The sequence below is a fragment of the Actinoplanes sp. NPDC026670 genome, assembly GCF_040638175.1.
Lineage (GTDB): Bacteria > Actinomycetota > Actinomycetes > Mycobacteriales > Micromonosporaceae > Actinoplanes.
Genome location: NZ_JBEZXU010000005.1, coordinates 184,008 through 241,678 on the forward strand (window position 1 = coordinate 184,008; position 57,671 = coordinate 241,678).

Below are 57,671 nucleotides of genomic sequence, written 5' to 3' on the forward strand. Positions count from 1 at the left end.
CGGTGCCCGGTGCCCGGTGCCCGGTGCCCGGTGCCCGGTGCCCGGTGCCCGGTGCCCGGTGCCCGGTGCCCGGTGCCCGGTGCCCGGTGCCCGGTGCCCGGTGTTTCACGTGAAACGGTGGGTGAGGGTGAACCAAGCTCCTGGCTGATTGGAGAATCAGCACGCAAGCGATGCTCCTTGCCGGCCGTAGAGACAAGCGACGCACTTATCGGTTGATCGGCGGGGTCTGCTTGCGGGCTGTGCCGCTTGGGTGCCGACACAGGACAGGCTTGGCGGCTTGATCTTGTGGATTCGGTCGGCAGCGGGCGATTGAGCGTGTCGCGCTCGGGAAGCCCTCATCAGTCGACGGTTCGATCGATGAGGAATTGCAAGGGGGTCAGGTGTGTAGCCACCGCGTTGTTTGCGGTGCCTTGGACCGAAGTCTTCAACGAGGCCTGTGTTAGGCGCTCCGAACGGGAACCTGTCTTGGTGGCCTTTCCTGCCGGCTTGCGGAACTTGTCATTGGGGTGACGCTGCGATGTGGAGCGACCTCGTTGGCTGCGGCTGATCTACGGCTGATGGGAGTGGTTGTTCGGCCGCGAGTGGGACTGCGGCGGCTGGCATCGCCTGGGACACCCATTGGGCCAAGCGGTGAGCGCGGCAGGTGGGAAACGAGGCGGGTAAGGATGGCATCGCAAGCCGAATGAGATCAGCCTCAGCCGTCGGATGGAGGGCCCGCACCACAGGCGATGATCGGGGTGCATCCCTGCGGACCAAGTCGGATGGGTCTCTGGTTCCACGTGAAACGGGATCGCCACCAGGCTTGTGGGTACGCAAGAGGGTTCCGACTTCTCGGAATCCCGATCGGGGGCCTCGCGGGCAGATTCAGATTGGGGGCCCGCAGAGCGCGGGTGGCTCGGAGCGCTAATCCCGATCGTGGATTGGCCTGCTGCGGTACTGAGTCCGCGAACTGTTGCTCTCGGGGCCAGTTGTGACGAGGCGGGTGAGCGAAGCGCGGCTCCGCTGGAGGGAGTGGACTGCTAAGGCAGGCGAGTGGTGGATGTACCGGCCGATGTTTGGTGGCCTGCCACAGGGGAACCGCGATGGGCTCCTAAAAGCGGCACCATCAGGGGTCACGAGATCTGCGGGCCGCTGGCGAGCGGGTTGCCCGAGAGCTGGAGGACTTGATTGCCTGCTCTGCTGATTTTCGAGGAACACCGGCAAGGTGTGCTCCGGTGCGTCGGGGCGGCGGATAGGCAAGGTCAGGCGGATTGAAGCCCTGCGATTGCGACGCTTGATGCGGCGGTTGAGACTTGGCAGTCATACAAGTCCGACGTGGTGATCCGTTGGCGAGGTGCAGGCTTTGGTGGATGGCAGGTTGGACCTAGAGCCAAATGCTGGCTCGCTCAACAGAGTTCCGGCCGTCGTCGGGTTGCTGGAGGAATCACGATTCTCAAGGAGGGCAACGGCGCGTCGAAATCGCTGGATCGCCCGGGCCGTATTCGGATCGTCTTTGGGATGCCATCGCGAGCCTTCCCGTTCCACGGGACGCAATGAGGCGTGACAGCGCGCCGAGCTGAATCTTGCCTTCGGGTGAGTCTGGTCGGAACTGTCGTAGAGAACATCGGTGCGTGGCCAGCAGTGCACGCTGAGCCTGGAGCGGGATGCCAGGTGCGACGGTGCAATCGAAGTGGCGGCGCAGCGGGAGCCCGGGCGTGACCGGGGTAACCACTGCCGAACGGCGTGGATCCAGTGTTTAGGTTGAGGTGCGGCCCGGCGCCGGCTTCTGGGTATCCCGCCGGAGTGCACCGGTGTCTTCTGGCGTCGACTGGAACACGGAGCTTCTGGGCGTCAGCCGCAGAGATGCGGCGGCCTCCTGTGCGCAGAGCGCGGCGGCCTTCTGGCCGCGGAACGCGGCGGCCTCCTGGGCGCTCCGGCGCTTCCCGAGCGTTCCGGGCCGGCTGTGACTGTGCGGATGGCTGCATGCGAAAGCAGGTCTTTGTGGGGGCACCGTTTCGGTGAGCATGCTAAGTAGACATCCAGATGGTGGCGCTTCGACACGTGGCGCAACCGCGCGATCCTTCTTGACCGCAGGTCTTGGATGGCGTGTGCCGGTTGATAGGAGGCATGGCGCCAGCGGGACTGGCATCGAACTGTCTGCGGTTCGTCCCGGGCGGATGGACAGTCGAGCGGTCAGCGGTGCGGATGGCTTGGGGGGTCGCCGAGGTCGCCTCCGCGACCGCCGACGGCCCTTTGCGGTCGAGGTTCGGGGAACCAGTGACCTCGACTCCGGAAGCTCTCTAGACGTCTTGTCGGACAGCTTTGGCACGATCCGGTTCGGCGCCTGCGAATACTCGCCGTTGGAGTTGCCGCCGATCGCCTACGCCCAGGGGCGCTGTTCCGCATCTTGAGGTTCCTCGTGGCACCTGATTCGGCCCTTCGATCCCAAGAGGCATGCGCCGTGGACGGCGTGGAGTGGCCGCGGGATGAAGGTTGGCCGAGCCGTAGTTTGTTCGAGCGCTCGGGCCGAGCTGCGTCGAGTCGGCTCGTGTCGAGATGACCTCCAGCGGACGTCGTTGATCTCCGAAGGTTGAGTTGCTTGATCTGGTCTGTCCAATGGATCGGTGCGTCGTGGTTGAGCGAACGGCGTTCACGTTCGGTGAGGCGGAGTTTCGAAGCCAGCCAGCCAGCCGGGCGGGAGCGGTCCAAGACTCAGAGCGGACCGAGATCTCAGGCGGTTCGGGGCCTCGATCAGTTGGAGCCCGAGGTGGTGGGAACCTGAAGATGGCAGCACCTTCAGGGGCGGCGGAACCTGAAGACGGCAGGACACCCTTCAGGGGTAGCGGAAATCTGTAGGTGGCGGGGTCCTGAGGGTGGCGGGGCCTGAAGGTCGTGGGAACCTTCGGGTGCGGAAACCTCAAGGTCGCGGGACCTCAAGAGGGCCGGACCTCCAGGTGGCGAGAACCCCATGGCGGCCGGACCCTAAGGTGGCCGGAAACTTGGAGCATCTAAGCCTCGGGGCGATCCGGGCCCGAGACGATCTGAGGTGCCGGGCCCTTGGTGGCAGTGGCAGATGCGTAGGAGTGTGCGCGGGAAGCCGGGGTGCCTTGAGGCGGCCTCGCGGCGTGAGGAACTGGGCCGGCATCTCACCTGGATGGGCGCTCCTCCCGGTTGCCTGGTGAGGTTGCCTGTGGGGCTGTCGAGACCCATGAGGCGAGGCTTCAGACATGCGTGAGTGCCACTATCCACAACCTGTGTGTTGCGCCTGTTGATTCTGAGGCTGGTGGTGTTTCACGTGAAACGACGCCGATGTCGTGCGGGCCGTCCACTGCTCTATCCACAGGGTGCGCAAGCGTTCTACGTCGTGTTTCACGTGAAACGAGGGTGCCTGTGGATAACTCCTGTGGATAACTTGAAGGCGGGTGTGTGGAAGGACTCATTTTCATCGTCATCGACATGGGGAGAGTCCCTCCGTCGTGCGAAATTGACCCGGGACAGCCCCTCCTGGGCTGGGCTAAGGTCACGTCGTGTCTGAGAACACCTCCTCCCTTCCTGATTTCACACGCTGGCCGTCGTTCCCCTTCGAGGGTGATATGCGGGTCAAGAAACTTGCGCCGCCGGTGGAGGTAGAGCCGCCTCGGAGCGGGGAGGACGGCTCCGAGTGTGTGGCGTGCGGGACGTCCGATGACGCGTACATCTGGGTCAGTGAGAGATGGCGCGTGCGTGCCATGGACCGGCCTACCGGACTGCCGATGGTCTTGATTCTTGAATGCCGCTCGCACCTTGATCTCGGTGACCTGCCCAATCTGCTGGCAGCGGAGCTCGGAGTCATGACGGTTCGGCTTGAGCGGGCCATCCGGTCGCTTGACGGTGTGGCGCGGGTTCACGTGAATCGTTGGGGGGACGGTTCGGCGCATCTGCACATGTGGTTCCTGGCCCGGCCCTATGGGCGGCTTCAGCTTCGGGGGACGTTCCTGTCGCTCTGGGACGACATCCTGCCGGTGATACCCGAGTCGCAGTGGCGGGAGAACCTGGCCCTCGTCGCGGCCTGGCTGGCTGATTTCGGCGGACAGGCCAATACCGAGCCGGCTCACATCGAGTGGGAGTCGCCGGCCACGATCAACGTTCCCACCAGTATGGGAACGGATGCGGATGAAGGCCGTCGACCCGCGACCCTCGGCGATGTAGAAGCGTCCGAGACCTAGAAAATCGGACGGCAGGACGGCAGGACGGCAGGACGGCAGGACGGCAGGACGGCAGGACGGCAGGACGGCAGGACGGCAGGACGGCAGAGTGACCTGGAACAAGACGACGGGCCCGGCGGTGATCCGCCGGGCCCGTCACGTGAAACAACCGATTCAGCGCCCCCGCCGCGACACCGCCCGCTCCACCAGCCCGCTCAACACCACACCGAGATCCACCCCGGCCGCCTGAACGGCCAACGGCAGCAACGACGTCTCGGTCATCCCCGGCGACACGTTGCAACCCAGAACATGGGGCTCACCATCCGCGGTGACGATCACGTCGATGCGGGACAGATCTCGAAGACCCAGGGCCTTGTACGCCGCCAGCGCCGCCTCCGAAACCCGCGAAGCAACCGTCTCCGACAGGCGGGCCGGCACATGCCAGGTGGTCAGACCGGCCGTGTACCGGGCCGCATAGTCGTACACCCCGTCACGCGGCACGATCTCCACGATCGGCAACGTCGACGGCCCACCATCCCCGTCGACGATCGCGACAGTCACGTTGGTGCCGGTCACATATTGCTCGACGAGCGCCGTCGAGTCGTACGCGAAACATCCCACCATCGCAGCCGGAAGGTCACCTGCCTCCCGGACCACCGCGGCCCCCAGCCCGGACCCGCCCTGCGCCGGTTTCACCATGAGCGGCAGCCCGAGCCGTTCGACGATCCGGTCGAGGACAGCGACGGCACCGAGCTCGGAGAACCGGTCATGCGGCAGCGCCACCCAGTCGGGTGTCGGGATGCCGGCTTCACGCAGCATCGACTTGGCCGACGGCTTGTCCCAGGCGAGCCGGGCCGCCTGCGCGTCGGCGCCCACGTAGGGCACCCCGCACAGGTCGAGGACCCCACGCAACGACCCGTCCTCACCGGTGGCGCCGTGCAGCGCGATGACGACCGCGTCCGGCGGATCAGCCTGGAGCGCCGGCAGCAGGGACACGTCGGCGTCGTGGAGTTCGGCGGTCAGGCCGACGGACCGGAGCGCGTCGAGCACCCGGCGACCGGACCGCAGGGACACATCCCGTTCATAGGACAGCCCGCCGGCCAGGACCAGAACTCGCAAGTCGTCACGCGTACCCATGCCTGTGATCATGCCAAGTCGGGGCCGGGCGCATCCGCGGCGGCCGGGCCACGACGGCGCTGATGTCCCGGCTGAAGGCCGGCTTCGCCGAAGACGGCACGCATGGCCAGCTCCTGCTCCATCACCCCGGACAGGCGCCGCACGCCCTCACGAAGCCGCTCCGGGGCCGAGAAGCTGAAGTTGAGCCGCATGTTGCCCCGCCCGGTCCCGTTGGCGTAGAAGCCGGTTCCGGGCACGTAGGCGACCCGCGCAGCGATGGCCCGCGGCATCATCGCCTTCGAATCGAGGCCCTCGGGCAGGGTCGCCCAGACGAACAGGCCGCCCGTCGGCCTGGTCCAGGTGGTGCCGGCCGGCATCAGGTCCTCCAGGGCGCTGAGCAGCGCGTCCCGGCGCTCGCGGTAGATCTCCCGGTAGACCTTGATCTGCTCGCGCCACGGCATGGTCGTCAGGTACTGGGTGACGGCGGCCTGGGCGAACGCGCTGGGGCACAGCACGTTGGCCTCGCTCATCATGACCAGTTTCTCCCGGACGGCGTGCGGCGCCAGGACCCAGCCGACCCGCAGACCCGGCGCGAAGGTCTTGGAGAAGGTCGAGCAGTAGAAGACACCCTCCCGGCGGCGGGCCCGCAGCGGCAGCGGGGCGTCACCCTCGAAGGAGAGCATTCCGTACGGGTCGTCCTCCACCACCAGCAGCCCGGCCCGCTCGCAGATGTCCAGGATCTGCTCGCGACGCGCCTCCGACAGGGTGACTCCGGCCGGGTTCTGGAAGGTGGGGATCGTGTACAGGAACTTCGCTTGCCTCCCTTCCCTCGCGGTGGCCCGGATTGCCTCCTCCAGTGCCGCCGGGATAAGGCCCTCGGCGTCCATGGCCACGTGCCGGACCTGTGCCTGGGCGGCCTGGAACACGCCGAGTGCGCCGACATAGGTCGGCCCCTCGGCGAGCACCACGTCACCCGGGTCCAGGAAGAGGCGGGCCAGGAGGTCGAGGGCCTGCTGTCCACCGACGGTGACCACCACGTCGTCGGGGGACGCGTTCGTGATGCCGGACAGCGACATCACCTCGCAGATCCGCTCCCGCAGGTCGACGGTGCCCTGGCCGATGCCGTACTGGAGGCTGGTGGCGCCCTGCTGGGAGGCCAGGTCGCCGAGCATCTCACCGACCGCGTCCAGTGGCAGCGCGGCGATGTACGGCGAGCCGCCGGCCAGCGACACCACCTCCGGACGGCTGGCGACGGCGAACAGGGCCCGGATCTCCGACGTGGTCATCCCGCGCACCCGTCGCGCGTACCGATCGGTGTAATCGTCCTGAGTTGTACCGGTCATGCGAATCACCCCTTGAAAATGAGACTGAAAGCGATCCTAATGCCGCCCGGCACTTGCCCGACCTGCTCCCGTTCATGGTGGTTCCGACGTAGGATTCGGCGGGGGCGCGGCGGCGTCCGGTCCATGCCCGTGCGAATGCAAGGGGTCGGCACATGTCGCGACGCCTGGTCAATCTCACCCTCGATACGCTCGAGGACCTGCCCCGGCCCTGCCGGCAGTGTGTCTACTGGGAGCTTGATCCGGTCTCTGCGGAGCGGGCCTGTGCTACCGGCGATCCGGGGCTCGAAAAGGAAGCCTGGGTCTCGCAGACACTGCTGGAGTGGGGCTCGTGCGGCAAGCTGGCGTATGTCGACGGGATGCCGGCCGGTTTCGTGATGTATGCGCCGCCCGCCTACGTGCCCCGTGGCATGGCCTTCCCGACGTCTCCGGTGAGCGCTGACGCCGCCCTGCTGACCACGGCCAAGGTGGTGCCCGCATTCGCCGGCGGGGGCCTCGGGCGGATGCTGGTCCAGGGCGTGGCCCGTGACCTCACCAAACGCGGGGTGAAGGCGATCGAGGCCTTCGGCGACGCCAAACCGGACGAGACAGGTGACGAGTCGGCCTGTCTGGCCCCGGTCGACTTCTTCCTGTCGGTGGGCTTCAAGACGGTCCGCCCGCACCCCCGTTACCCGCGGCTGCGGCTGGAGTTGCGGACGGCCCTGTCCTGGAAGTCCGACGTGGAGTACGCGCTGGAGAAACTGCTCGGCTCGATGAGCCCGGAGACCCTCTTGCGCCCGGTCCGCCCGGTCGCAGCCACGAGGTCTGCGGAGAACTAGAAACCGCTAGCTCTTATCTATGCCCATCAAATCCCGCACAAGAGCCTCGCCGATAAGAGCTAGAAAACCGCTAGCTCTTATCGGCGAGCGCCAGCCGCAGCTGGCGGACGTCGATCGAGCCGGTGGGGACGTCGCGTTCCACCGGGAAATACATCCGCTGCACCGCGGCGAGCAGCGCCTCGACGATCTGCTCCCGGAACAGCGGGTCGATCAGCCGCGCACGGTCGGCCGGCGACGTCAGATAACCGAGGTCGACACGCACCGTCGGCATCCGGGTCAGGCGGAGCAGATCCCAGGTCTTGGCATGCGTACGGCAATCGTGCATCCCGGTCCGCACGACGATCTCCCGCTGCACCAGGTTGGCCAGCCGCTCGCCGACCGTGGAGCTTAGCCCGTTTCCGGTGCCGTAGTGGTAGGACGCCACACCCTCGGCCGACTCGGAGTCGTGCCCGTCCAGGTGCAGTGAGATCAGCAGGTCCGCGCCGAGCGTGTTGGCCAGCGCGGCCCGCTCGGCGCCACTCATCGGGGCGGCCGGTGACGGGCCACGGGTCAGGTGCACCCGCATGCCGGCCGCGGAGAGCCGGCCCTCGAGCCGGGACGCCAGGTCGAAGACGAGATCCGCCTCGTTCCACCGGAGCGGGCCGTCCGGCACCACCACACCGGTGTCGTCACCGCCGCCGTGGCCGGGGTCGATGACGATGGTCTTGCCGACCAGGTTGGGACCGGACTGGCGGAACGCCTCGGCCTCGCGCAGCCACTGCGGGCGGCCGCCGACGACCTTGCGGCCGAGCCGGCGCAACGCCTTCATGGTCTGCGGGCCACAGGAGCCGTCCTGGACGAGCCCGACCTCACGCTGGAACTGGGCGACCGCACGAGCCGTCCGGGCGCCGTAGACGGCGTCGGGGCGGCCGGTGTCGTAGCCCATCTCCAGCAGCCGCTCCTGAAGGGCACGGACGTCCTCGCCGACCAGCGCGTCCGGGACGGAGTGGAAGAGTGCCCGGGAACCGAGCCGCCAGCGGGCCGCGTCCAGCGCACCCCACGTCTCGTCGCCGACCAAGCCGTCGACGCCGAGCCCACGGCTCTGCTGGAAGGCCCGCACGGCGGTCTCCAGCGCCTCGTCGAAGACATCGGGGTCAGCCTCGGCAAGCAGCTCCAGGCCGACCAGGATCGACCGGATCTCGGAAACTGCCACGCCGGTGTCTCCGCGTCGGATGGACCGCACTCACGACTCCCTAGGGCGAGAAAGGACGACCTCCGCGAGAGTACGCCCCGCGACCCAACCGGGGCGCGGGGCGTTCACAGGAGAGGGATCTACAGCGCCGTCTCGATGAAGTTGACCAGGAAGCTCTTCGGCTTCGCGCCGGTCACCGAGTTGAACGGCTCGCCGTCCTTGAAGATGGTCAGCGTGGGCACGGTCATCACGCCGTACGCCATCGCGGTCTCCGGGTTCTCCTCGATGTTGACCTTGACGATTTCGACCTGGTCACCCATCTCGTTGGCGATCTCCGCGAGCAGCGGGTCGACCTTCTTGCAGGGCACGCACCACTCCGCCCAGAAGTCGACGAGCACCGGCTTGCCGGATTTCAGCACGTCACTGGCGAAGGTGGCGTCGGTGACCACCTTGGTTGCTCCCACAAGGACCTCCCGGGTCTTACAGCTCTACGAATGAAGCGATGAAGCGCTCGGCGTCCAGCGCCGCGGCACAGCCGGTGCCGGAGGCGGTGATGGCCTGCCGGTAGGTGTGGTCGACCAGGTCACCGGCGGCGAACACGCCGGGGATGTTGGTCCGGGTGCTCGGCGAGTCGACCTTCACGTAGCCCTCGTCGTCCAGCTCGATCTGGCCCTTGAAGAGCTCGCTGCGCGGGTCGTGCCCGATCGCCACGAAGACACCCGTCACATCGAGAACCTTGCTCTCCCCGGTCTGCACGTTCTTCAAACGCGCGCCGACGACCTTGCCGTCGGTACCGAGGATCTCCTCGACCACCGAGTTCCACTCGATCTTGATCTTCGGGTTGTCGAGCGCCCGCTTCTGCATGACCTTGCTGGCCCGGAAGCTGTCGCGGCGGTGCACGATCGTCACGGTCTCGGCGAACCGGGTCAGGAAGGTCGCCTCCTCCATCGCCGAGTCACCACCGCCGACCACGATGATGTGCTGGTTGCGGAAGAAGAACCCGTCACAGGTGGCACACGACGACACGCCGTGGCCGAGCAGCTCCTGCTCACCGGGAACGCCGATCGGGCGCCACGCCGAACCGGTCGCCAGGATCACCGCGCGGGCGAAAAACTGCTGCTTACCGACCCACACCGTCTTCAGACCCTCGGTGCCGGCCTCGGTCGGCTTGTCGCCCAGCTCGACCCGGGTGACGTCGTCGGTCAGGAACTCGGCGCCGAATTTCTCCGCCTGGGCCCGCATGTTGTCCATCAGCTCGGGACCCATGATCCCGTCGCGGTGCCCCGGGAAATTCTCCACCTCGGTGGTGGTCATCAGGGCGCCACCGGACTGCACACCCTCGATCACCAGCGGCTTGAGGTTGGCCCGGGCCGCATACAACGCCGCCGTGTAGCCCGACGGTCCGGAACCGATGATGATCAGATTGCGGACCTCGTCCACTGCCGACTCCTCAGTCTGTTTCGTCGCACGCGTTTCAGATCGGCGACACTGCACGCTAGAACGTCTTGCCAGGCATCCGCCATTCCCCGGGCATGGCTGGTGTCCGACCTCACGCGGGGATTCTCGTCAGCGTACCGGCACGCGCTCCAGCTCGTCCGCGCCAGCACCTGGCGTGCCGCACTCCGGACCCACCGCCCACACCCAGGTGCCGTCGGCCGCGACGAACCGCACGATGAGCGCCGGGCGGCCGTTGAACCGCGCATAATCCATGAACTCCACCGAGATCAGCCCGCCACCGTTGATCCGGGCGATCTCCTGGATGCAGGCGTCGACCGCATCGGGCGTGTTCAGCCGGTCCAGCGAATCCGCCGACAGTTCGTTGGCCGAGGTGACCTGTGGGACCTCGGCCGAGCCGGCCGACCGCAGTTTCGTCGCGGTGGCCTGGGCCAACGTGCTCGACGTGTAGTCGGTGCCACTGCGGAGCACATCGCCGCCGACCGTCGACTGGTCCGACATGGGGGCGTTCTCCCGGGCCACCGAGCCGGCCGCGGTGTCCGCCGTCTTCGGCGACGTGAGCATTGCGTTCACCCCGAAACCAGCGAACGCGACAGCGGCGGCGGCCACCGTCACAGGCGCGACCCACCGCCGCCGTCGCCGGGCCTTATCAAGATCAACGACCTTTGCCGGTACGGCTACCACCGGCCCTGATTCACCTGAGGCGGGCGCCGGCTCAGTGGCCCCGCCGGCAACACGGAACATCGTGTCCAGCCGAGCCGCCAGATCGTCGGGCATCGGCTCCGGCTCGAGCTCCCGCAGCACCGCTCCGACCGCGATCATCCCCGGCTCCAGCGCCTCGAAGGCGGCCCGCCAGGTCTCGTCGGTGGCCACCAGGCCGGCCACACGCTCCGCGTCCGGGGTGCCGTCCAGAGCGCCACCGACATAGTCGGCGAGCAGGTCGATGTCGACCCCCTCGAACTCGCCCCACTCGAACTCGGTGCCGGTCATCGCGGCTCCCTCCGTTCGACTCCGGTCGGCAGCGGGCTCGCCGCGTCCGACCTGGATGGGACGGTCCCGTCGCCGTTCTGGTTCCCCCGCAGATATCCGAGGGTCATCGCCATCCTGGCGCGGCCCCGGGCGCATCGGCTCTTGATGGTGCCCTCCGCCACACCGAGCATCTCGGCCGCCTCGGCGACGCCGTAACCCTGGACGTCCACCAGCACGATCGCGGCGCGCTGCTCGAACGGCAGGGCGGCCAGCGCGTCCCGCACGACGAGCACGGTGTCCTGGTCTGCGACGGGCGCGACGGGCTCCGGGCCGGTCGGGCGGTCGTCGTCACGGTTGCCGTCCGGCAGCGGGACGGTGGGGTGCGCCTGCTTGCGGCGCAGCCGGTCCAGACAGGCGTTCACCACGATGCGGTGCAGCCAGGTCGTGACGGCCGCCTCGCCGCGGAACTTGGCCGCGTTGCGATGCGCGTTCAGCAGAGCGTCCTGAACGGCGTCGGCAGCCTCCTCACGGTCGCCGACCGTGCGCAGGGCGACCGCCCACAACCGGTCCCGATGGCGGCGCACCAGCTCGGCGAACGCCTCCGGATCACCGTCGACGTGGGCACGGATCAGCTCGGCGTCGCTCGGCGCATCACCGAGGTCGCCGGGTGATACGCCCCGGAACGTCACGCCAGCAATCTAGTGCACAGGTGCAGGCGATCAGTAGCCGGACAGCTCGATCTCGCTGACGCTGATCTGGAATCGGTCGCCGTCCTCGGAGCGGGGCAGCTCGGTGAGGAAGACCAGCACGTACTGGTACTTCTCATTCGGGTCGAAGCCGGTGAAGTACGACTTCGTGCCGGTGGCCTTCTCCGGTTTCTCGTCGCTGAGCGACTTGAAGTCCTTGGCGATCTTCTCGTCGCCGGCCTTGCTGTCGCCCGGATCGCTCGCCCCGGTGCGCACGTCGATGGTCGCGCCCGGCGCGGACGTCGTGACCTGCACCTCGGACAGGGTGCGCTTTTCACCCAGGTTGATCAGGATGCCCATGCCCGGCTTGAGGCCACCGAACGGCGCGGTGTTGTATTTCGAGGTCTCCCAGACCGTGCTCGGGTCACCGTCGATGGTGTATTTCGCCTGGTCACCGTCGAGCCGGTCACCACGCGGCGGGTCGACCATGCGCACCATGTCAGCGGTGAGCTTGATCTTCTGCGGCTCGGGGGCGGGCTGCTGAGCGGTGCTGTCACCGGCGTCGGCCGGCTGGGTCGCCGTGGGATTGCCGGCCTCGGTCGACTTGCCGGTGTTGTTGATCGCGCGGATGCCGAAGATCAGGCCGATGATCGCGATGACGATCAGCGCGCCCACACCGACCAGGATCTTCGGGGCGCTGCGCACCTGCTCGCCGGACGAGGACGATCCGCCGCTCTGCACGAAGCGGAGCGGACCGACATCCTCGAACTCCTCGTCCTCGGCGGCGGCGTCCAGCCGGCCCAGTTCGGCGGTGAGCGCGTCGGAGACCGGCGCCGCGACCCGGCGGTCCAGCAGGTCCATCGTGAGATCGTCGAGGTACGCCGGGATGCCGGCGCGAATCTGGCGCGGAGCGGCCGGGTTGCCGGCGCTGTCGCGGTTGGCGTCGGGCAGCGCGGAGCGGCCCACCTCGGTGTGCGGCCAGTGACCGGTGAGCGCGAAGTAGAGGATGCCGCCGACCGCCCGGATGTCGGTCTCGGTGCTGTCGGCCGAGTCGGCCCGCGCGTCGGCCAGGACCACCCGGCCGTCGTCGGCGATCAGCGTGCTGCCGGGATGCACGTTGCCGTGCACCATGCCGGTCGCGTGCACGGCGGTGAGGGCGTCGGCCACCGAGTGCGCGATCGCGATCGCCCGGGCCGGGTCGAGTGGGCCCTCGGCGCCGACCAGGTCACGCAGCGACTCGCCGTCGACCCACTCGCGGACCACGTAGGCCCGCTCCTGCTCGTCGATCGCGTCGTAGACACCGACCAGGTTGGGGTGGATCACGCGGCTCGCGGCGACCGCGGCCTGGAGCATCTCGACCGCGGAGTCACCACCCGGATACCGGAGCACCATGGCGACCGGGCGCCGGAGGATCACGTCGGTACCGCGCCACACCTGCCGGCCGGCGCTGTCGTTGTTGACGTGCTCTTCCAGCTGGTACCGCTCGGCCAGAACCTCACCGGCGGTGGGGGCACCGAAGGTCAAGACCGGTCCAGCCTCGTCGGCCGCGGTCTCGTGGCCTTCGCCGACCTGGGTCACCAGTCCTCCCTCGGTGGTGCATTCCTCGGTGCCGAATTCCCCGGGCAGCCTCTCGGCCGCTCAGGACAGCGGGATCCCGCACATGCCGCCACCGACCATACCCGTACTCGGCCATGCTCTGGCAGGTCGTCCCCCCGGCGCGGCACCGGTCCAGGAGGACACGAATCAGGCGAATCGGTGTCTGATCAGTCGGGAATCACCTGTTCAGGACGGATATCTGATGATCAGCGCCCGATCTTCCGGCGCACCATCCCGACCACCTGGCTCACTTCGCCGACGCGCAGAAGCAGCGCCGCGCCGAGGTAGGCGACCAGGATCACCACGCCGCCGACGGCGATCTGCACGATCGCCTCGATCCGGCCGTCCGGCGCGCCCGAGCCCGGGAGCAGGCGGGTCACCAGCACCGCCAGCGCCGCGGCGATCGCGGCGGCGACCGCGACCCGCAGCAGCGACGACGTCACCGAGCCCAGGTTCAGCCGGCCGATCCGGCGCCGCAGCACGGCCAGCGAGATCAGCGCCGACAGCAGATAGGAGAGGCCGTTGGCGGCGGTCATCCCGGCCGCGGTCAGCGACGCGTCGAGAATCGCGGCGAGCACGAAGTAGCCGGTGATCCGGACCGCCACCACCGGCAGGTTGATCAGAGCGGCCGTCTTGTTGCCCTGCATCGCGTAGAAGACGTTGGTGCAGAGGAAGCTGATCGACAGCGGCAGGACGGCGAACGCCGCCACGGTCAGGACCGTGCCCATCTCCAGCGCGTCCGCGTTGGTGATCCGGCCGCCGGCGAAGAGGAAGACCGCGATCGGGCCGCCCAGCACGGCGTAGGCCACCACGATCGGGGCCAGCGCCGCCGAGACCAGCTTGATGCCGCGGCTCAGGTCCGCGCTGACCTCGTCGAGCCGGCCCTCGGCGGCGGCCGCGCTCATCTTCGGCAGCAACGCGGTGATCACCGAGACACCGATGATCCCGTGCGCCATCATCATCAGCAGGAACACGTTGTTGAAGGCCAGGGCGCCCGGGTTGTCCGCGCTGCCGGCGCTGTTCAGTGCACGGACCAGCGCGAAGACCGCGATCTGGTTGGCTGCGACGTAGCAGAGCATCCAGCCGGCCAGACTGCCGATCTCGCGCAGCCCGAGCTGCCGCGGCGCCCAGCGCCACGCCCAGCGGAAACCGACCTTGCGCAGGGCCGGGAGCAGGCCGATCGCCTGGACCACCATGCCGAGCAGGGTGCCGGCGCCGATCAGGGCCAGCTCGGCGCCGCTGATGTTCTCCGGGGTCAGCTGCTTGTCGGTGCCGAAGACCAGCAGGAACACCCCACACACCGCGATCACCACGATGTTGTTGAGGATCGGGGCCCACATCGGCGCGGCGAAGTGGCCGCGCACGTTGAGCACCGCGCCGATCAGCGCCGACAGGCCGGTGAAGAAGATGATCGGCAGGATCAGGTACGAGAAGTTCGTGACCAGGTCACGGAAGGCCGGTGTGGTGGTGTCGCCACTGGTCTGGATCGCGGTGATCAGCGGGGCCGCCAGCACCACCAGGACGGTCGCCACGCCGAGCATGACCACGGCGAACGAGAGCAGCCGCTGGGTGAACTCCTGACCACCGTCCGGATCGGCCTTACGCCGCCGGACCAGCAGTGGAATGAGCACGCTGGACAGGATCCCGCCGAGCAGCAGCTCGTAGATCTGACCGGGCAGGAACTGGGCGCCGGTGTACGCGTCACCGACCGCCTCGCCGAGGACCATGCCGATCAGCGCGTTCCGGACGAAGCCGATCACCCGGCTGACCAGGCTGCCGATCGCCATGATCGCGCTCTGGCCGGCGGTGCTGCCGGCACTGGTCTCCCCGGCCTGCGCCGGACCGGGTTCCTCGACCGAGACGACTGTCACGCCGTCCTGCCGCGGAGGCTGACCATCCGGTGCCGCGTGCGTGCTGCGGTACAGGCCGCCGTTCACCAAAGCCTCCAGAACCCTGCCGATGTTGCAGCCACCATAAAGCGCAAAAGTCACACGTGGTGACGCAGGAGGGTGCCGGGTTGAGCTCCGGCCAGGGTCTCCACCATCCAGCATGCCTCCAGCGGCACGAGAGGCTCACTCAGCGCATCCAGCACGGTCGGATGATCACAGCCGGCCTCGGTCAGCGCGCCGAGCAGAGCCGGCACTCCGGCCAGGTCGCCCGAGTCGGCGATCCGCCTGGCCAGGGGACGCGTTTCGGCGTACCCCTCCTGGTTTGGCAGAAGTGTGAGAACGGCACTGGTACGGCGTACCAGATCGGCAAGGTCCTCATGGGGGAACCGCTCGCCGGCGCGAACCTGGAGCCGCGCTCGGGCCGGCGCGCTCAACGCCGCGATCGCGGCCTCGTCCAGGACCTGCGGTGACGGCGCCGGAGGCGTCGGCCACCAGCGTTCGTCGGCGAAGAGCGGCAGCGGGGTCTGCTCGGGCCCGGAGGGCGCGACGGCCGGGACCTCGCGGCGCAGCGAGCGGTACGCGGCCTCGCGAACCGCGGCGATCCCGGCCGGATCGTCGTCCTCGCCGGCCGGGGCGAACGGCGACAGCAGGGCCACCACCAGACCCGGATGTGGCAGCAGCGGGTCGGCGAGGGCGATCACCCGGGCGAAGGACTCCAGCTCCCACCAGTGCAGCGAGGCCGGGAAGGGGCCCTCGGCGGGCGCCCAGCCCAGCGGCACCGGCTCGCTGGAGGCGGGCCGGCGCAGGCCCAGATATCGGTCGCCGGCCGGTAGATCGATATCTAGAGTCAGCGAGTAGCCGCCCACCACGGGGAATGAGATGTGCAGCTCGGCGACCTCGGTCACCTGACCGGTCCAGAAGTCGGGGTCCTGGGACAAACGGCGCAAGGCCTCGGGAACCGGCATGCGCCCAATCCTGCCCGGCGATAACTCCTCGTGCCATGCCCGATACCCTGGTGACCCCATGTCTGTGTTGAACGACGCCCAGCAGAAAGCGGTAGCCGAGTTGCTCCGCGTGTCCCCCGTAGCCGATGAGCTCGGGCGGCGATTCGCCGATTCCGGGCACGAGTTGCACCTGGTCGGTGGTTCGGTCCGCGACGCGTTGCTCGGCACCCTCGGCGACGACCTCGACTTCTGCACCGATGCCCGGCCCGAGCAGACCCTCGCGGCGGTGAGCGGCTGGGCCGACGCGATCTGGGAGACCGGGCGCGAGTTCGGCACGATCGGCATCCAGAAGAACGGTCTGCGGATCGAGATCACCACGTACCGGGCCGAGGCCTACGACGGGGTGACCCGCAATCCGGTGGTGTCCTACGGGAAATCGCTCATCGACGACCTGTCGCGGCGTGACTTCACCATCAACGCGATGGCCGTGTCGGTGCCGGGGCACGAGTTCACCGACCCGTTCGGTGGTCTGCGTGACCTGGCGGCGCGGGTGATCCGTACGCCGGCGGCGCCGTCGATCTCGTTCGGTGACGATCCACTTCGGATGCTGCGGGCTGCCCGATTCGCGGCAAAACTCCGGTTCACTGTGGAGGATTCCGTCGTTTCGGCCATGCGGGACATGGCTTCTGATCTCGACCGGATCACCGCGGAACGGGTCCGGGACGAGTTCACCAAGCTGATGTCCAGCGCCGACCCGCTCACCGGCCTGCGCCTGCTCGTCGACACCGGGCTCGCCGACCGCTTCCTGCCGGAGATCTCCGGGCTCAAGCTGGAGATCGACGAGCACGCCCAGCACAAGGACGTCTACGAGCACACGCTGATCGTGGTCAGCAACGCGATGCGCCTGGAGGGCGACGGGGGCCCGGACTTCGTGCTCCGGATGGCCGCCCTCATGCACGACATCGGCAAGCCCGCCACCAAGGCGGTCGGCCGCGACGGCCGGGTCAGCTTCCACCATCACGAGGTGGTCGGCGCACGGCTCACCAAACAGCGCATGAAGGCCATGAAATACCCCAAGGACGTGATCACCGAGGTGGTCGGCCTGGTCGGCCTCCACCTGCGTTTTTATGGGTACGGCCGGGGCGAGTGGACCGATTCGGCGGTGCGCCGCTACGTGACCGACGCCGGCCCGCTGCTGGCCCGGTTGCACAAGCTGACCCGTTCCGACGTCACCACCCGCAACCGCCGTAAGGCCACCCAGCTGGCCACCGACTACGACGCGCTCGAGGAGCGGATCGCCCGGATCGCGGCCGAGGAGGACCTGGCCAAGGTCCGTCCCGACCTCGACGGCAACGCGATCATGGAGCTGCTCGGGGTGCCGCCGGGCCCGATCGTCGGCCAGGCCTGGCGTCACCTGAAGGAGCTCCGGCTCGACCGGGGGCCGCTGGACCGCGACGAGGCCGAGGCGGAGCTCCTGAAATGGGCCCGCTCGCAGGGCTACTAGGAACGGGCCACGGTCAGCGTCATTCCGCCGGTGAACTGGCGCGGCATCCGGTACTCCTCCAGCAGAGTGCCGTCGGGCGCGTAGACCTGGGCGAATGAGCTGCCGTAACCGAGGATCCGGCCGTCGGAGAGGTAGATCGCGTCCGGCCCGGCCATCCGTTTACCCCGTGGGATGCCGGTGATCGCGTCCACGACCCGGATCCCCTGCTCCTCCCGGATGAGCACCGAGCTGCCGTCCGGGGACCAGGCCTGGTTACCGACGGGCACACCGGTCATCGGGATGCTGCGTACCCGCTTGCCGGTGTCGGCCGAGTAGACGATCACGCTTTCGATCCGGTCCGGGATCGACTCGCCCTGTGGCTCGCTGACATCCTCCCGGGGGGCGGCGATCTCGTGGCCGTTCGGCAGCCAGCTGAACGAGCAGAAGTCCGAACACAGCGACGAGATGTCGAGGTCAGCGAACTGACGGACTTCTCCGGTGCTGGTCTCGTAGACGGCGAAACCGCCATCGGTGGGCATCAGCAGACGGGACCCGTCCGGCGACCAGACCGGGTCGGCACCGACTCGATCGTGTGTGTCGACGTTCAGCGTGTCCAGCCGCCTACCAGTGGCATCCAGGACGCCTATCTCGTTCCGGGCCACCTCGGCAGCGAACCGTTTGCCGTCGGGTGACATCGCCAACCGGTCGCTGTCGGGTGACATCGCCGCCAGGCTCTCGTCGAAGGGAAGCTGCCGGTATCGGCCCGCGTCCCGGTCCAGCGCCACGTAGGTGTTGGGGCCGGAAACCTGGGCGCCGTCCTCGATGACCGTGCTCGGGATGGTGACCATGGTGACGACCGCATCGCCGGGAAGCCGATAGGGCGTCCTGACCAAGAAGTCGGGCAGCGGGCGGATACTCGCCTTCACCGTGACCGACGGCGTCGGCGCGGGCTGCACCACCGGAGTCCGCGGTTCCGGCCGCGACCAGACGAACGGGACGGCGACGACCGCGAGCACCGCCAGGGCGGCCGCGGCATGCCGGCGGCGGCGGATCCGGCGTCCCTGGACCCGGGCCGCGCCGGCCAGGTCGTAGGCGTGCGGGGCGTCGTCGGCGAGGTCCTGGACCGCGTCGCGCAAGGTCTCCTCCAGGTCTCTCATCGGGCCCCTCCCATCGACGTCATCCGGTCACCGACCATGTCGCGCAGTTTGGCCAGAGCCCGGGACGCCTGGCTGGCCACTGTGCCGGGCCGGCAGCCGAGCGCCTCGGCGGTCTCCTCCACCGAACGGTCCTCCAGGTAGCGCATCACCAGCACGGCCCGCTGCCGGGCCGGCAACGACAGCAGCGCGTCGCGGACCGTGAGCCGGTCGGTGACGTCCTGGTCGTGGCGGTGTTCGGCGGCCCGGTCCGGCACGTCGGCGACGAACACCTCGTTGCGGCGGGCGGGACGGCGCCAGGCGGACGCCCGGTCGTTGTAGATGATCTTCCGGACGTACGCCTCGGCGTCGGTGTGAATCCGCGGCCATCGTGCGTACGCCTTCGCCAGCGCGCCCTGCACCAGGTCCTGTGCGGACTCCCGATCCCCGGTCAGCGCGTGCGCGATCCGGAGCAGGGCCTGCCCCCGTTCCGTCACGAATGCGGTGAACTCGTCTTCGAGCGACTGCCTCACCGGTCACCTCCGCCGTATACGACGCGCGAGGGATCCAGATTTTTGCATGGTCGTCGAGGCAGACTTGACGTCATGTTCGTCATCGAGTCGCCGATCGGTCCGCTCGGTCTCGTCGTCGACGGTCCGGCCGTGGTGGGGGTGCGCTTCGCCGCCCGGCCCGGGCCGTCCACCGACCATCCCGCGGCCGAGCAGTTGCGTGCCTACTTCGCCGGGGAGCTGACCGACTTCACGGTGCCGTTCGACATGCGTGGCGGTTCGGAGTTCGAACGGGCGGTGTGGGCGGAGATCGCCCGGATCCCGTACGGCGAGACGATCACCTACGGGGCGATCGCCACCGCTCTGGGCGATCCGGGAGCGGCCCGCGCGGTCGGCACGGCCTGCAACCACAACCCGATCCCGGTGATCGTCCCGTGTCATCGGGTGGTCGGCGCCGGCAACAAGATGGTCGGCTTCGGCGGCGGCCTCGACCGTAAGCGCATCCTGTTGGAGCTGGAGGCCGCGGTCGCCCTGCAACGGGCCTGGGGCCTCACATGAGTCAGGCCGGCCCGTTTCCGGCGCCGGCCTGACTCAGGGATTTGCGGGTCAGCGCTCGATCTCGCCCGCGATGAACGCCTCGACGGCCGCGTGGGCGTCGTGGTCGCTGTACTGCACGGGCGGGGACTTCATGAAGTAGGACGACGCCGACAGGATCGGGCCGCCGATGCCGCGGTCCTTCGCGATCTTCGCGGCGCGCACCGCGTCGATGATCACGCCGGCCGAGTTCGGCGAGTCCCACACCTCGAGCTTGAGCTCGGCGTTCAGCGGGGTGTCACCGAAGGAGCGGCCTTCCAGGCGGATGTACGCCCACTTGCGGTCGTCGAGCCACGGCACGTGGTCGGACGGGCCGATGTGCACGTCACTCTTGACCATCTCGTGCGGGATCTGGGAGGTCACCGACTGGGTCTTCGAGATCTTCTTGGAGACCAGGCGGTTGCGCTCCAGCATGTTCATGAAGTCCATGTTGCCGCCGAAGTTCAGCTGGTACGTGCGGAGCAGCTCGACACCACGGTCCTCGAACAGCTTCGCCAGCGCGCGGTGCACGATGGTGGCGCCGACCTGGCTCTTGATGTCGTCGCCGACGATCGGCACACCCGCGTCGGTGAACTTCTGCGCCCACTCCGGGTCGGAGGCGATGAAGACGGGCAGCGCGTTCACGAACGCGACACCGGCGTCGATGGCGGCCTGCGCGTAGAACTTGTCGGCCTGCTCCGAGCCCACCGGCAGGTAGGAGACCAGGACGTCGACCTCGGCGTCCCGTAGGACCTGGACGACGTCGACCGGCTCGGCCGTCGACTCCTCGATGATCTCGCGGTAGTAGGTGCCCAGGCCGTCGAAGGTCGGGCCGCGCTGCACGGTGACGCCGGTCGGCGGCACGTCGGTCAGCTTGATGGTGTTGTTCTCGCTGGCGACGATCGCCTCGCTGAGGTCCATGCCGACCTTCTTGGCGTCCACATCGAACGCCGCGACGAACTTCACATCAGATACGTGATAGTCGCCGAAGGTCACGTGCATGAGACCCGGAACGCGGTCGTTTGGGTCGGCGTTCTTGTAGTACTCCACGCCCTGCACGAGGGACGAGGCGCAGTTACCCACACCGACGATGGCGACGCGGACGGAACCCATCGCGTTTGCCTCCTTGTTGTTCATCACGGCCGGTCCAGGTGCGGACGCGGTGGTTCTGGGTTGCTCTCCGGACGCTGGTTCTCCGCACGCTGACTCTCCGCACGCTGGCGGAAGGCGGGGGTGCGGCCGGAGCGCTCGTTGCTGATCAGTTCTTCCAGCCAGCGGACCTCGCGCTCGCACGCGTCGAGACCGTGGCGTTGAAGCTCAAGGGTGTAGGCGTCGAGTCGGTCGGCGGCGCGGGCCAGGATCTCGCGCAGGCCTTCCCGGCGCTCCTCGATGCGCCGGCGCCGGCCCTCCAGGATGCGGAGCCGGGTGGCGCGATCGGTGCGCGAGAAGAACGTGAAGTGCACGCCGAACCCGGCGTCGTCATACGTCTCCGGGCCGGCCTGGGTGAGCAGGTCGGCGAAGTGCTCCTTGCCCTCGGCCGTGATCTTGTAGACAACCCGTCCCCGCTTGCTGGTCATCGGGGGAATGATGTCGCTGTTGGCCTCGGCCTCACTGATCCAGCCGGCGAGCTTCAGCCGCTTCAGAGTGGGGTACAGAGTGCCGTAGCTGATCGCGGCGCGGAGCGTGCCGAGTTTGGTGGCGAGTTCCTTTCGGAGCTCGTACCCATGCATCGGGGCCTCCTGAAGGAGACCGAGGATCGCCAATTCCAGCACTGGCCCTCCCTCGAACTGTGTCCCGATGTATCGGCCCGATACATCGCAACCGTAGATCGGCTCGCTCAGGTCCGCAACTTACACATCCTGTGCAGTCGCCACGCCACGCTGTGTGATGGCTGTCGCCGTGGGAGCGGGGACCGCGTACTCTCTTCGCCATGCGCACGCAGCGGCAGGTTGTCGACTACTCGCTACAGAGGCGGGCAGTCCTGCGTGACGTCAAAAACGGCCGGATCGGTCCGCTTGAAGTGTGTGACGCGTCTCCTTACTTGAGAAACGCCGCAACCTTCCACGGCGAGCCGACCGACGAACGGTGCCCGATCTGCCGCCGGGACAACCTGACACTTGTGCATTACGTCTATGGCGACGAGCTCAAGCAGTCCGCTGGTCAGGCTCGGAAATTGGCCGAGCTGCCCGTGCTGGCGATGACGCTGCGTGAGTTTCAGGTCTTCGTCGTCGAGGTGTGTCGCTCGTGTGCCTGGAACCACCTGATCGAGAGGTTCGTTCTGGGTCGCGACGGTCTCGGCGATGATGAGATGTTGCGCACCGACGTTATGGTCTCGTCCGGTGGAGGGGGATCCCACCGAACAGGTCCGTCGTCACACAGCGGGGAGGCTCGGCGATGAACCGGATCGATCCCGTTAACGTGTACGAGTTTGAGGCCGGATTCCGGTCATCACAGACACATGACATGGGGGCTGCCGGGACCGCAGCCCACAACGCCCGCTCGTGGCGCAGTGTCGGCAAGGCTCGTCCGGGCCTTCTGACCGCGCCCCCGCGACCGGTAGGTGTGAGGGAATGAACGCGTACGGCGAATCGCAGTCCGCACGAGCCCGGGTACAAGTGCCCGGGCCGTCCGCTGCTTCCACGCCCGGCGACGATCCACGTAACGAGAGCAAGCCCGGCCCGGACGCCTACCGGCGTCCATCCGGAGCCGCCTCGGTGCCTGGCTCGTCGGGGCGGGCGTCGGTGGGCTCTGCCCCAGCCGCCAGGGCATCGGTCGGCTCGGCGTCGGTGGGTTCGGCAACCCCAGGTCGTGCCTCGGTCGGCTCCGCGCCGGCCGGTGGCCGTGCCTCCGTGGGCTCCGCATCGGTTGGTGGCCGTGCCTCGGTCGGTGGCCGCGCTTCGGTGTCACCGGGTGGCCCCAGCGGCCCCGGTGGACCCGGCGGGCCCGGCGGTGGTGGCGGGTCGGGTGGTTCTTCCGGCAGCGGCGGCAAGAAAGGCCGCAGCAAGGCCGACAAGAAGTACCGGCGGGCCAACATCCTGACCGCGGCCGCGGCGGTGCTGGTCATCATGCTCGGTGTCGGCATCGTCGGTGGCACCTACTTCTTCGATGACGTCAAGCTGCCCGAGGCCAAGGCCGAGGAGCAGATGAACACGTTCCTGCTGTCCAACGGCTCGGTTCTGGAGAGGACCGGATCCCCCCGGATCAACGTGCCGTACCAGCAGATGAGCGCGAACATGCAGAACGCCGTGATCGCCGCGGAGGACAAGAACTTCCGCGACCACAACGGCATCGACATGAAGGGCATCGCCCGCGCCGCGTGGAACAACTTCACCGGCGGCGAGCTCCAGGGCGCCTCGACCATCACCCAGCAGTACGCCCGGCACGTCGCCGACGAGAAGGACATCAGCTACAGCCGGAAGCTGCGCGAGGCGGTGATCGCCCGCAAGCTGGAGTCGGAGTACAGCAAGGACGAGATCCTCGGCATGTACCTGAACTTCATCGACCTCGGCCGTGGCCGGTACGGCGCCGAGTCGGCGGCCCAGGGTTACTACGGGGCCTCGGTGAAGAAGGGCACGAAGAACGAGATCACGGTCTACCAGGCTGCGGTGCTCGCGTCGCTGATCAAGCAGCCGTACGCGACGAAGACGCACCCGGGGTACGACCCGGCGAACAACCGGGCGGAAGCCGAGCAGCGCTGGGAGTACACGCTGAAAAACATGCTGGAGCTGGGTGCGATCACCCAGGCTCAGTATGACCAGCGGAAGTACCCCATGCCGATCGACCCGAAGAAAGCCGCCAAGGGCACTCCCGAGGACCGGCCGGTCAACATGGTCACGCGCCATGTCACGTACGAGCTCAACGCTCTCGGGATCGACGCGAACAAGCTCAAGGCCGGCGGCTACACGGTCACCACCACGATCAACCCAAAGGTGCAGGCGGCGGCGGAGAAGGCCGGCTCCAAGGCGAGCAAGACCTCCCCGATGTACAAGCAGAAGGCCAGCTACCAGGCCGCGGTGATCGGCATCGACCCGAAGAGCGGCGAGGTGCTCGGCTACTACGGCGGTGACGACCCGTACGGCATCGACTACGCCGGCTACATGAAGGGCGACGGCAGCGGCGTCCCGGACGACGGCTCCGGCGGCCAGTCCCCGGGCTCGACGTTCAAGATCTACACGCTGGCCGCCGGCCTGAAGGCGGACTACTCCTTCGACACCGTCTGGGACGTGAACAAGGAGAAGCCCGAAGGCGGCAAGATCAGCAACGCCGGCGCCGACCCGGGCGCCATCTGTGACGGCAAGGGTGCCTTCTGTGACCTCGAGACCGCCACGATCCGGTCCTACAACTTCCCGTTCTACTGGATCGCGGACGAGCTCGGCCCGAACAAGGTCATCGAGGCCGCTCGCGACGCCGGTGTCGAGACGATGTGGACCGACGGCGGCAAGAAGATCGACCTGAAGGGCAAGCTCGGCAGCGAGTTCCACACCGAGGTCGCCTTCGGCCAGTACCGCGTTCTCCCCCTGGAGCACGCGCAGGGCGTGGCCACGATCGTGAACGCCGGTGTCCGGCACGACGCACACTTCATCAAAGAGGTGAAGCAGCGTGACCCCAAGACCGGTGACGAGAAGATCCTCTACACCGCGCCGCAGAAGGGCAAGCGGGTCTTCGACGAGGCCCAGATGTCGAACCTGCTCGGTGTCATGAAGGAGATCCCGAAGCGGGCCGAGAACACGGTCAGCGGTCACGAGTCGGTCGGCAAGTCCGGTACCTGGGAGATCGAGGTCAACGGCAAGAGCCTGAACGGTGACACCTGGTTCGTCGGTGGCATCCCGCAGCTGGCCGCGACCGTCTGGGTCGGTGGCGCCGAAGGCCGTGTGTCGCTGAAGGAGAAGGACGGCGGCCCGATGTTCGGCTCCGGCACTCCGGCCGCGATCTGGGAGGAGTTCCTCGAGACGGCCGCCGAGGCGATGAAGTGGGACGAGGAGAAGTTCCCGGAGCGCATCAAGACCGGTGACGACAGCAAGGGCAACGGCACGAAGCCGGTCGTCGAGACGCCGATCGGCCAGGACCCGAACAGCGCGTTCTGCCAGTTCGACCCGACCAACATCCTCTGCCAGGCCACCGGCAACACCGGAAACGGCCCTGGCAACAACGGTGGCGGCAACGGTCCCGGTAACAACGGCGACGGAGACGACGACGATTAGCGGCACTGACTGAGAAGCGGCGTCCATCTCGTGGAGATGGGCGCCGCTTTGTCTTAGCTGCGGCTGTGTGTCTGATGAAGATCGGTGTGCCGGACCCGGCCGGTCACCTTTCCGGGCTACTGATGCGGCATGATGCCAAGACATGAGCGCCCTACCGCCCACCGATCGGCCTGACGTCTCGAGCGCGACCTCGGACGGCTTCGTGCGCGGACTCTCCGAAGCCATCGGCGGGCCACTCGGGGCCCACGCTGTCCGGCCGGACGCCCAGCCCGGCCGGTTCTGGAGCGCTCAGCGGATCGTGATCGCTCTGGCCTGTCTGATGCTGGCGCTCTCCTGGGTGCAGAAATCGCCCTGCATGGACGGCAACTGGCAGAAGAACGTCCAGTACACGCGGTACTGCTACACCGATGTGCTGGCGCTCTACTTCGCCGAGGGGCTCAACGAGGGCAAGGTGCCCTACCGGGATCACCCGGTCGAGTATCCGGTGGTCACCGGGTACTTCATGGGTGCGCTGGGGCTGCCGGTGCACTCGTACGGCCAGACCCACCCCGACATCAACCAGGGCAGCTGGTTCTACAACATCAACGCCCTGGTGCTCTCGATCCTGGCGGTGATGAGTGTCGGGATCATCCTGGCGCTGCGCCGCCGCCGGCCCTGGGATGCCGCGATCTTCGCGCTCTCACCGATCCTGCTGGTCACCGCCACGATCAACTGGGACTTCCTGGCGATCGGGTTCTTCGCTCTCGGCCTGTACGTCTGGGTGAAGCGGTACCCGGTCTGGGCCGGTGTCCTCTTCGGCCTGGGCGCGGCGGCGAAACTGTGGCCGCTGTTCATCCTCGGGCCGATCCTGATCCTGGCGCTGCGGATGGGCCGGATATGGACGTTCGTCAGCTCGTTCTTGGCCGCCGGGGTCACCTGGCTCCTGGTCAACCTGCCGGTCATGATCATGTGGCACGAGAGCTGGCTGCGGTTCTTCCGCCTCAACGACGAGCGGCCGATCGACTGGGGCACGTTCTGGTACATCGGGCGTTACATCGACAGCAAGTGGAACAGCGGGGCGGTCGGTGACCAGGGTCCGTTCCAGTGGCTCAGTGATCACGTGCCGACGCTCAACAATCTGTCGTACGCGTTGTTCGGCCTCTCCTGCCTGGCGATCCTGGTCCTCGGCCTGTTGGCGCCGCGCCGTCCACGGTTGAGCCAGCTCGCCTTCCTGGTCGTGGCCGCGTTCCTGATCTTCAGCAAGGTCTGGTCCCAGCAGTACGTGCTGTGGCTGCTCCCGCTGGTGGTGCTGGCCCGCCCGAAGTGGGGCGCGATCATCGCTTGGACGATCGCTGAGATTGGCTACCTCGCTGCCTTCTATGCCGAGCTGATCGGTGCGGGTGGCAACGCGGTCATTCCGGAGGGCACCTTCGTGCTCGCGTCCACTCTCCGGCTGGTCACCGTGGCGGTGCTGTGCGGTCTGGTGGTGCGTGAGATCTGGCGTCCGGAACTGGACGTGGTCCGGGAGAGCTACGACGGCGCCGACCCGGACGCCGGGCCACTGGACGGCCCGGAGCACCCATGGATCACCGGCCTACGCCGCAGCCTCGGGATGGGGCCGTCCGAGGAGGCCCCGCCCCCGCCGATCCACAATGACGAGCCCGCCGAACCCCTCCCCGCAGGCTAGAAAGCCGGCCCCAGCACCCGCCCGCTCACGTTCGCCTGCCCGCGCGTGTCCGCACCCACTTTCCGGACGTTTTTCGTCGCGCCGGCGTTCGCCGCGTTCGTGATGCCGGTGTCCAGGGTGGCCGCCTCTCCGCAGTGGCGGCCGGTGATCGGGATGCTGATCGGCGCCGGCCTGCCCGCGGGCCTGGCATCACCGTAGGGCGCACCGGTTCTTGGCCCGGGCCGTGTGGCCGGTGTTCGGTAAGCCCCGGTCGCGGACCTTCGGCCAGCCCCGGTCGTCGGCGCTTGGCCCGACGCGGTCGCGGTGTTCGGCCAGACGCGGTCGCGGTGTTCGGCCAGACGCGGTCGCCGGGCCGTCCGCCCGAGGCGGTCGCCGGCGCTCGGGCCGGCGTGGTCGCCGGCGTGCGACGACCAGCGCACACAATGCGGCAATGTGCGACTTCACCCTCGCCGGAATGAGGGCAGGCGCACACGGACGGCACAACGTGTGCGCCCGTCCCCGTCAGAGCGAAGCAGACGCACACGATCGGCGAACGTGTGCGCTGACCACCGCTGCGCCCAGACGAACGTGTGCGCTGAACAGCGCTGCGCCCAGACGAACGTGTGCGCTGAACAGCGCTGCGACCGGCGGACCCGCCCTCGGCGGCCCGCTCCCGGTACCGCCTCCGGACGGCCGCCCAAGGTCATCAGACCTCACGATGATCTTGCAAAGCTCGCTGAGGATGGCGCTGACCAGGACGAATGCAAGATTCACTTCAGCGTCGATCCCGACCGGCGATATCGCTGCGCAAAATGGCGAAACTCGAGTGTTTTGCCGAGGTCCACAAGTCTTCCGGGGCGCTTCGCGCCTGCCCGGGGTGGGGGAAAACGGCTGTGGGCAGGCATCATCGCGCCCTTACGCCCCGCGAGATCGGGCGAGCCTCGCGTCATGGCCACAGTCACCTGCAGCTTCGCACGGGGCGGGCTTTGTTCTCTATCCAGATCGGGGGAGGGTGGTGGCTGTCAGGCGGACAGGGCCTCTAGCTAGTCGAGGTAGAAGACGACGGCGCCGGGGATGTCTTCGCGTCGGATGTCGAGGTTGTCCACCGGCAGGTCGCCGGCGCCCTCCCACGAGGTGCCGGCGATGTGGTCGCTCAGCAGCAGCACCCGCCGGACGCCGATCGAATCCAGGTAGTTGATGCTGGTGGCGTCCGGGAAACCGGCGACTTTGGCACGTAGCTCACTCTGCGCCTGTGCGCCGAACCCGCCACCACCGTTCGCCATGTCCTGGAATTTCGTGGTGCTCCAGAGCTGGACCGTCTGATCGGTGAGTTCGGCGGTCGGCAGGACCAGCATCGGCCCGGGGACGGTTCGCATCGCGGCCGGCTGGGCCGGGACGATCGGGTGCGCGGTGGTGTTCCAGCCTTCCAGGGCCACCAGGAGCAGCGGGACCAGGGTGGCCAGGCGCAGCCACGGACCCGGCCACGGTGGGATCCGCTGGGCGGCCAGGTGCTCGGCCCGGCGGACGAAGTCGTCGACCGCTCCGGCGGCCAGGATCGACAGCACCAGCGTCACCCACAGCATCAGACGTCCCGGGATGCGCAGGTCGAACGAGGCCGGGAAGTGGCCGAACAACGGCAGGTAGGTCCAGCGGCCGTCGAGGAAGTTGGTGCCCAGGGTGAGGACGACCGCCGTGGCCAGCCCGGCGAGGAGTACCAGCCGGTGCCGGAGCCGCCAGATCGACAGGAACAGGCCGGCGAGCGCCAGCGCATACAGGACGAAGCCGGGCAGCAGCGACATCTCGGCGGCCCAGCCGAGCGTGGAACGGGGAGTCTCGTGCGCGGCGCCCCAGATCCGCGACTCGGCCGGGCCGATCAGGAGGCCCTGGAGCGGCGGTGAGAAGAACTGGATCTCCTCGAGACGCGAGCCGCTGTCGTTGAGCCGGATGTACGGCACCGCGATCAAGATGCCGACCGCCGCGAAGATCGTCGCGCCCATGATGTTGACGTTGGTCAGCAGAACGCCGATGAGCGGTTTCCAACGAGGAGGCTTCTTGGGGGCCGGAGCCGGACGACGGAAGAACCGTAGCCAGCCCAGCTTTTTCCGGGGCGGGCTCTCCAGGACATCCGTCCCGGCCAGCTCCACAGCCGGCTGCACCGCGGTGTCAGTCCTACCGCCCGCAGCCGCCGAACCCTTCCCACTAGCCGAAGCCGCCGAACCCTTCCCGCCATCCGTGGCCGCCGAACCCTTACCACTAGCTGCGGCCGTGGAACCCTTCTCACCGGCCCCGGCGGTCGAACCCTTCCCGTCGCCGCTCCCGACCGCCGAATCTTCGGTGCCAAAGGGTGTCGCCGCCTTACCACTCGCGGACGTCTCACCCTTTCCGCCCTTTTGGTCGGATTCAACGGAGGCGGGAGTGGTCGGCTTGTCGGTTTTTCCGCCCTGCGAAAGGGTGAGCCCGTCGGCCACCGCCGTCTCACTCTTCTGGCCGGACGCGGGAGTCGCGGATGCCGCGGCACGGCCTGCCGGCGAGATGGATGCGGAGGATCTGTCGGTATTTCCGACGGAAGGCGCGGCGAACGCGGCCGCCTCAGTTTTCTGACCGGACCCAGATGAGGTGGACGCGGATTCGGGCGAGGCAGACCCGGATGAGGCAGACCCGGGCGAGGCAGACCCGGGCGAGGCAGACCCGGGCGAGGCAGACCCGGGCGAGGCAGACCCGGGCGAGGCAGACCCGGGCGAGGCAGACCCGGATGGGGCGGATTCGGGCGAGGCGGATTCGGTTGACGTGCCGGGCACCGGGGAGGCGGATTTAACCGATTTGTCGACCGAAGGCACAGCTTTAGCAGCCTTCGAATCGGATGCAGCTGCGTCGGAGGCCGCTGACATGCCGGATATGCCAGGCTTACCCTCCACGTCGGAGCCAGAGGCGGCGGGTTTGCCAATGCGGTCGAAGCCAGAGGCGGGGGCCTCGCCCGAGAGACCGGAGCCGGAGGCAGCGGCCTTGCCTGAGACAGAGGCAGGGGCGGCGTCCGAGGCAGGCGCCTTGTCCGGGGCGCCGACCGAGGCCTTGCCGGAGTCGGGGACCGGGGTGGTGAGTGCGGCGACCTCGCGGCGGTCCTTCTGGTCGCGGCGGTACCGGAGGAAGCCGCGCAACGAATGGACTGCCGACGCGAACATCAGCACGATCAGAAGCAACCCCAGCAGGTAGGCGAAGGGGATGCCCAGCGAGAAGCCGAGAGTGAGCTGCCAGATCGCGACGAGCCAGCCGCAGATCGCCCAGGTGGCGCTTCGTCGTTCGGCGCGGAAGCCGTGCCGCAGCGAATAGCCGTGCCCGCGGGCCAGCATGGCGAGAGCCAGCGGGATGCCGCCGGCCGAGATGATGTCGAGGTGGCCCTCCTGTGCCAGCCGCCACGGCGCGTAGGCGAACGCGACCGCTGCAACCGCTGCGCCGGTACGGCGGGCCCCCAACTGCCGGACCAGGGCGTAGGCGCCGATCACGAGCAGGGCGTGGGCCAGCACGAACAGCACGTTGTAACGCAGCACCGCGGCAGCCGGACCGGTGCCGATCATTCCGGCCAGGGCGTAGCCGACCAGGCTGTCGCCGAAGGCCAGACCGTCCGCGGCGGGGAAGTAGGCGTTCGCCTGCCACAGCCGCACCGGATCGCTGATCAGGATGTGCCCGATCCAGGAGACCTGCCAGGCCTGCCGGGACGGGTCGCCGAGATCCTGCGGGAGGGTGTGCATCGGGTACCGCAAGGCCGGCCAGGTCATCGCCACCGCGAGCAGGCAGGCGGCGTAGATCACCAGGGCGTATTCGTGGACGAGCCCACGCAGTGTCGCCCGAAGACCGCGGCGGATCCGGCCCGGCCCCTGGTCCTGTGTAGCGGCGAAGACACTCCAGGGGTCCGGCGGTGCGCCGGGCGGCCGGGCCGACGGCAGGGGCTTGCGAGGTTTAGGCGGCGTCTCCTGTGGACTCTCCGGCTTACCGGACTCATCGGAAACCGGAATATCTGCCGCTTTTCCGACGTCAGCGCCCGGGCCGGGCCCGGTAGAGCCCTCCGACTCTCCGGCACGCTTCAAAGCAACCGAACCGCCACCGCCCGAACCTGGATCGCCGGCCAGCCCGGCCGACCCGGCCGAGGTAGCCGACCCCGCCGACGCGGCGGAGACAGCTGAGGTGGCCGACCCGGCCGACGCGGCGGAGACGGCTGAGGTGGCCGACCCGGCCGACGCGGCGGAGACGGCTGAGGTGGCCGACCCGGCTGAGGTGGCGGAGGTAGCCGATGTGGCCGACGCGGCGGAGGTGCCCGAGGTAACCGACGGCGCCGAGGTGGAAAGCGGCACAGCCGAACTCCCGGCAGCCGAATCGCCAGAGGGCAAGGCTGAGGACGGCGCCGCGGCCGACCCGGCGGACGGCTTGGCCGAGCCCTGGACCGCCGAAGGAGACGCCGCGGGCGCGGTGGTGGCCGAAGTCGCAGCCGGGGCTTTCCTCCGGAACAGGCCGAATCGACGGCGCGGAGAATCCGGCCGTGGCTCGCGCGGCGCCGGCACCGGCTCCGCAGGCGCGGAGGCGGGCGCGGCGGCAGGCGCAATCGGCTGCGGCTGCTCGGTCATGACCCTCCCCGGGGCGGTGCGTCAGTTGCCCGCCCGCTCCCGCAGTAGGGCGATGTCGGCGGTCTGCCCCTCGATCCCACCAGGGGTCTCCACAATGGCCGGAGCTCCCGAAGCGCGGATGGCGGCGACCACCAACTCGGTGTCGATCTTCCCACTCCCGAGGTTGTCGTGCCTGTCCTGCCCCGAGTCGAATCCACCCTTGGAATCGTTGGCATGAATCAGGTCGATCCGTCCGGTGATCGCCTTGACCCGGTCGACGATGCCGGCCAGGTCCTCCCCGCCGGCGAACGCATGGCACGTGTCCAGGCAGAACCCGGCCCCGAACGAGCCGACCGCCTCCCACAACCGGGCCAGCGCGTCGAACCGCCTGGCGCACGCGTTGTCGCCACCCGCCGTGTTCTCGATCAGGACCGGAAGCGGCAGGCCACCCTCACTCTCCGCATACTCGAAGGCTTTCCGCCAGTTGACGAAACCGGCCTCGAGATCGGCGCCGGCGCCGACGTGGCCACCGTGCACGATCAGCCCTTTCGCGCCCAGCTCGGCGGCGGCGCGGGCGTGGGCCATCAGCAGCTTGCGGCTCGGGATGCGGATGCGGTTGTTGGGCGACGCGACATTGATGATGTACGGCGCGTGCACGAACACGTCCACCTCGGAGGCGCGGATCCGCTCGGCGTCCTCACGTGGTTTGGGCGAATTGTATTTCTGTGGGTCGGTCAGGAAGAACTGCACGGCCTCGGCGCCGCGAGCGGCGGCCTCGGCCAGCGGGTCGGCGGAATCGACGTGGGCTCCGATGCGCATGGGACGAGCCTACGACGCGGGTACGACGCTTTCCTCTCGCGTCACCGCGCTCCACAGCGAGTCGTTACTTCCATTGATCTTTGCTGACGGATGCCGGCGCGAGCCGGTGTTGACCTGGGGGATGGCGCATGTCGCGGCAGTTCCGATACCGGATGGCGGCGCTGGGGCTGAGTGCCCTGATCTTCGGCGCTCCGCTGCTCTCGAACGGCACGGCGAGCGCCGACCAGTTCGACGCCAACGACCGTCTGGTGAGTTTCGGCGGGATCGGCATGTTCGGTCTGTCCTGCGGTTCCCGGCCGAGCGCCGAGGCGATGACGGTGCCGGCCAGCAGTGTGGTCCGGGTGGTCAACCAGACCGGCCACGACGCGCAGCTGCGGCTCGGTGGGGTGCCGCAGGGCATCGTGCCGGCGGACGGCGCGGCCGAGGTGATGTTCCGGCGCGGGACGACTGCGGTGCAGCTCACTCCGGAGTGCTCGTTCGGCGAGGACGTACTGCCGATGCTGATCACGGCGGCGCCGTCGGCCTCGTTCGAGCAGCCAGGACCGACCCCGGACCCGGCCGGCGGGGGTGGCTCCCCGCTGATGTCGAGGCCGGCGAACGGATCGGGCTCGCCGGCGCGTACCTCCGGTTCGATCCGGCCGGACTCCGTCGCTCCCAAGTCCGAGCCCACCCGTACCGCATCGAAGGGGTCTCGGCGCGGAGCGCACAAGTCCGACGAGACGCGGACCGCGACCGCAAAACGGGCCTCGGCCACCGCGGCGCAGGCGTCGCAAGACGCCGCAACCCCCAAGATCAAGAGCAAGACGCGGCGGGGTACGACCGGAGTCGGCGCGCCCGCATTCGCCGGCATGCCTCCAGGCGGCCGGAAGTCCGCGGCGTCCCCGGTGCAGGCGCGGGAGCAGGCCGTGTCGCCGTCGGCCGAGGAGGACCTGGCCGGCGTCCCGGCCGAGGCGCCGGCCGGCCCGGGCAGCCTGGACGCGGCTCAGCCGGTGGCCGCCGTCGGGCGGATCGAGGACGGGCATCCGCTGGGGCTGCTGGGGCTCACCGCGCTGGTCTGCGTGCTCGGCGTCGCAACCGCCGCGATTCGGGCAATCGTGTCGCAACGTGCATCACGCACAAATATGGCGTAAGCTGCTCTTTGAAAGCTCCGCGGGGCGTACGCGTCCAACCTCATCGGTGTGGTCGTTCCTCCCCAGGTCCCACCCAACGAATCGGGCCGGACGCCCCGCGGCTCTCCATCGGCGACCTCGTCCCACGGACGGGGTCGCCGTTTTTGGGTCAAGCGGCCCACCTGGGTATGCTGGCTCGGTTCGCAGTGTGTTCGCCGTGGGCTCATGTCTCCCACGGCTTTCTTCTGCGAGCGACACAAGACCTCCTGCCACGGAGAGACCGTGGCCGCATAGCCCACAGGAGGTGAGAACGTCTTGCGTCATTACGAACTCATGGTGATCCTCGACCCTTCGCTCGAGGAGCGCACCGTTGCTCCGTCGCTCGACCAGTACCTGAACGTGATCAGGACCGCGGGTGGCTCGGTGGAGAAGCTCGACGTCTGGGGCCGTCGCCGGCTCTCGTTCGAGATCAACAAGAAGGCCGAGGGCATCTACGCGGTCGTCGACCTGCAGGCGACGCCCGAGGCCGTGGCCGAGCTGGACCGTCAGCTCCGGCTCAACGAGTCCATCCTGCGCACCAAGGTCATCCGTCCCGAGACCCGCTGAGCCGTTTTTGTCAGAGGGTCCTGAGACCCTTTGCGTCAACGATCTGAGCGGCGAGGAGAAGTTTCATGGCTGGAGAAACCGTAATCACGGTCGTCGGCAACCTGGTCAACGACCCTGAGATGCGTTACACCAACTCGGGCGCGGGTGTCGCCTCGTTCCGTATCGCCTCGACGCCGCGGACACTGGACCGGCAGACCGGTGAGTGGAAAGACGGCGAGGCGCTCTTCCTCACCTGCAACATCTGGCGTGAGGCCGCCGAGCACGTCGTCCAGTCGCTGCAGCGCGGCGCCCGGGTGATCGTGCAGGGCCGGCTGCGTCAGCGGTCCTACGAGACCAAAGAGGGCGAGAAGCGTTCCTCCTACGAACTCGAGGTGGACGAGATCGGCCCATCCCTGCGCTACGCCACGGCGACGGTGCAGAAAGCGGTCCGGTCCGGCGGTGGCGGCGGGTTCGGCAACTCCGGGGGCGGTTTCGGCTCCGGTGGTGGCGGCGGCGGCAACCGGCAGTTCGGTGGCGGTGGTGGCAACAACAGCGGTGGTGGCGGTCGTGGCAACAGCAACGACTTCGACGACCCCTGGGCCACGGCTGCGCCGGCGTCCGGTGGCGGTGGCCGTTCCGGCGGTGGTGGCAACTCCTCGTTCGACGACGAGCCTCCCTTCTAAGCCCTACCGGGCTTTCCAGATCACCAACAGGAGTTTGAGCAATGGCTAAGGCTGCGGCGCTTCGCAAGCCGAAGAAGAAGGTGAACCCGCTCGACAAGGACGGGATCACCTACATCGACTACAAGGACACCGCGCTCCTGCGGAAGTTCATCTCCGACCGCGGCAAGATCCGTGCCCGCCGCGTCACCGGTGTGACCTCCCAGCAGCAGCGGCAGATCGCCCGCGCGGTCAAGAACGCCCGTGAGATGGCGCTCCTGCCGTACACGGCCACGGCGCGCTGAGAGGGGGCACCGAGATGAAGATCATCCTTACGCAGGAGGTTTCCGGCCTCGGCACCCCCGGCGACATCGTCGAGGTGAAGAACGGTTACGGCCGCAACTACCTGCTCCCGCAGGGGTTCGCGATCCAGTGGACCAAGGGCGCCGAGAAGCAGGTCGTCGTGATCAAGCGGGCCCGCGAGGCTCGTGAGATCCGTGACCTGGGCCAGGCCAACGAGGTCAAGGGCCAGCTGGCCGGCCTCAAGGTCACGCTGAAGGCGCGCTCCGGCAACGGTGGCCGTCTGTTCGGCTCGATCACCCCGGCCGAGATCGTCGACGCGGTCAAGGCCGCCGGTGGTCCCGCCCTGGACCGTCGTCGCCTCGAGCTCCCCGGTCACATCAAGACCACCGGGGCGTACAACGTGCAGGTCAAGCTGCACCCCGAGGTGACCGCGACGTTCCCGGTGAACGTGGTGGCCGCCAAGTAGTCGTCGTACTACGCCGAAACGGCGCGTCAGGCCTCGCCCGGCGCGCCGTTCTCGTTACCCATCCAAACCCACGTGACGGTCCACCCCGCGATTTGCCGCCGGTGACTTGGCACCAGATGCCAAGTCACCGGTTACAAGGCAAATCGCCGCGGAGCGAAGCGGAGCCAGCTAACTCAGCTCAGGCTGTTGCCGGTGATCGCCGAGCTCAGGACGGTGGCCAGGCCGCCGCCGACCACTGCCGCGGCCAGACCGACGCTCGCCGATTTCCAGGCCGTCGTGACGGTGCGGAGCCCGTAGGCCACCGCCATGCTCAGCACCAGCGCGATGCCGAATCCTGGAGCGGCGCCGGCCAGCGTGTCCAGGGCGTGACCGCTCTGGCCGCTGTTGACCACGAAGATGCCGAGCACGAAGAGGACGACCGGCACGCCGTACCAGACGACGGTGTAACCGACCGCGGCGAGCGGGGTCCCGGTGTCCTCCTGCTCCTCTTCCTCGTCCTCCGGATCGAGCAGGTCGTTCTGCTTGTTGAGTAGGAAGTCGCCACCCATCGGGCGACGCTCGTAGGAGCCGGTGCCCTGGAAGGCGCCGGTCGGTCGGCGAGGAGGCCACGACGTGTCCTCCTCGACCGCCACTCCACCGGAGCTCGCCGCGCCGGGTGCGGCGATCACCGAGGTGGCGCTCAGGGCCAGATTCGACGATCCGTCGACCGCTGCTGAACCGCTTGGCCGAAAGGGAGGAAAGTCCGACGTGTCGTAACGGCGGGATTCGCCCTCAGCCAGCTCAGTCTGGCGGGACAGCTCTCGGCGCCAGTCGGTCTCACCGTCCTGCCCGGCGCCTCGATATTCGGCCCCGCGCCGGCCGGCGCGTTCAGCGGCGAGCCAGTCCGCAAGCGGCGGACGGTCGCCGAAGCCGCCTCCCGAGGGCGGCGGAGGATTGTCACGGTCGCCCCAGCCACGCCGGGACGAGGTGTCGGTCAGCGGATCCGGCCAACGTGCCGTCAGGTCACCCGAGGCATTGCCGTACACCGGTTTCTGCTGCTGCGTCCAGGCCGGCCCGGACGTCGGCGCCGAGCTGCCCGCCGGCAGTGCGCGAGCCGACCCGAAACCGGGGCGACGCTGCTGCTCGGGCGGCGTGTCGTAGGCGGCCGGCTGGGCCGGGATGTTCTGGCTGCCGTAGGCCGGCCCGCGCTGGGGCGGCTGCTGGCGCTCCTGGTCGAGCCAGGACGTCTCGGAGCCACCACCGTAGGCCGGCCGCTGTTGCGCCGGACGCTGGCCGCGCTCCTGCTCCACCCACGACTGGCCGCCCGCACCGCCCGGACGCTGGCCCCGCTCCTGGTCGCCCCAGGCCGGGCCGCTGGCCGGTGCGGCCGGTAGTTCACGAGCGCCGTACGTCGGCTGCTGCTGCTGTGCGGACGGACCGGCCGGAAGCTCACGCTGGCCACCGCCGTAGGCCGGCCGCTGCGGCTGGGCGGACGGCCCGGCCGGCAGTTCGCGCTGGCTGCCGGCACTGCCGAAGCCACTGCGCGGCGCCTCCGGGCGGGCCTGCCCGTAGCCGCCACCGGCCGGAAGCTCACGCTGGCCGCCGCCGTAGCCCGGCTCCTGCCAGCGGGGCGCGTCGGCCGGTTCGTCCCGGTAGGCCCGGCGGCGCGGTTCCGGCCCGGCCGGCTCCGACCATTGCGGTGGAATCGGGCCGCGACGGCCGTCCTGCGGGTAACCCACCGAGCCGGAGCGGCTGTCCTCACCCGGGTAGCCCGGTCCGGGGCGGGCGCCGTCGCCGTACCCCTCCGGATCGATGTTGAGACGCCGGTATTGCCGGCTCTGCCGCGGCTCGGGGTCGGACTGCCAAGCCTGCGGGCCCGGCGGCTCCGCGCCGCGAGGGGGCTCAGCGGGCCGCGACGGGTCGGAGGCACGCCGGCGGCCACCCGAGTACCCATCGGGGCTGAACGGCTCCTCAGGGCGGCCACGACGGCCGGAACGACCATCGTCGACCGGAGCGCTGCCGGCTGACCAGCCCGCACCGCTCGTGTTGCCGGCCGGAACCGAACTGCTCGGCAGCGGCCCGCCGGGCACCCCACCGGTCGGCTCGTCGCGCCGGGAGCGGCGGGCGGGCGGCTCCGTCTCGTCCTTGGTCGCCTCGCGGCGGGCCGCCTCGGCACGCCATGCGAGCACCCGCGGATCCTCACCGGACCGGCTCCACTGACCGGTGTCCGGGTCACGGGTCCAGTTGCTGGTGTCCTGGTCGGCGTCCCAGGAGGCGGTGTCCTCACGCCAGTTGGTCGGGTTGGAGTTGTAGCGACGGCGCTCGCCGCTGCCACCGGCACGACGGGCGGGCGGCTCGGGGCGGGTCTCCTCGGGCTGCCGCCGACGGTCACGCCGGGGCGGCGCCTCGGAGCGTGCCGCCCAGGCGGGACGGTCGTCTTGATCCTGGACGACCGGAATGCTGCCGGTGTCGGTGTGGTCGGCCCAGTTGTCCGCGGACGACCCGCTCGACCAGCCACTGCCGCCGGACGGGGCCGGATCGGCCTCGGCGGCCCGCCGGCGCCCGACCCGGGTGGGCCGTTCGCCGAAGCCGCCCGCGTCGCGGCGCCAGGCCGCACGGTCGTCCTCACGGACCAGGTGCCGGGCGTCCTCAGCGGCGGAACGCTGCCAGCCGGGCGCGTCGGTCCGCTCCCAGCGGGTGAGGCCGGTGGTGTTCTCCCCGGGGCCGGGACGGCCCTGGTCACCCCAGGCCGAACCGGCGGCGCCCGCGGACGAGGTGGACCAGGTGCCGGTGTCGGCGGCCCGGCGGCGCGACGGGGTCTGCGGCTGCTGCCAGGACGGCGTCTGGGGCGCCTGCGGCGTGGGGGCCGACGGCTGCTGCCAGGACGGGGTCGCCTGCGGCTGCTGCCACGAGGGCGTCTGCGGCTGCTGCCAGGACGGCGCCTGACCGGTCGGAGGCGGGCCGGCCGGTGTCTGCGCGGACGGCTGCTGCCAGGTCGGCATCTGGACGGACGGCTGACGCCAGGACGGAGTCTGCTCGACCGGCGTGGTCGCGGCCGGCAGATCCGGCCGGCGCTGCCAGGACGACGAGTTGTCCGGATCGTTGCGCCGCCAGGACGGCGTCTCGGTCGACGGCTGCCGCCACGCCGGCGTGCTGCCGGACTGGTCGGCCGCCGGTGACTGCCGCCACGACGGGGTCTCCCGATCGGCGCCGGTCTCCCACGCGGTACCCGGGATCGACGCCTGTTTGTCCCGCTCGGCGGCCTCGTCCTCGGCCCGCCACGCCTCGGTGGTGGAACGCCAGACATGCGAGCCGGTGGACGATCGCCACTCGGTGGTCTGCCGCCAGCGCGCGCCGGTGGCCCGCCACTCGGCGGTCTCGGTGCGCCAGCCGACACCGTCGGCCGGGAAGGTCGGCCGACCGGTCGGGGTGACCTCGGTGGACCACCTGTTCACCGGCTCGATCGCCTGGCCGCCGCCGCCATACGGCTCGACTTCGGCCTGCTGGGCCCAGTCGTCGGCGCGGCGTTGCCAGGCCAGTGCCTCGTCGCTCGGCGCCATGCTGCCGGTATCGGTCAGCGATGCCCAACGCGACTCCGGCTCCTCGATCTCCGGTTCCCGGGTGGGCCAAGCACCCGCAGCGCGCCGAGGGCGCGACATGCGGGTCCCGTAGTCCCACTCCCGTTGGTCCACCTGGAAAGGGTGACGTGCCCGAAGCGGAACCGCAACGCCTCAGTGCGACTGCTTGCTCACCCGAGTAGCTATTTCCGCAGATCCTGACTTGTTTCTGCCCTCCACAGGTGGGGACGACGAATCCCCTGCTCGGGTTCGCTGCCCCAGAAGTTGTCCACACGGTGTGCACAGGGCTACCCACAGAGTCACCGGGGATGTCCACAGGTTGTCCCAAGGCTCGTCCACCGCGGCAGTTGGGCTGGTGGCGGCGGGGTTCGTACAGTGGTCCAGCCTCACAAGCGGACTTAGATCTTCAGCGAACCCCTGAATCCCGCCCGGGATCAGTCGAAGGGGGAGGCAGTTCGACCGTGAGGCGGCCGATGGCCGAGTGGAGGGGGAAACCGGTGTCGATCACCGACGACGCGAGGCCTGAGTCGCGGCCGCCGTCCCAGGCCGGTGGCGGCGGCGGCAACAAGGGCGGTGGTGGTGGCAACAAGGGCGGTGGCGGCGGCTTCGAGGGCGGTTTCGACAAGACGCCACCGCAGGACGTCGCGGCCGAGCAGGGCGTGCTCGGCGGCATGCTGCTGTCGAAAGACGCGATCGCCGACGTCGTCGAGATCCTCAAGGTCAACGACTTCTACCGGCCGATCCATGCCACCGTCTACGACGTCATCCTCGACCTTTACGGCCGTGGCGAGCCGGCCGACGCCCTGACGGTCGCGGCCGCGCTCGCCGACTCCGGCGACCTGCAACGGGTCGGCGGTGTGCCCTACCTGCACACCCTGATCGAGAGCGTGCCCACCGCGGCGAACGCCTCCTACTACGCCCGGATCGTCTCGGAGCGCGCCATCCTGCGCCGCCTGGTCGAGGCCGGCACCAAGATCGTGCAGCTGGGCTATGGCACCGGCGGCAACGGCGGGCGTGACGTCGACGACATCGTCGACCTGGCCCAGCAGGCCATCTACGAGGTCACCGAGAAACGGGTCAGCGAGGACTTCGCGGCCCTCGGCGACATGTTGCAGCCCACCCTCGACGAGATCGAGGCGGTCGGCGCGGCCGGCGGCGTGATGACCGGCATCCCGACCGGCTTCCAAGACCTGGACCGCCTGCTCAACGGTCTGCACGCAGGCCAGCTGATCATCGTTGCCGGTCGTCCCGGTCTCGGTAAGTCGACCGCGAGCATGGACTTCGCCCGTAACGCGGCGATTCAGTACGGTCACGCGGCCGCCATCTTCTCGCTCGAAATGAGCAAGATCGAGATGGTGATGCGCCTGCTCTCTGCCGAGGCGCGTGTGCCGTTGCACACACTTCGCTCCGGCCAGCTCTCCGACGACGACTGGACCAAGCTGGCCCGCCGGATGGGCGAGATCAGTCAGGCGCCGATCTTCGTCGACGACACCCCCAACATGAACCTGATGGAGATCCGGGCCAAGGCGCGCCGCCTCAAGCAGCGGCACAACCTCCGTCTGCTGGTCATCGACTACCTCCAGCTGATGTCTTCGCCGAAGAAGACGGAGAGCCGGCAGCAGGAGGTCTCCGAGCTCTCCCGTGGTCTCAAGCTGTTGGCCAAGGAGATCGAGTGCCCGGTGATCGGTGTCAGTCAGCTGAACCGTGGTCCCGAGCAGCGGACCGACAAGCGCCCCCAGCTGTCCGACCTGCGTGAGTCCGGCTCGATCGAGCAGGACGCGGACGTCGTGATCCTGCTGCACCGCGACGACTACTACGACAAGGAGTCGCCACGCGCCGGCGAGGCCGACTTCATCGTCGCCAAACACCGAAACGGCCCGACCGACACCATCACGGTGGCGGCGCAGCTGCATCTCTCGCGGTTCGTCGACATGGCGATCTAAAAAGTCCCATATTTCGTACGTTCGGAGGCGTCGCCAACCGCACCGGCCCGTTCCGGGCCTACATCGCGACGTCTCCACAAAAGGGCACACAAGGCGACTCACGCGCCATCACTTCATCACCGGGTTATCGCGAACCTTGTACCGGGAGAGCGTTCCCTGATCGAACATTCCGTATTTGTCGCTTGCCGCATCGACGCGAATGATTCGCGGACATTTCCGGAAAGGCACAACGGTAAAGAGTTGCCGCGGTGTGGACACGCAGCGGGCGTTGTCGCCGGGACGCGGTATCGGTGGTGAGAACCGCGGCCCGGCTCGGGAGCATGGACCTGTGACCGTGGGGTGGGGTCATCGGTCCTGATGTGTGGTGTTTCGTGACGGCTGAACTGAACAGATGTGTCGAGTTCGGTCTCACATGGGGGGCGCTGGCGTTTCGGAAGGTCAGGCGTTGTCGGTCGGACGGTGGTTGGTGACCAGCTGTTCGATCTGCCGGGTTTTGCCGGCCGAGGCGTGCTGGACGGTTTCGACGATGACACGGGCGAGGGTGTCGACCGGCCATTCACGGCAGGCGTCCTGGTTGAGCCGCAGGTCGACGAGGCGGCCGTCAGCGTCCACAGTGGCCCGCACCTCGCCACTCTCCGACTCGGCGCTGACCTGCATGGTGGCGACGCTGCGCTGAAGCTCGTCCACTCCGGAGCGCAGTTCCTCGTATCGGCCGTAGATGTCTTCCAGATCGGTGCGCAGGTTGGGGTCGGCCGCACGATCGGCAGTTTCAGTCACGGTTCTTCCTCCGTTCGCCGCGACAGGGGGGCGGACGTGAGAATACCCAAGATCGGCGACGTTGCGTATTCCGGTAACTTCGTAACGCACACGAAAAGAGAGGCTTATCGAAATAGCTCACTTTTAAGTGACGATACGACTCCGTCTTGTGACTACCTAGAGTGAGCAATAGCACTTTCACAATTCGGACGTCTCAGTGAGGCGCGCGAATTCCCACAGGTAGACCGAACACTGTGGACCGCCAATCCAAACGATGACATGACTCTGCGTGTCCAGGGGTGGTCCGGCGGGCGCGGAAAATTATCAGCCGGATCCGGTGTCGGTTCCTCCTCGGGAGGCTTGCTGGACAGGCTCGATCCGCGCTTGGAGCCGTGTCCTTGCTGGCCGGGCACTCTGTCCAGGGCCCAGGTCAATCGCTGGGTTGGGTGCGGCCCGTTTCGACTACCAGTCGGCCGCGGCTTGGCTCCGTAGGTCCTATTTCTGAGGGTATAGGTGACATGTCGCAGCGACGGCAACGCGGGTGAGCGCACACGTTCGCTGATTGCGGGCTTCGGTCGTTGCTGGAGCGAGGACAGGCGCACACGTTGGGCCGATCGTGAGCGTTCATCCATGCCGGGGCGACGACAGGAGCGCGCACACCGCCAACGTGTGCGCTTGTCCCGCCTGCCTGCTCCTGAACATCGGCGACGGCCAGCCTTGACCGGGCGAGATTCGGTGGGCGAGGTGTTGTGGCATGGCGCAGATCTAGGCGAATCGGTCAGCAGGTGGCGCTGGAAAGTGATTTGGTTGGCGGCCGGCTCGGCGGACTGACGGCGAAGACTCCGGCGACCTCTGTCTACAGAGCTTGGAGCGGCCGCTGTCTCTGCTCAGCGGCACACCTGCGTCTCTGCTCAGCGGCACACCCGCGTCTCTGCTCAGCGGCACACCTGCGGCGACCCTGTGGGGGCAGCGGGGTGCGCTGATTCGACACATCAGTCGGCATCGGTGCCGGAGTGAGATCGTCGTGCACACGGCAGTTGACGTGCATACCACGGGATGCGCCACCGGGAACCGCGCCATGTGCCTGTCGGAATCGCTCGCGGCCGAGGCGGGCCGTTACGTCGACAGGGCCGTGGGCTGCGGTGTTGCTCGGGGCGTGGGCAGTGCCGTCAGCCAAGTCGTTCGGGGAGATGGACGACGGCATCTACATCGCCCCGAATCCGGATACGGCAAGCCGTGCCATGTCGGTTGTCGCAGCGGAGATGCTCCATCACCGCCGCGATCTTGGGGATCCTGCCGGTGACGGAAGGAGATCCACAAGATCGCGGGCGGGGGACACCGAGCCAGGGGCGGGCTGCCGAACACCCGGGGGCCAGAGCCGAGCGGGCGCAGCGATGCAGGTCCAGGGCCCGTTCGGCCTCAGCCCTAGCCCAGCGCCAGATGGTCGGAGCCGGCCGGTCGCCCAGCGGCCGGGTCGATGCGCCTTCGGGTCACGGCGACTCGGGGCCGGAACCGGCCGGCCAGGCCCGGCGCTGCCGGGCTGGAGACGGTCGGTTCCGGTCGTGCCGGGCTGAAGACGGTCGGTTCCGGTAGCGCCGGGCTGGAGATGTTCGGTTCGGCGGGGCCGGGCGGGTGGTCAGTCGAAGAGGTCGTGGAGGAAGCTGCGACGGCGGTAGTGGCCGTGGTGGCCGTATCCGCGCCGGTAGTGGCCGTGGTGACCGTAAGCCGGGACGGCCGGCGGGTAGGCGTGCGGCGCCGGCGCCCCATACGGCGGCGGGGGCGGCGGGGGCGCGTAGCCGGGCTGGTGCGTCGGCGCGTGCGGAGCGTGGGGGGCGGGCGGAGGCGGCGGAGGCGCCTGGCCGCCGGAAGGGGCGCGGTTATAGCTGGCCTCGGCGGCGAACAGCTTCTCCAGCTCGCCGCGGTCGAGGAAGATGCCGCGGCACTCGCTGCACTGGTCGATCGTGACGCCGCTGCGCTCGTAGACCCGCATCTCGCCGTGGCACTTGGGGCACGTCATATGCATTTCAATGACGGTACAAGGCCGTGTCATGCCGTGGGGCGGAAGAACCTGTGTCCTTGCTGAGTGCTGGTGCAAAGAGCAGCAAAGCAGCGGGGTAGAGGAGGTATCCGAATCGTGTCGTCGGCATCAGCAGGATCGCGGTGAGGAGGCCCCATCCACAGAAGAGGGCGGCCGCGCGGGCGGTACGGGGCGGCCGCCGCAGAAGCCGGAAGCCGATCACCGCAGCGGCGAATATCAGCAGGCCAGCAGCTATGTAGCGGCCACCCGGAAGGTTCTGGGAGATCAGGTATCCGGGGAACGGGGACTGTGCGGGACTCGTGACCAGGCCGTGCCCGAGGGGGAAGCGGAGCACGTTCTCGATCAGGGCGTCGGCGTTCACCAGTAGCGGCGGCAGCAGAGCGAGCAGTGGCAGGCCGAGGGCTCCGGGGAGGAAGCGGCGCCACGTTCCGGTGACTGTCGCGTATACGACCAGGACCGCCACGACCGGCAGGGCGAACAGTTTGCAGGCGGCCGCCGCGCCGACGGCTGCTCCGGACCAGCCTGGGCGGCCGGTGGCGGCGAGCGCCAGGGCGAGCAGGCACAGCGCCAGGACCGGAATGTCGTCACCGCCGGTGGCCAGGGTCAACGCGGTCACCGGGAGGACTGTGGCGGCCTGGATGGCACGCACCAGAGCGGGAGACGGGGATGTGAAAAGGGAGCGCTCAGGCCGTACCGATGAAAGAAGGGTGACAGCCGCGCCGAGGGTGACCAACGTCGCGATAGCGAACCAGATCCGGGCGTCGGTGAACCAGTGGTCGCCGACTACGGCGCGGGGGAGGCCGAAGACCGACATTCCCGGCTGATAGGGGCGATAGCCCAGCAGACGCTCGTCGAGCGGGATCGCGGCGATCTCGGTACGGCTCAGGTAGGGCGTGCCGCTGTGCAGCAACGACTCGCCCATCTGCTCGACGACCAGCACCTCCTCCTGGGCCCGGTCGGTGCGCCCGCCGGCCCGCTGCACCGCCTGGATCACCAGCGGCAGTAGCGCCACCGCACCCCAGGTGGCCCAGGCGAGCAGGTCACGACGCTGAACCAGGTAGACGAGCAGCGCAGCGGCGAGGTACCCCCAGGCCGCCACGGCGCCCCACGCGCGGTGCGGCAGCAGTGTCGAGGTCAGTGCGGTGACCAGCGCGAAGACCGCGGAGAGGGCGTAGAGGGCCAGGTCCAGCTTCTTGGTCACGCGGGCAAGTTTGGCAGACGGCGCCTAGGCATGCGCACTACCGAACCCTCGTCGTGCAGGGCCTCCGCCAGCACACCCGGGCGGCCGCCGGAGCCGCGCTGCAGCATGCCGAGGAAGCGAGCCGCCGAGTACGGCCGGGCGAACAGGTGCCCCTGACCGGCGACGCAGCCGAGCGCCCACAAAGCCCGCCGCTGCGGCTCGCTCTCCACGCCCTCGGCCACCACCGTCAGATGCAGGTTGCGGGCCAGGTCGACGGTGGTCCGGACGACTGCGGCGGCCTCGGCTGTGGTCTCCACCCCGGCCACGAACTCGCGATCGATCTTGAGCTGGTGGACCGGGATCCGGGACAGCACCGACAGTGACGAGACGCCGGTGCCGAAGTCGTCGATGGCCAGCCGGACACCCGCGTTGCGCAGCTCAGCGAGGGTGCGCACGACCACGTCGAGCTGACTGACGGTGAGGGTTTCGGTGAGTTCGAGGACCAGCCGGTCGGCGGGCACGTCATGGCGGGAGAGCCGGGCCAGCACCGCGCCGGGAAAGGACGGGTCGAGCAGGCTGCGCGGTGACACGTTCACCGCGACCGGCAGGTCGAAACCGGCGTCCCGCCAGCTCTGCCTGGCGATCAGCGACTGTTCCAGGACCGCGTCGGCGAACGCCGGCAGCTGCCCGGACCGCTCGACCGTCTCCAGGAACCGGACCGGGCTGAGACTGCCCTGGTCGGGGTGATGCCAGCGGGCCAGGGCCTCGGCGGCCAGGACCTCGCCGGTGCCCAGGTCGACGATCGGCTGGAAGTCGACGGTGAACTCGTGCTCGGCCACGGCCCGCCGCAGTTCGCCGGTGAGCATCAGCCGTTCCAGGTCGGCGGTGTCACGGGCGTGCGCGTAGACGACGATCTGCTCGCCTGCGCGTTTCGCCTGGTACATGGCGATGTCGGCGCGGCGCATCAGTTCCTCGACGCTGCCGGCGCCGGCCGCGAGTGCGATGCCGCCGGCCGCCTCGATGGTCAGCCGCATGCCCTCGACCTCGATGATCGTGTCCAGGGTGGCGAGCATCCCGGTCGCCCGGTGCCCGGCCAGTGCGGGCGTGGGCAGTCCGGTGAGCAGCACCGCGAACTCGTCACCGCCGAGCCGGGCCACCAGGTCACCGGGTTCGGCCGCGTCCCGCAGGCGGGCCGCCACCTCGCGCAGCACCTGGTCGCCGGCGGCGTGGCCGAGGGTGTCGTTCACCTCTTTGAAGTGGTTCAGGTCGATCAGGAACAGGGCGAACAGGCCCTGGCCGGTGGAGCGGAACACCTGCTCGGCACGCTCGTACAGCCGGCGGCGGTTGGCCAGGCCGGTCAGCGGATCGTGGGTGGCGGCGTGCGCGTTCTCGGCGGCTATCCGGGCGAGTTCGGCGTACGCCTGGGCGTTCCGGATGGCGGTGCACACCGCCGACGCGAACGTCCGCAGCTTGTACTGCTCGACCTCGGTGAGCCGGACCGTCCCGCCGAACCGCAGGCGCAGCACGCCGACCCGGACACTGCCGTCGTGGGCGATCAGGTCGACCGAGGTCTCATCGGGCGGGGTGACCCGGTCGGTGGGGCCCGACCCGTCGGCGAGGACCTGGGACGCCGTCGCGCGAACCGTCCGGCCGGCCAGGTCGATCGCCGACTCGGCGGCCGAGAAGATCTGCGCCGCCCGGGTGGTCGCCGAGTGCAGGACCTGGGTGAGGTCGACTGCGTTGAGCTCGTCGGTGGCCTTGGCGAGGCGCTGCCAGGACTCGCGTTCCTCGCGGGTGCGGACACTGCGGGACTGCCACAGGTGCATGCACAGCACAACGAGCGGGACGCTCAGCAGGAGCAGCGGGTTGGTGCCGGTGGCGAGGACGCCGACGACCAGCAGGGCGGTGGCCAGCTCCCCGACCAGGCAGATGACGTTGCCGGTCCAGTTGCGCAGCGCAACCTGGAGAACGCCGTCGCCGGTGGCGGTGACCAGCACCGGCACGAAGACCAGGAGGTCGACGAGGAAGAAGGTGATGAGCGCCACCACGATGGGCAGCACCGGGAAGGGTGGGTCGGTCAGATCCGGACGCACGCCGAAAGCCAGAAAGACGGCGGCCGCGGAACTGGTGGTCAGGGCTTCCTTGGCCACCCCGAAGACGGATTTCTGCAGGTCGACCCGCTTCAGGCAACGCAGCAGGGTCATTGCGGCGATGGCGCAGAACACCACCCATGGCGCCGGGATGAGGGTGAGCCCGACCAGGACGGGAATCTCGCCCCAGGTGGTGCTGTCGTTGTTGGCCCGAACCCGGACCAGGACTTTGACCCGTTTGGCGATGAACAGGCAGCCACACAGGCCGGCGAGGACCAACGGGTGCGGTGGGGCATCGGGCAGAGCGATCGCGTAGGCGGCGAAGCCCGCGACGGCGAACAGCCCCAGAACGGCGACGAGACCGACAAGCAGCCGGAGCTGCTGATCGGTCACGTTGTCGTCGCTGTTTTCCCGAGACATGACGTCCTTGTCGTCGCCGAGTGCGATCACTTCGTCGCTCAAGGCACAACCTACCGGGTTCAGGTCCACTCGCGGTCGTTGCGCATATCGATCCCTCCCATTTGTCCTAGCTCGTCCTGGCGGGACTGAATTTAGGACCTGATAGGTGTCGGATTCCAGTGGATCGTGTCGCTATGCGCAGAATGCGACAATAGCGTGACGCGCCGCTACGGACAGTTTCTGAATGGGGACTCAATGCAATGAGAATCGCGTCATTCGGCTGTCGACAATTCTATTTCTCAAGCTTGCCGCAGCATCCCTGAGCAGTGTGGACGGAGTGTGAAGCGAATGCGGCAGCGTTGCGAACTAAGCTCCCGGTATGCCCCAGGAAAGCCACCTAACTCACGTCGATGAGACCGGTGCCGCACGCATGGTCGACGTGTCCGCCAAGGCGGTGAGCGACCGCCGCGCCACCGCCGCCGGCCGCGTCCGCACCACCGCCGAAGTCGTCGACCTCCTGCGCCGGGACGGCCTCCCGAAGGGTGACGCCCTCGCGGTCGCCCGCCTCGCCGGCATCATGGGGGCGAAACGGACACCTGATCTCATTCCGCTCTGCCACCCGATCGGGCTGCACGGCGTCAAGATCGAGCTGGACCTCACGGCCGACACCGTCGAGATCACCGCCGTCACCAAGACCGCCGACCGGACCGGCGTCGAGATGGAGGCCCTCACCGCCGTCGCCACGGCCGGCCTCGCGATGATCGACATGGTCAAGGCGGTCGACCCCGCGGCCAGCCTGGAAAACGTCCGGGTGCTGCGAAAAGAAGGCGGCAAAACCGGCGATTGGGTACGACCGGAGGACCGGCCGTGACGATCCGGGCCAGAGTCGTCGTCGCGTCGAACCGGGCGGCCGCCGGTGTCTACGCCGACACCAGTGGGCCCCGACTCGTCGCCGGCCTCCGCGAACTCGGCTGCGACGTGGATGAGGCGCCGGTGGTCGTACCCGATGGGGAGCCTGTCGCCGAAGCCCTCCGCATCGCCGTCGCCGACGGGATCGATGTCGTCCTGACCAGCGGCGGAACCGGGGTCACCCCGACCGACCGGACCCCCGAGGCGACCCGTGGGCTGCTCGACTTCGAGATCCCCGGCATCGCCGAGGCGATCCGTGCCCACAGCCGTGACAAGGTTCCGGCGGCCGCGCTGTCCCGCGGGCTCGCCGGAGTGGCCGGCCGCACGCTGATCGTCAATCTGCCCGGCTCGACAGGCGGCGCCAAGGACGGACTCGCGGTGCTCGGCCCGCTGCTCGCCCACACGGTGGACCAGATCCGTGGCGGCGACCACTGAGCGTTAGGCTCTCCCGGTGACCGAGTCGACCCCTGTGGACTGGGAACTGGCGCGCACCCTCGCGTATCGCGCGGGCCTCGACGCGGCCGGCGGTGCGGAGGAGATTCCGCTGGCCGTGGCCGACGGCCGGACCCTCGCCGAGCCGTTGCGCGCCCTGACCGACCTGCCCGCCTTCCCGACGTCGAGCATCGACGGCTGGGCGGTGCGCGGCGCCGGGCCGTGGCGCCCGGTCGGCCGGGTCCTGGCCGGGGGCACCCCGCCGCCGCTCACCGCGGACGGTGACTGCGTCGAGATCGCCACCGGCGCGATGGTCCCGGACCACGCCACCGCGCTCATCCGGATCGAGGATTCGGTCACCGGCGCCGACGGCCGCGTCTCCGGCGAGCCGCGGGCCATCCCCGACTGGCGGTTGCCCGGCGAGGAGGCGCATCGCGGCGAGGAGCTCTTCCCGGCCGGCGCCGCGGTGGATCCGGCAGTCGTCGGCGTCGCGGCCACCTGCGGTTACGAGACTCTTTCGGTACGGTCGGCGCCCTCTGCGGCACTACTGGTCTTCGGTGACGAGTTGCTCACCGCCGGGCCACCCGGAGCCGGCCGGGTCCGTGACTCCCTGGGCCCGCAGGTGCCGGGCTGGCTACGGCGCTACGGCGCGACCGTCGAGTCGGTGCAGGGCCCGGTCAAGGACACCCTGAGCGCCCACCTGGACGCGATCCGGAGCGCCCTCGACATCGCCGACCTGGTCTGCACCACGGGCGGCACCATGCACGGGCCGGTCGACCACCTGCATCCGGCGCTGGCCGAGCTCGGCGCGTCGTATGTCGTCAACACCGTCGCGGTGCGTCCCGGTTTCCCGATGCTGCTGGCCCGGGTGCCCGGTCCGGACGGGCGGTCCCGGTTCCTCGCCGGGCTGCCCGGCAATCCCCAATCTGCGGTGATCGCTCTGGTCACGCTGGTTGCGCCGCTGCTTGCCGGGCTCCAGGGCCGGTCGTTGCCGCCGCTGCCGTCGGTCATCGCCGGGGCGGACGTGGCCGGCCGGGGCAGCTTCACCCACCTGGCGCTGGCCGCGCTCGACCCGACCGGGCGCACCGCCACGCCCGCCGGGCACGTCGGTTCGGCCATGCTCCGTGGTCTCGCCAACTCGCACGGCTTCGTCGTCGTCCGGCCCGGCACTCAGGCCGCCGCCGGTGACACGGTCCCCTTCCTGCCCCTTCCGCTGACGCCCGGGGAGCGCCCGTGACCAGCCCCGCCGACCTCACACAGCCCGCGGGCACGCCCGCCGACCCCGCTGCCGCCTCTTCCACAACGGCCGCGTCTGCGCCCGCCTCTTCCACGCCGGCCCCCGCCTCGTCTGCGCCGGCCTCCGCCTCGTCTGCGCCGGCCTCCGCCTCGTCCGGGTCGGCCTCCGCCTCTTCCGCGCCGGCCCCCGCCTCGTCCGGGTCGGCCTCCGCCTCTTCCGCGCCGGCCTCCTCCGCATCCGTTGCTGCCGATGAGGCCTCTCCGGAGGTCGCCGGTCTGGTGGCCATGAGCGCGGTCGTGGACGAGACGCTGGACCTGGCTGCTCACGAAGCGGCCGTCGCCGACCCGCGAGCCGGTGCGGTCGTCTCCTTCCAGGGCGTCGTCCGCGACCATGACCACGGCCGTGGCGTCACCCTGCTCGAATACGAGGGCCACCCGACCGCGGCCGCCATCCTGCGTGAGGTGGCCGAGGAGATCGCCGCCGACCCGGCCGTCTACGCGGTGGCCGTGTCCCACCGGATCGGCACGCTGGAGATCGGCGACGTGGCACTGGTCGCCTCGGTCAGCACGGCCCATCGGGCAGCCGCCTTCGCAGCGTGTGCCCGTCTGGTCGACGAGGCCAAGGCCCGCCTGCCGATCTGGAAGCGCCAGGTCTTCCGCGACGGCACCGAGGAGTGGGTCAACTGCCCCTGACGCCGATCCGGCGGACGCCGAACACCGACTCATGCGGCGCGGCGGCAGGGCGGCGGAGCGGCGCAGCGGCGGTAGGTCGGTGGAGCGGCGGCAGGACGGCGGAACGCCGGTAGGTCAGCGGCCTCGGGGCAGCGGGATGGCCGCCCGCCGATGGGGTGCCGGGCGGGTGGTCGGCAGAGCAGGCGATCCCTGGCGCCACGGCAGCACGTTGACCAGCAGTATCAGGGCGAGCGCGGGCACGTTCCAGCGGAGCGACCACGGCGGCGTGGCGATCAGGATCAGGTAGCCGGCGGCGGCCGCGGTCAGGTACACGGTTCCGGTGCGGCGGGTCGAGCGGGGCAACCGGACGCTGAGCCGACCGCGAAGACCGGCGTCGCCCAGGATCAGGACGGCGGGGAGCATCCACAGGCTCTCGGCGGCGGTGGTCACCGGACCGGCCACGGCCGCGGTCAGGCCGACCAGGGTGAAAGCGGCCACCTCGTCACCTTCGGTGTGGGCGGAACGGGCCCGGATCAGGCCGACCGCCACGAGCAGGACGCCGAAGGCGAACCACACCAGCACGGGTGGGGCGGGGAAGCCGTACAGCCGGGCCATCACTCCGGCCAGGGACTGGTTGTCGAGGTCGCTGACCGGGGCGGGGCGGGCGAGTTCCCACATCGTCGTCCCGTACCAGGTGAGGGTTTCGTCCGGCGCCACCGCCAGCATGCCCAGGGTGACCACCGTCGCGGTGGTCAGGGCGATGAGGGCGGCCCGGCGCTGCCGGGTGATCAGCAGGTAGACGACGAACAGGAGGGCCGTCGTGCTGAAGGTGACGGCCAGTCCGGTGCCGGCTCCGGCCCAGGAGCCGTTCGCCCAGACCCGGCGCAGGGTGCCACCACCGGAGGTGTCGACCTCCCGGCGGGAGCGCTTCGATGATTCCGACAAACCGCCCGAGTACCGGGAGCGCAGGGTGTTGCGGAAGGCGTGCACGATGCGGGCCGTGCGGGGGCGGTCGGCCGGGGACCGGCGTGTGACGAGAGACACGCGGGATGACCGGCGGGCCCTCAGCAGGGCGGCCAGGGATCGGTTGCGCACACGTGCGGCTCGGCGCAGTCCGACCAGGTCGGCGGCGATCAGGGCGAGGATCAGGAGTTCCGGGCGGCCGAGGCCGATGGCGGCGCGGACCGGTTCGGCGAGCAGCGCCAGGGCCGCCGCGGCCAGCACGAACGGGCCGCGGCGCCGACCGTGGCGACGGGCCACCGGGCCGGCGATCACCAGGGTGCTGAGCACCAGGGCGGCGAGTCCGGCGAGGGCGAGCAGCCAGCCGGCCACCCGCAACGGCAACAGGGTGAGAGGCGCGGCGAGCAGCGCCAGTGCGGGTGGCAGCGCGGCGCCGGCTTCATTCATCGGGGAGCGGTACGCGTAGAGCCCGTCCCCGGCCAGCCAGCCCGTGATCGCCTCATGTTCGACGGCGAGGGTGCTCAGGCCGTACCGCTGCATGTAAAGGGTGATGATCGCGGCCGTGACCAGCACGCCCACGGCGACCAGTCCGGACCTCATGCGCGCAGCGCTGAGCGCGATGTTCCTGATTGCCGGCATGGCGCGACCCCCGTCTCGTCCCCGGGCACGGCACGTCCTGCCGGTTGGCCCGCCCGTCTGCGCGTGGCGCGCAGTGGGTCGGGACGGCGGCAGGGCGTTGCCGAGCGGAAGCGAGCTTAGAAGGCGCTGACCGACCGCGCGGCCCCTCGTCCGCTTTAACGCAAAGGCCGCAATAAGGTTGTTAGCCGGGCAATCTGCGCGCTGCCGCGACGATCCGGGCCTCCCGTCGAGCGGTCCGGACCGCCCGCCGGACCGATCGCTGGCTCCTGTCGATCGCGTGCGATGTCCGATAATGAATACCCGGGCGGCCCTCTGTGTCGACCGCCGCGAGGAGTAGCCCGCCGAGTAGGCCGAGGCTGCGCAGCAGGTGGTCGCGATCGCCCTTCTCGGTCAGTGTGTGCGGGACGAGCCCGGCCGCCAGGACCGCCGCGGCCGGGCGGGTGAACCGCCCGGTGGCGAGGGCGAGACCGGCCACCACGTCGGTGACCGCCTTGATCCGGACCAGCGTGCGCGGGTCGGTGGGTAGGCGCGGGTCGGCACGCTCGATCAGCGGCGTCACCCGGTCGGTGAGCGGGCGCACCGCCTCGACACGGGAATCCGGCCGGGCCAGAGTGCGGATGCCGTCGACGACGAAGATCGACGCGAGCATCGCGCGGGCTGCGGAGCGTACGGGCCTCATCACCCGGTTATACCCGCAACCGTGCCCTCACACCGGCTGCGTTCTGAGGTAGCGGCCGAAGTGCGGGACGGTGAACGCGACAGTTCCCCGTTCACCCGAGTAGATGAGTCCCTTTTTGATCAGAGCGTCGCGAGCCGGGGAGAGACTCGCGGGCTTGCGGCCGAGCGAGATCGCGATCTCCGAGGTCGGCACCGCGGCGTCCATGTCGTTGCCCGGATCGTCGGAGAGCGCGGCCATCGCCCGCATGTACTCCCGCTCGGCCGGGGTGGCCCGCTCGAACCGGGAGCCGAAGAAGCCGACCGCCAGCTCACCCTCCGCCTCCGGCGCGGCCATCAACACGTCGTCTGCGGTGATCGGCGTCTGCGGCGCATGGTCCCAGGTCGCCTTCCCATAGGCCTGGACGAAGTACGGATACCCGCCCGACTTCTCGTAGAGGAGGTCGAGCGCCTCCTGGTCGTACTCCACGCCCTCCCGCTCGGCGGGCACCCCCAGCGCCAGGTCGGCGGCGTCCCGGTCCAGCCGGTCGATCCGCGCGTACCGGAAGAGCCGTTCGGAATACGACTTGGCCGCCGACAGCACGGCCGGCAGGTGTGGCAGCCCCGCGCCCACCACGATCAGCGGCGCGCCCAGCTGGGACAACTCGTGACAGGCCGCGCAGAGCGCCGACACGTCGGTCGCGCTCAGGTCCTGCATCTCGTCGATGAACAGGGCGATCCCGGTGCCCACGTCGGTCGCCAGCGAGGCCGCGTCGGTGAAGAGCTCGACCAGGTCGATCTCGATGTCACCGGAGTCGGCCCGGCCGCGCGCCGGCGGCACGTCGATGCCCGGCGCCCACCGATCACGCAGCTTGGCGTTGCCGTCGTTGGACCGCAGCGCGAACGCCTTGAGCACACCCAGCACCTCGTCCACCCGATCCGGGTCGCGATGATGCGGCGCCAGCTCACGGATCGCCATGTGCAGGGCGCCGGAGACCGGGCGGCGCAGCGACTGGTCCGGCCGGGCCTCGATCTTGCCGGTGCCCCAGAGCCGGCCGATGGCGGCCGAGCGCAGGGTGTTGAGCAGCACCGTCTTGCCGACACCGCGCAAGCCGGTCAGGACCAGGCTGCGCTCCGGGCGGCCACGGGCCACCCGCTCCAGCACGATGTCGAAGGCGTCCAGCTCACGGCCGCGTCCGGCCAGCTCGGGCGGGCGCTGGCCGGCGCCGGGAGCGTACGGGTTCCGCACCGGATCCATGACGTAGCACCGTATCGGGCTATCTAGCGTCAGCGCTAGAGTCCGCTCGATATCACCCTCTAAGTTGGTCTAGCATCCTGGCTAGAAAGCGCTAGACGGGTTCATACTCGCGTAGGCACAGGACGAAATCGACATCGTCGTACTCGGTGTCGTAGTAGTACCACTTCGTGTATTTGGGCACGGTTGCACACTTACGTACCGCGTCCCGCTCGCCTGTCGTCCGGCCGTCGACGCGCTTCAAGATCTCGTAGGTGTTCGCCGTGCACACCACGATCCGCAGCTTCGGCTCGGTGTTCGTGCCCTCGTTACGGACACACTGGCCCTTCGCGGCGAACCTGGCGTCCGCACTCGGCTGCGGTCGTGCGCCCGGCCCGGCCGGCACCGTCGCGGCGGCGGTGGAACCGGACACCGGCTCCTTCTTGCCGCCCAGCGTGAACCAGGCCGCGGTCGCCACACCCCCGCCGATCAGCACGCTCAACGCGGCGACCGTGGCGCCCATCGCGAACCCGCGCCGGGCCGGCGGCTTCTTCCACTCCGGTTTCTGCCACTCCGGCGGCGGCGCGAACGCCTGCTGCTGCGGAATGTCCTGTGCGTGACCGCCCCAGGGGTCCGAGGGCTCCGAATATGGCTGCTCAGGGCTACCGCTCGGCCACGCCTGACCAGGGTAAGGCCCGTTCTGCGACATCGGGGGTCCCTCCAGAAGCGATTTACGCCGCCTGCCACCGTAGCGTGCGCCGGACAATCGGATACCTTTCACCTTCGTGTCGTCACAACTGGTGATCTTGTCGATGCTCTTCGGCGCCGCGGCCGGGGCGTTCCTGCCCCGGATCGCCCATCGGCTGACCGTCCCATTCGGATCACCGGCCCGCTCCGAGTGTGGGCGGTGCGGGCGGGCGTACCCCTCGGGATGGAACGGCTGGCTCCACGCCGGCCCGGCCTGCGGCGTGGGCGGACACTGGCCGGCGGTGACGTTCGCGATGACCGCCGGAGTGCTGGCGGCCGCGCTCGGACCGGTCCCGCAGCTGCCCGTCCACCTGCTCGCGGCGATCCCGGGGCTGTTGCTGGCGATGATCGACCTGGGCTGCCTGCGACTGCCGGACCGGCTGGTCGGCATGTTCGTGCTGGCCGGCGGAGTTCCGCTCGCCCTGCTCGCGCCGGACCGGATCGTCCCGGCACTGGCCACGGGTCTGCTGGTCGGCGCCGCCTATCTGGCGATCGCCCTGCTGCCCGGGCACGGACTCGGCCTCGGCGACGTGAAACTGGGCGCGGCACTGGCGTTCCTGCTCGGGTTCGCGGGGTGGCCGGCGGTGGCCGTCTGCCTCGGCACCGCCCACCTGCTCAACGGTGTGGTCGCCACCTGGTTGCTGGTGACCCGAAAGGGACGGCCGATCCCATTCGGTCCCGCGCTGCTCGCCGGATTCATCCTGGCGACTACAGCAGCCTGAGTTGGCGGTCCTTCGGCCGGGCCGGAACGGCCTCGCCCAGCTTCTCGAAAAGTCCGGAATCGATCACGTCGAGGAACGGGGTCGGAGACTGCTCCCGCTCACTGCCGTGCCGGAACCGCTTCGCCGAGTGGCTGACATAGAGCCGGTCCTGGGCACGGGTCAGACCGACGAAGAACAGCCGCCGCTCCTCGGCGATCTCGTCCTCCGACGGCGCCGAACCGGGCCAGCGCAGCGGCAGCAGCCCGTCCTCACAGCCGACCAGGAACACCACCGGGAACTCCAGGCCCTTGGCGGCATGCAGGGTGAGCAGGTTGACCGCCTCGGCCCGCGGGTCCAGAGCATCCACCTCGGCACCTGTCGCCAGCTGCTGAAGGAAGAGCGGAAGGTCGTCGCCGACCCGGTTGGCCAGCGGCGACAGCAACTCGGCGGCGAGCCGGACGTCCTCGGGGGCGAGCTGGTCGCCGTCCAGGGTCGGCGCTGCGTAACGCTGGGCCAGTGCCTGACCGGCCGCCTTCACCCGGGCCGGCAGCGGTCCACCCGCACCACCGGCGTGCCGCAGCTCCCGGGCGATCTCCGCCACACCGGGACGGTCCCGCAGCCGGTTGTGTGAACGCTTCTGCACCGGGACACCGGCGCGGGACAGCGCGTCCACGATCGGGCCGGACTGCGCATCGGTGCGGTAGAGCACCGCGATGTCCGAGAACGACAGGTTGCCGACGGCCGCGGCACGGGAGTCGACCCGACCCGAGTCGAGCGAACGATGGGACAGGCCACCGACCAGCTCGTCGATCGTCCGGACCACGAAGTCGGCCTCGTCGGCGACACTGCGGGCCGCGTACCGCCCGACCAGGGAGGCCTCCGGATCCAGCCGTGCCGGGTCCAGGCGGCGGCCGCTGACCAGCGTCGACGGCGCGATGGCCTGCACCGCCGCAGCCAGGATCGGCGCCGACGACCGGTAGTTACGGGTCAGCCGGACCAGGCGGGCGTCCACGAAGTCGGCGTTGAACCGGAGGAAGTACCGCACGTCGGCGCCACGGAACGAGTAGATCGCCTGGTCCGGGTCACCGATCGCACACAGGTTGCCATCCGGCGGGCTGAGCAGGCGCAACAGCTCGTACTGCAACTCGTCGACGTCCTGATACTCGTCCACGAAGATCCACTGCCAGCGCCTGCGGTATCGCTCGACCAGCGCCGGATCCTCGCGCAGCAGCGTCACGGGCACGCTGATCAGGTCGTCCAGGTCCACCAGGTCCTGCTGACGCAACAGCTTCCGGTACGCCGTGTCGTCGTCACCGGCCTGCTCCCGGGCCTGCGCCTGCTCGTGCTCGTCGGCGATCCGCCAGCCGGTACCGAGCCCGGCCGCCTTCGCGTTCTCCTTCAGCACGGTCAGGCCCAGCGAATGGAACGTGCCCACGGTGATGTCCTCGGCGACGTCCCCGAGCAGCGCCTCCAGACGCTCCTTCAGCTCGGCCGCGGCCCGCCTGGTGAACGTGATCGCCAGGCAGCGCTCCGGGAAGACACCCAGCTCGGCACAGAGGTACGCGATCCGGTGCGTCAGTGTCCGGGTCTTGCCGGTGCCCGGTCCCGCGACGATCAGCAGCGGCCCACCGGGTGCCGACGCGGCCACCCGCTGCATCGCGTCGAGCCGGTCCAGCAGGCCGGTGCCGACCTCCTCCATGCCGGCGAGCATCGGCTCGAACGGCTCGTGCGGGCTCGGCGGCGGCGCCAGCGGCGGCGGGGCCGGCTTCTCCTTCACCGGCTTGGCCTTCGGTTTCGCCTTCTCCTTGGCCGGCTCGGGACGCGGGGCCGGCTGCTCGGATGGGAAGTCGAAGAGCGTCTCGGTCTGCGGGGCACTGTTGCGGTTGCGCAGCTCACCCGGGTCGAACAGGGTGATCACGCCGTACTCGCCGTCATAACCGGGCACCCGCCGCACGTCACCGCGCCGGAGCCGGGTGATCGCCTCCCGTAGCTCGTCGCCGCCGGCTTTGCCGATCTCGTCGACCGGAACCTTGCGCAGAATGTCGAGCTCCGCGCCGAGCGTCGCCACCAGGTGGTTGAGCTGGGACTCGACGGTCTTCGACTTGGGGCCGACGCCGTGGATCTCACCGATGATCTCGTGCAGCTGGATCAGGTGCTCGACGTGATCGTCCCGGTGGAAGCCGAGCGGCCGGTCGGCCAGGTCCTCGATCCGGCTCAGCACACCGACGGTCAGCGGGCGGCCGCACTCCGGGCAACGGCCGTTCGACGCCCGGGTCTTCGCCGGCTCCCAGTTCACC

The 57,671-nt window shown here is 69.3% G+C and carries 44 protein-coding genes and 2 pseudogenes (1 of these 46 only partly in view); 19 read left to right on the forward strand and 27 right to left on the reverse strand.

The genetic code is table 11. The features are described 5' to 3' along the window. Nucleotides 1-3,572 precede the first annotated feature (3,572 nt). Nucleotides 3,573-4,115 (forward strand): annotated as a pseudogene (locus AB0E94_RS07380) (hypothetical protein); the annotation flags it as partial. 222 nt (nt 4,116-4,337) lie between these two features. Here the strand turns inward: AB0E94_RS07380 and AB0E94_RS07385 are convergent. Both AB0E94_RS07385 and AB0E94_RS07390 read right to left on the reverse strand, forming a co-directional pair. After that, nucleotides 4,338-5,312: a D-alanine--D-alanine ligase gene (locus tag AB0E94_RS07385; protein WP_360323563.1), complete on the reverse strand. Its 975-nt coding sequence runs from the start codon at nt 5,310-5,312 to the stop codon at nt 4,338-4,340. Then, on the reverse strand, nt 5,309-6,622 hold the full coding sequence (locus AB0E94_RS07390) for a PLP-dependent aminotransferase family protein (protein ID WP_360323565.1): 1,314 nt from the start codon (nt 6,620-6,622) through the stop codon (nt 5,309-5,311). The genes AB0E94_RS07385 and AB0E94_RS07390 overlap by 4 nt, the downstream gene beginning before the upstream one ends. 152 nt (nt 6,623-6,774) lie before the next feature. On the opposite strand from AB0E94_RS07390, the gene AB0E94_RS07395 reads away from it, so the two are divergent. After that, nucleotides 6,775-7,437: a GNAT family N-acetyltransferase gene (locus AB0E94_RS07395; RefSeq protein ID WP_360323567.1), complete on the forward strand. Its 663-nt coding sequence runs from the start codon at nt 6,775-6,777 to the stop codon at nt 7,435-7,437. Between the two features lie 70 nt (nt 7,438-7,507). Here AB0E94_RS07395 and AB0E94_RS07400 read toward each other — a convergent pair whose 3' ends face one another. The 8 genes from AB0E94_RS07400 to AB0E94_RS07435 all read right to left on the reverse strand — a co-directional run bounded on the left by AB0E94_RS07400 (nt 7,508) and on the right by AB0E94_RS07435 (nt 16,168). Next, nucleotides 7,508-8,659: an N-acetylmuramoyl-L-alanine amidase gene (locus AB0E94_RS07400; protein WP_360323569.1), complete on the reverse strand. Its 1,152-nt coding sequence runs from the start codon at nt 8,657-8,659 to the stop codon at nt 7,508-7,510. Between the two features lie 89 nt (nt 8,660-8,748). After that, nucleotides 8,749-9,072 (reverse strand): thioredoxin, encoded by a 324-nt coding sequence (trxA, locus tag AB0E94_RS07405; protein WP_317789386.1) that lies wholly within the window; start codon nt 9,070-9,072, stop codon nt 8,749-8,751. Nucleotides 9,073-9,088: 16 nt separating this feature from the next. Beyond that, nucleotides 9,089-10,048: a thioredoxin-disulfide reductase gene (gene trxB, locus AB0E94_RS07410; RefSeq protein WP_360323571.1), complete on the reverse strand. Its 960-nt coding sequence runs from the start codon at nt 10,046-10,048 to the stop codon at nt 9,089-9,091. Between the two features lie 126 nt (nt 10,049-10,174). Continuing rightward, nucleotides 10,175-11,053, reverse strand: coding sequence for a hypothetical protein (locus tag AB0E94_RS07415; RefSeq protein WP_360323573.1), 879 nt, complete (start codon nt 11,051-11,053; stop codon nt 10,175-10,177). Then, on the reverse strand, nt 11,050-11,721 hold the full coding sequence (gene sigM, locus AB0E94_RS07420) for an RNA polymerase sigma factor SigM (RefSeq protein WP_360323575.1): 672 nt from the start codon (nt 11,719-11,721) through the stop codon (nt 11,050-11,052). Before sigM ends, AB0E94_RS07415 begins: the two co-directional genes overlap by 4 nt. A 30-nt stretch (nt 11,722-11,751) precedes the next feature. Beyond that, nucleotides 11,752-13,296 carry a protein kinase family protein gene (locus tag AB0E94_RS07425; protein WP_360323577.1) on the reverse strand — a complete coding sequence of 515 codons (1,545 nt, stop codon included), beginning with the start codon at nt 13,294-13,296 and terminating at the stop codon, nt 11,752-11,754. A 224-nt stretch (nt 13,297-13,520) separates the two neighbouring features. Further along, nucleotides 13,521-15,251, reverse strand: coding sequence for a murein biosynthesis integral membrane protein MurJ (gene murJ, locus AB0E94_RS07430; protein WP_360323579.1), 1,731 nt, complete (start codon nt 15,249-15,251; stop codon nt 13,521-13,523). A 50-nt stretch (nt 15,252-15,301) separates the two neighbouring features. Then, on the reverse strand, nt 15,302-16,168 hold the full coding sequence (locus tag AB0E94_RS07435; protein ID WP_360323581.1) for a hypothetical protein: 867 nt from the start codon (nt 16,166-16,168) through the stop codon (nt 15,302-15,304). A 58-nt stretch (nt 16,169-16,226) separates the two neighbouring features. Here AB0E94_RS07435 and AB0E94_RS07440 point away from each other — a divergent pair, with 58 nt between their 5' ends. Further along, complete coding sequence (locus tag AB0E94_RS07440; RefSeq protein WP_360323583.1) at nt 16,227-17,651, forward strand: CCA tRNA nucleotidyltransferase; 1,425 nt, start codon at nt 16,227-16,229, stop codon at nt 17,649-17,651. On the opposite strand, the gene AB0E94_RS07445 is transcribed toward AB0E94_RS07440, so the two are convergent. Both AB0E94_RS07445 and AB0E94_RS07450 read right to left on the reverse strand, forming a co-directional pair. Then, on the reverse strand, nt 17,648-18,787 hold the full coding sequence (locus AB0E94_RS07445; protein ID WP_360323585.1) for a hypothetical protein: 1,140 nt from the start codon (nt 18,785-18,787) through the stop codon (nt 17,648-17,650). The two genes, AB0E94_RS07440 and AB0E94_RS07445, sit on opposite strands and share 4 nt — an antisense overlap. Beyond that, nucleotides 18,784-19,296 (reverse strand): SigE family RNA polymerase sigma factor, encoded by a 513-nt coding sequence (locus AB0E94_RS07450; RefSeq protein ID WP_360323587.1) that lies wholly within the window; start codon nt 19,294-19,296, stop codon nt 18,784-18,786. Before AB0E94_RS07450 ends, AB0E94_RS07445 begins: the two co-directional genes overlap by 4 nt. 72 nt (nt 19,297-19,368) lie before the next feature. Here AB0E94_RS07450 and AB0E94_RS07455 point away from each other — a divergent pair, with 72 nt between their 5' ends. Next, entirely contained in the window at nt 19,369-19,830 is a 462-nt protein-coding gene (locus AB0E94_RS07455; RefSeq protein WP_360323589.1) for a methylated-DNA--[protein]-cysteine S-methyltransferase, read from the forward strand. A gap of 48 nt (nt 19,831-19,878) precedes the next feature. On the opposite strand, the gene AB0E94_RS07460 is transcribed toward AB0E94_RS07455, so the two are convergent. Both AB0E94_RS07460 and AB0E94_RS07465 read right to left on the reverse strand, forming a co-directional pair. Further along, the gene (locus tag AB0E94_RS07460; RefSeq protein ID WP_360323591.1) at nt 19,879-20,958 is read right to left on the reverse strand and encodes an inositol-3-phosphate synthase; all 1,080 of its coding nucleotides are present in this window, start codon (nt 20,956-20,958) and stop codon (nt 19,879-19,881) included. A gap of 23 nt (nt 20,959-20,981) precedes the next feature. Further along, nucleotides 20,982-21,617: a PadR family transcriptional regulator gene (locus AB0E94_RS07465; RefSeq protein ID WP_360323593.1), complete on the reverse strand. Its 636-nt coding sequence runs from the start codon at nt 21,615-21,617 to the stop codon at nt 20,982-20,984. Between the two features lie 158 nt (nt 21,618-21,775). Between AB0E94_RS07465 and AB0E94_RS07470 the strand changes: the two genes are divergently transcribed. The 4 genes from AB0E94_RS07470 (at nt 21,776) to AB0E94_RS07485 (ending at nt 26,910) form a co-directional block, all read left to right on the forward strand. After that, on the forward strand, nt 21,776-22,243 hold the full coding sequence (locus AB0E94_RS07470) for a DUF5318 domain-containing protein (RefSeq protein WP_360323595.1): 468 nt from the start codon (nt 21,776-21,778) through the stop codon (nt 22,241-22,243). Between the two features lie 502 nt (nt 22,244-22,745). After that, nucleotides 22,746-25,046: a transglycosylase domain-containing protein gene (locus AB0E94_RS07475; RefSeq protein ID WP_360323597.1), complete on the forward strand. Its 2,301-nt coding sequence runs from the start codon at nt 22,746-22,748 to the stop codon at nt 25,044-25,046. A gap of 142 nt (nt 25,047-25,188) precedes the next feature. Continuing rightward, nucleotides 25,189-26,712 (forward strand): glycosyltransferase 87 family protein, encoded by a 1,524-nt coding sequence (locus AB0E94_RS07480; protein ID WP_360323599.1) that lies wholly within the window; start codon nt 25,189-25,191, stop codon nt 26,710-26,712. Between the two features lie 45 nt (nt 26,713-26,757). Continuing rightward, the gene (locus AB0E94_RS07485; RefSeq protein WP_360323601.1) at nt 26,758-26,910 is read left to right on the forward strand and encodes a hypothetical protein; all 153 of its coding nucleotides are present in this window, start codon (nt 26,758-26,760) and stop codon (nt 26,908-26,910) included. 824 nt (nt 26,911-27,734) lie between these two features. Here the strand turns inward: AB0E94_RS07485 and AB0E94_RS07490 are convergent. The 3 genes and pseudogenes from AB0E94_RS07490 to AB0E94_RS07500 all read right to left on the reverse strand — a co-directional run bounded on the left by AB0E94_RS07490 (nt 27,735) and on the right by AB0E94_RS07500 (nt 32,105). Then, the gene (locus AB0E94_RS07490; RefSeq protein WP_360323730.1) at nt 27,735-29,897 is read right to left on the reverse strand and encodes a hypothetical protein; all 2,163 of its coding nucleotides are present in this window, start codon (nt 29,895-29,897) and stop codon (nt 27,735-27,737) included. Further along, nucleotides 29,874-30,632 (reverse strand): annotated as a pseudogene (locus tag AB0E94_RS07495) (hypothetical protein); the annotation flags it as partial. The pseudogene AB0E94_RS07495 and the gene AB0E94_RS07490, both read right to left, overlap by 24 nt. Before the next feature lie 696 nt (nt 30,633-31,328). After that, entirely contained in the window at nt 31,329-32,105 is a 777-nt protein-coding gene (locus AB0E94_RS07500; protein ID WP_360323603.1) for a deoxyribonuclease IV, read from the reverse strand. Nucleotides 32,106-32,233: 128 nt separating this feature from the next. On the opposite strand from AB0E94_RS07500, the gene AB0E94_RS07505 reads away from it, so the two are divergent. From AB0E94_RS07505 to rplI, 5 genes are all read left to right on the forward strand, one after another. Beyond that, nucleotides 32,234-33,235 (forward strand): hypothetical protein, encoded by a 1,002-nt coding sequence (locus tag AB0E94_RS07505; protein ID WP_360323605.1) that lies wholly within the window; start codon nt 32,234-32,236, stop codon nt 33,233-33,235. Between the two features lie 294 nt (nt 33,236-33,529). After that, a complete protein-coding gene (gene rpsF, locus AB0E94_RS07510) occupies nt 33,530-33,820 on the forward strand; it encodes a 30S ribosomal protein S6 (protein ID WP_014448192.1) in 291 nt (96 codons plus the stop codon). Between the two features lie 65 nt (nt 33,821-33,885). After that, nucleotides 33,886-34,482, forward strand: coding sequence for a single-stranded DNA-binding protein (locus AB0E94_RS07515; RefSeq protein ID WP_360323607.1), 597 nt, complete (start codon nt 33,886-33,888; stop codon nt 34,480-34,482). A 41-nt stretch (nt 34,483-34,523) separates the two neighbouring features. Further along, entirely contained in the window at nt 34,524-34,763 is a 240-nt protein-coding gene (gene rpsR, locus AB0E94_RS07520; protein ID WP_007073789.1) for a 30S ribosomal protein S18, read from the forward strand. Nucleotides 34,764-34,777: 14 nt separating this feature from the next. After that, complete coding sequence (gene rplI, locus AB0E94_RS07525) at nt 34,778-35,227, forward strand: 50S ribosomal protein L9 (protein ID WP_109601537.1); 450 nt, start codon at nt 34,778-34,780, stop codon at nt 35,225-35,227. Between the two features lie 173 nt (nt 35,228-35,400). Here rplI and AB0E94_RS07530 read toward each other — a convergent pair whose 3' ends face one another. After that, on the reverse strand, nt 35,401-38,898 hold the full coding sequence (locus AB0E94_RS07530; protein WP_360323610.1) for a hypothetical protein: 3,498 nt from the start codon (nt 38,896-38,898) through the stop codon (nt 35,401-35,403). Between the two features lie 359 nt (nt 38,899-39,257). Here AB0E94_RS07530 and dnaB point away from each other — a divergent pair, with 359 nt between their 5' ends. After that, complete coding sequence (gene dnaB, locus AB0E94_RS07535; protein WP_360323612.1) at nt 39,258-40,727, forward strand: replicative DNA helicase; 1,470 nt, start codon at nt 39,258-39,260, stop codon at nt 40,725-40,727. Nucleotides 40,728-41,165: 438 nt separating this feature from the next. On the opposite strand, the gene AB0E94_RS07540 is transcribed toward dnaB, so the two are convergent. The 4 genes from AB0E94_RS07540 to AB0E94_RS07555 all read right to left on the reverse strand — a co-directional run bounded on the left by AB0E94_RS07540 (nt 41,166) and on the right by AB0E94_RS07555 (nt 47,211). Then, nucleotides 41,166-41,504: a YbaB/EbfC family nucleoid-associated protein gene (locus AB0E94_RS07540; RefSeq protein ID WP_360323614.1), complete on the reverse strand. Its 339-nt coding sequence runs from the start codon at nt 41,502-41,504 to the stop codon at nt 41,166-41,168. Nucleotides 41,505-43,119: 1,615 nt separating this feature from the next. After that, nucleotides 43,120-43,506: a zf-TFIIB domain-containing protein gene (locus tag AB0E94_RS07545; protein ID WP_360323616.1), complete on the reverse strand. Its 387-nt coding sequence runs from the start codon at nt 43,504-43,506 to the stop codon at nt 43,120-43,122. Nucleotide 43,507: 1 nt separating this feature from the next. Further along, nucleotides 43,508-44,722, reverse strand: coding sequence for a glycosyltransferase 87 family protein (locus tag AB0E94_RS07550; protein ID WP_360323618.1), 1,215 nt, complete (start codon nt 44,720-44,722; stop codon nt 43,508-43,510). Further along, complete coding sequence (locus tag AB0E94_RS07555) at nt 44,719-47,211, reverse strand: bifunctional diguanylate cyclase/phosphodiesterase (protein WP_360323732.1); 2,493 nt, start codon at nt 47,209-47,211, stop codon at nt 44,719-44,721. The genes AB0E94_RS07550 and AB0E94_RS07555 overlap by 4 nt, the downstream gene beginning before the upstream one ends. A 358-nt stretch (nt 47,212-47,569) precedes the next feature. Here AB0E94_RS07555 and moaC point away from each other — a divergent pair, with 358 nt between their 5' ends. From moaC to AB0E94_RS07575, 4 genes are all read left to right on the forward strand, one after another. Next, nucleotides 47,570-48,061 (forward strand): cyclic pyranopterin monophosphate synthase MoaC, encoded by a 492-nt coding sequence (gene moaC, locus AB0E94_RS07560; protein WP_360323620.1) that lies wholly within the window; start codon nt 47,570-47,572, stop codon nt 48,059-48,061. Then, on the forward strand, nt 48,034-48,534 hold the full coding sequence (locus AB0E94_RS07565; RefSeq protein ID WP_360323622.1) for a MogA/MoaB family molybdenum cofactor biosynthesis protein: 501 nt from the start codon (nt 48,034-48,036) through the stop codon (nt 48,532-48,534). Before moaC ends, AB0E94_RS07565 begins: the two co-directional genes overlap by 28 nt. A gap of 16 nt (nt 48,535-48,550) precedes the next feature. Beyond that, nucleotides 48,551-49,768: a molybdopterin molybdotransferase MoeA gene (locus AB0E94_RS07570; protein ID WP_360323624.1), complete on the forward strand. Its 1,218-nt coding sequence runs from the start codon at nt 48,551-48,553 to the stop codon at nt 49,766-49,768. Between the two features lie 284 nt (nt 49,769-50,052). Beyond that, nucleotides 50,053-50,460 (forward strand): molybdenum cofactor biosynthesis protein MoaE, encoded by a 408-nt coding sequence (locus AB0E94_RS07575; protein ID WP_317797295.1) that lies wholly within the window; start codon nt 50,053-50,055, stop codon nt 50,458-50,460. A gap of 114 nt (nt 50,461-50,574) precedes the next feature. Here the strand turns inward: AB0E94_RS07575 and AB0E94_RS07580 are convergent, their stop codons facing one another. From AB0E94_RS07580 to AB0E94_RS07595, 4 genes are all read right to left on the reverse strand, one after another. After that, nucleotides 50,575-51,999, reverse strand: a complete 1,425-nt coding sequence (locus AB0E94_RS07580; RefSeq protein WP_360323626.1) for a glycosyltransferase family 87 protein — start codon at nt 51,997-51,999, stop codon at nt 50,575-50,577. A gap of 220 nt (nt 52,000-52,219) precedes the next feature. Continuing rightward, nucleotides 52,220-52,717 (reverse strand): DoxX family membrane protein, encoded by a 498-nt coding sequence (locus AB0E94_RS07585; RefSeq protein WP_360323628.1) that lies wholly within the window; start codon nt 52,715-52,717, stop codon nt 52,220-52,222. Between the two features lie 27 nt (nt 52,718-52,744). Continuing rightward, the gene (locus AB0E94_RS07590) at nt 52,745-53,950 is read right to left on the reverse strand and encodes an AAA family ATPase (protein WP_360323630.1); all 1,206 of its coding nucleotides are present in this window, start codon (nt 53,948-53,950) and stop codon (nt 52,745-52,747) included. Nucleotides 53,951-54,041: 91 nt separating this feature from the next. After that, nucleotides 54,042-54,635, reverse strand: coding sequence for a hypothetical protein (locus tag AB0E94_RS07595; protein ID WP_360323632.1), 594 nt, complete (start codon nt 54,633-54,635; stop codon nt 54,042-54,044). A gap of 76 nt (nt 54,636-54,711) precedes the next feature. Here AB0E94_RS07595 and AB0E94_RS07600 point away from each other — a divergent pair, with 76 nt between their 5' ends. Then, on the forward strand, nt 54,712-55,395 hold the full coding sequence (locus AB0E94_RS07600) for a prepilin peptidase (RefSeq protein ID WP_360323634.1): 684 nt from the start codon (nt 54,712-54,714) through the stop codon (nt 55,393-55,395). On the opposite strand, the gene AB0E94_RS07605 is transcribed toward AB0E94_RS07600, so the two are convergent. Then, on the reverse strand, nt 55,382-57,671 hold the 3' portion of the coding sequence (locus tag AB0E94_RS07605; RefSeq protein ID WP_360323734.1) for a UvrD-helicase domain-containing protein. 839 nt of this gene lie beyond the right edge of the window; 2,290 of the gene's 3,129 nt are visible here — the last part of the coding sequence; its start codon lies off the right edge, out of view; it ends in the stop codon at nt 55,382-55,384. The two genes, AB0E94_RS07600 and AB0E94_RS07605, sit on opposite strands and share 14 nt — an antisense overlap.

Coding starts and splice junctions, on each gene's coding strand:
- AB0E94_RS07440 (WP_360323583.1), top strand. CDS start 16,227: ATGTCTGTGTTGAACGACGCCCAGCAGAAAGCGGTAGCCGAGTTGCTC.
- AB0E94_RS07585 (WP_360323628.1), bottom strand. CDS start 52,717: ATGAGGCCCGTACGCTCCGCAGCCCGCGCGATGCTCGCGTCGATCTTC.
- AB0E94_RS07480 (WP_360323599.1), top strand. CDS start 25,189: ATGAGCGCCCTACCGCCCACCGATCGGCCTGACGTCTCGAGCGCGACC.
- moaC (WP_360323620.1), top strand. CDS start 47,570: ATGCCCCAGGAAAGCCACCTAACTCACGTCGATGAGACCGGTGCCGCA.
- AB0E94_RS07555 (WP_360323732.1), bottom strand. CDS start 47,211: ATGTCTCGGGAAAACAGCGACGACAACGTGACCGATCAGCAGCTCCGG.
- AB0E94_RS07505 (WP_360323605.1), top strand. CDS start 32,234: ATGTCGCGGCAGTTCCGATACCGGATGGCGGCGCTGGGGCTGAGTGCC.
- AB0E94_RS07595 (WP_360323632.1), bottom strand. CDS start 54,635: ATGTCGCAGAACGGGCCTTACCCTGGTCAGGCGTGGCCGAGCGGTAGC.
- AB0E94_RS07390 (WP_360323565.1), bottom strand. CDS start 6,622: ATGACCGGTACAACTCAGGACGATTACACCGATCGGTACGCGCGACGG.
- AB0E94_RS07435 (WP_360323581.1), bottom strand. CDS start 16,168: ATGCCGGTTCCCGAGGCCTTGCGCCGTTTGTCCCAGGACCCCGACTTC.
- AB0E94_RS07415 (WP_360323573.1), bottom strand. CDS start 11,053: ATGACCGGCACCGAGTTCGAGTGGGGCGAGTTCGAGGGGGTCGACATC.
- AB0E94_RS07575 (WP_317797295.1), top strand. CDS start 50,053: ATGAGCGCGGTCGTGGACGAGACGCTGGACCTGGCTGCTCACGAAGCG.
- AB0E94_RS07470 (WP_360323595.1), top strand. CDS start 21,776: ATGCGCACGCAGCGGCAGGTTGTCGACTACTCGCTACAGAGGCGGGCA.
- rpsR (WP_007073789.1), top strand. CDS start 34,524: ATGGCTAAGGCTGCGGCGCTTCGCAAGCCGAAGAAGAAGGTGAACCCG.
- AB0E94_RS07545 (WP_360323616.1), bottom strand. CDS start 43,506: ATGCATATGACGTGCCCCAAGTGCCACGGCGAGATGCGGGTCTACGAG.
- AB0E94_RS07455 (WP_360323589.1), top strand. CDS start 19,369: ATGTTCGTCATCGAGTCGCCGATCGGTCCGCTCGGTCTCGTCGTCGAC.
- dnaB (WP_360323612.1), top strand. CDS start 39,258: ATGGCCGAGTGGAGGGGGAAACCGGTGTCGATCACCGACGACGCGAGG.
- AB0E94_RS07395 (WP_360323567.1), top strand. CDS start 6,775: ATGTCGCGACGCCTGGTCAATCTCACCCTCGATACGCTCGAGGACCTG.
- AB0E94_RS07590 (WP_360323630.1), bottom strand. CDS start 53,950: ATGGATCCGGTGCGGAACCCGTACGCTCCCGGCGCCGGCCAGCGCCCG.
- rplI (WP_109601537.1), top strand. CDS start 34,778: ATGAAGATCATCCTTACGCAGGAGGTTTCCGGCCTCGGCACCCCCGGC.
- AB0E94_RS07460 (WP_360323591.1), bottom strand. CDS start 20,958: ATGGGTTCCGTCCGCGTCGCCATCGTCGGTGTGGGTAACTGCGCCTCG.
- AB0E94_RS07445 (WP_360323585.1), bottom strand. CDS start 18,787: ATGAGAGACCTGGAGGAGACCTTGCGCGACGCGGTCCAGGACCTCGCC.
- AB0E94_RS07580 (WP_360323626.1), bottom strand. CDS start 51,999: ATGAGGTCCGGACTGGTCGCCGTGGGCGTGCTGGTCACGGCCGCGATC.
- AB0E94_RS07515 (WP_360323607.1), top strand. CDS start 33,886: ATGGCTGGAGAAACCGTAATCACGGTCGTCGGCAACCTGGTCAACGAC.
- AB0E94_RS07500 (WP_360323603.1), bottom strand. CDS start 32,105: ATGCGCATCGGAGCCCACGTCGATTCCGCCGACCCGCTGGCCGAGGCC.
- AB0E94_RS07385 (WP_360323563.1), bottom strand. CDS start 5,312: ATGATCACAGGCATGGGTACGCGTGACGACTTGCGAGTTCTGGTCCTG.